Origin of the sequence: Hoskinsella mucinilytica, assembly GCF_045223415.1 — a bacterium.
GTDB classification, from domain to species: domain Bacteria; phylum Bacillota_I; class Bacilli_A; order Erysipelotrichales; family Erysipelotrichaceae; genus Hoskinsella; species Hoskinsella mucinilytica.
This window is the reverse complement of the sequence record NZ_JBEQZJ010000026.1, coordinates 1-57,671: the sequence shown is the minus strand read 5'-3', so window position 1 is coordinate 57,671 and position 57,671 is coordinate 1. Positions and strand designations below refer to the sequence as shown.

The window sequence follows — 57,671 nt, the reverse complement described above, 5'->3', positions numbered from 1 at the left end:
ATCACCTCATAGGCCTGTTTATTATATAAAATAAATTTATCATCTTTTGAATCCTTTATTGCCTGAAGCAGTATTTGTGCATATTTCTGATTTCCTTTTAATAGAAATATATGATAATACTGTTCTAAAAAAGATTTCTTTTGATTACTATCTTTATATTGACGATGAATCATTTCATTTAACATCATATCAAAATTTTCAACATCCTTTTTTAAATAATAGGAACGGATTCTATAGAGGTCCCTTGTATATTGTCCGATGAGATGTTTTGTGATATCCATATCTGTTATTGTTAAAACGGTATCATAATCTGATTTTTTCATTGCTTTTATGATACTATTCAATAGTAATCTTTTACCAATTTGATAAATGATAACTAAAATTAACGCAATACATAAGATTGCAATCGTTATCTGATTCATTTTTTCACCTTACCTCGTATTTTAATGAAAAAGGCTATGATTCAAATGAATCATAACCTTCCCACACATTTGAAGTGTTTCATAGTTCAGAAGAGAGCTTTTTTTACCTAGTTTTATTCTGCTGGTGGGGTAGGATAATCATACCACTCAACCAATGGATGATAGCCACCATTGATAGATGCACCATTTTCATCGATAGCCTTAGAATCTCCAGACCAGATACCGAATGCACAACCTACGATACCAACGATCAGAATTAAAACGATACATTTGATAGGAGTCCATCCTTTTTTGATCAAAGCATAGATGCCTAAGGTAATCAACAATGGCAATAACATAGGTAGAATGTTATCTAGTAATTCTTGAACATTGATAGCAGGATCTGCAATTGCGATACGAACGGTTGTAGAACCATAAGTTGCAATCAAAGCACCTACTGTGAAAATACCAAGAATACTAGCTGCACGAGTAAACTCTTTTGCGTTAGCAGTTAACATGGTTACTGCTTTCGTTCCTAAGTTATAAGACCAGTGCATTAAGAAATAACGAACTGCAAATTGTACAGCGTTAAAGATGATAAGGAACAAAACTGCTCCCATAATACTTTGACTGTTTAATGCCATGTTAGCAGTAATACCACCAACGATAGGAACCAATGTCAACCAGAACAATGCATCACCGATACCACCTAATGGACCGGCTGCAGAAATACGTACAGAACGAATGGTAGCTGTATCAGCCTTGTTTTGTTCTAAAGATAATACGATACCCATAACAAATGTAACAAGGAATGGATGTGTATTTAAGAAATCAAGGTTATGAGCCATGGATGCTTTTAAATCCTCTTTGTTTGTATGAATTTTTTGAAGTCCCGGTAAGATACCCCATAACCATCCTGCTGCTTGCATTCTCTCATAGTTGAAAGAAGCCTGAAGGAAACAAGACATCCAAACCATTTTATTTAATGTTTTCTTATCAAGATTAGGAGCTGGTGTTAAATCTTGATATTTTTCAGGAATATTATATGCCATCAGATTCACCTCCTACATTAGATCCAGCACTGCTTTTGATCTTTGAATGTATTTGGAAATCGTATAATGCGATTGCCAAACCAACGAAAGCACATAACAACAATGCTGATTTTTGAACAGCAACTACAGGCATTAATTTGCAAATAACTGCCATAACAAATCCACCAAATAGGAAGCCCCACATTTGACTAGACATCATAACTTTCATTAGGATAGCGAATCCGACAAATTTCATTGCAGCACCTGCTGCATCTAAACCTGCCATTACCCAAGAGAACTGGAATGATAAATCTTTCAAAGTAGTACCAAGTTTAGAACCACCGTAAACACCGGCAACAGCTAGAATTCCGAATAAAATACCTAAAATAGCCATTTCAGTATAGTTTACCATAGCAATACCTTTAGGATCTGCTTCTTCAGCAGCCTTATCAGCTTTTGCCATCAAACCAGATACGATAGTAAATGTTAAAGTAACTGCATATTGACCAAATACTGCAAATGGAATAGCAAGACCTACTGCCAAACCTACACCATCTGCTGTTGGCTGTAATTTCATTGAAACTGCAAACACTGCTGTCATTAAAGTACCCATGATAGCATTAGGTGGCTGAGCACCACCAATAGGCATACTACCAATCTGTACTAATTGATAAGCACCACCAACAACAATACCTAATTCGAAGTTTCCAAGGATCGCACCAATGATAGGTCCTAAAACGATAGGTTGGTACAAGGATTCCAAGAAACTGAACTGGTCAATACCCATAATAAAGGCTACGATAAATACCAAAATAGCCTGTACAATACTTACGTCCATATTCTTCTCCTTTCATTATCTGCATTGTGTTTCAGATAATTAATTCTTATTTAAAGAATTTTTTTTCATGTGTTTTCTTTGGGAAATATCACGTATTTTTATGTATCCTTGCTCATAGATGGCAAACATGTTGTTAGCTACGTGTTTGCTACGTCTAGAATTAGCATTGATTTCATGGTTATAACATTGTATCGTATAGTTATAAGGATATTGTGCATTGATTGAGGGAGTGTATCATATGAGTTGCAAGAGGGCTGCCATGAAAAAGGCGAATGGCATGGGGAGCGTCTATAAATTGAGTGGGAATCGTCGAAAGCCATGGGTAGCATGTGTTACGGTTAGTATAGAGGCATGTGGTAATGCTACGTATAAGCAAAAAAGAAAGATCATCGGTTTTTTCGAAAGCAAAGAAGCTGCTGAATTTTCATTGTGGAAATATAACAAAAATCCTATTTTGTTTGAAGAGTTACAAAAGAAGGGAGCCATCACTTTTGAAAATGTTTATCAACAATGGGCGAGTACGAAATTCAAAAATCTTAGCCAAAATGCAATTAATGGGTATAAAGCAGCATTTGCGAAATGCGAAAGTATTTGGAAATTGAAGATTGCGGATTTAAAAACAATGCATTTTCAACAGATCATGGATGCCAGTGAACTATCACTTGCAAGTGATTTAAAACTAAAAGGATTGATGGTATCCGTATGTGAATATGCAATGCAAAATGATATCATCAACAAGAATTATGCAAAATATGTCATGATCAATCGAAAAGAAGAAACTGAGGATATACATAAACCGTTTACTGAATCGGAAATAAAAAAATTGTTCCAATATGATCATTTGCCTTATGTGGATACGATATTGATCATGATTTATACAGGGTTTCGTGTAGGAGAGCTGTTCGAAATAAAAAACAGCGATATTGATTTTAAACATATGACCATTATCGGGGGATCAAAAACAGAAGCCGGAAAGAATCGAATGGTTCCATTACATGTGAAAATTCAGCCTTATATCATGAAATACTGGGATGCAAAAGAGGAATATTTATTTCGAGATCAAAAAACGAATAAGAAAATAGATTATCATCATTATCGGTATAAATATTTTGATCCTATCATGAAAAGACTTGGCATGGATCATTTACCACATGATTGTAGACATACCTTTGCGACTCGCTTATCTAATGCCAATGCCAATGCGACTAGCATCAAAAAATTGATCGGACATGCATCATATGCAATGACAGAAAAGATTTATACTCATAAAGATATCATACAATTGCGAAAAGCTATCAATTCACTTGAATAAACGCATGTTAGCTATGTGTTAGCTACCTTACAAATTCATACATAAGATGATATATAATCTGGAAAAAATAATTTAATTATGTATGAAAATATAGTATAATAAGGATAAAAGAATTGAGGTAATGAAATATGAGTGCGATATCAATTGTTATCATTGGTTTTATTTTGTTGGTTGTTTTTTCAATGGATCTATTTAGGAAGTCAAAATTAAAAATGATCAATGCGGCATTGGAAGCAAAAAATTATGATGCGGTGATCGCTATGACAGAAAGTAAGTTTAATCGAATGCTGATTACCAACTATGTCGGAGATCTATATTATTTAAGAGCAATGTATTTTAAATCACCGGATGAGACCTTTATTCCGCATCTTTTTGATGTATTCAGAACTCAAAGTGAGGAAGAAAATAGGAAAGATATCTTAGAAACCTATTATCATATTTTTTTGAACAATCGAGATAAAGAATGTGCTACTCAGATTTTGGAAAAGATCAAGACGATGCAAAATCGGAATTTTGTCAGAGTCAGTCAATTTGCCTATGATGTAGTCTTTGATCAAGAAGGTGAACTGATATCAGATATGGAAGCACTGGTAGAGTCTTTGAGAGGCTTTGATGTAGGTGTCGCTGCATATTATATTGGTATGTATTATGAATTACATGGGAATTTAGAAATGGCTCAGGCTTATTATAATAGCTGTGAGGGATGTTTTAATTCCAATCATTTCTATGCAAAACAAGCAAAAGACCATGTATTGTCATTAGAAAAAGAGTTATCTTAAGTGAAAAGCTGTGAAATTTCGCAGCTTTTTTAATAACTTTATATTATATTTTAATAGTTTATGAAATAAAGGATATCACCTTATTTCAAACTATTGTATAATAGTGATATGGATGAAGGTTGATCTTAGGAGGCTAAATCATGGCAGAAAAAGATGAGATGTATAGAATTTTAGATGCGATGAGAGTGAATGTTTATGTAACTGATATAGAAACAGATGAAATCATTTTTATGAATCATTTGATGAAGAACACTTATCATAAGGAAAATGTAGAAGGAAGAAAATGTTATGAAGAACTACAGGATCGCCAAGATGAATTATGTAGTTTTTGCCCTAAGAAACAATTAAAAGAATTAGGCCAATTAGGAAAATGTGTAGAATGGGTAGAAAATAACCATAAAGTAAATCGTATATTTAAGAATTATGATTGTTTGATTCCTTGGATCGATGGCAGGATCGTTCATATGCAACAATCTGTAGATATCACTGATACGATTGAATTGAATAAACAAGCAAAAATGGATGATTTGTGCGGTATGCTGAATCGTAGGGCCGGAAAAGAACGGTTAAGAGAAGCGTTAAAGGAAGCAAAGCAAAAGCAAAAAGCGCTTCAAGTCGTATTGTTGGACGTAGATCATCTGAAAGAGACCAATGATATTTATGGACATAAAGAAGGTGACTTTTTACTGAAAGAATTATCAAATAAATTAAAGCAACAATTGATCGATCCTGAATTTATGTTTCGCCTAAGCGGTGATGAGTTTGTGATAGTAAGTAGTAATAAAGATGATAAGGAAATGGCAAAATTCATGTTGGAATGCCTTGAGAAGGTAAAACAATTAAAGATGCATTGTCAAAAGGAATATGAGTTTTCCTTTTGCTTTGGCATTTATTCTGTACATGGGGAACATACTCTTGATGTGAATGATATCATTGCGAAAGCAGATGAGCAAATGTATGAACAAAAGTTGCGTTTTCGAAAAACTCGAATGGCAGAGCTAAACGAAAATCCATTTCGTCATTCAACTGCGGAATCTGAAGATTTTGAATATGACTCCACTCAATTATATGATGCGCTTATGAAAAGTACAGATGACTTTATTTATATCTGTAATATGAAAACCGGAGTTTTTCGCTACTCACCTGCACAGGTACAGTTATTAAATTTACCTTCTGAAATCATAGCGGATCCTTTGCCGGTTTGGAAACAAATCGTACATCCACAAGATTGGGATCGCTTTTATCGATCAAATATGGAAATCGGAGAAAATCAAAAAGATTATCATTCTGTAGAATTTCGTGCCAAAACATGTCATGGAGAATATATTTGGTTAAAATGTAGAGGGCAGCTTATGCGAGATTCCTATGGAGAACCAAGCATGTTTGCGGGAATTATGACACAACTCGATCGTCTAAATAAAATAGATGCTTTGACACATCTTTTCAATCGTCATGAATTAAATAAGGCAGGAAGAGAAAAAATAAAAGACAAAGCTGTAGATTCCCTTGCTTTGATGATTCTTGATATTGATGATTTTAAAAATGTAAATGAATTATATGATCGTTCTTTTGGAGATAAAGTTTTAAAGAGTACTGCACAAATGATACAATCCAATTTACCAGGGAATGCGAGTCTTTATAAATTAGATAATGATCAGATGGGGGTGTTGATAGAGAATTGTCAAATAGAAGATATCCATAACTTATATCAGACCATTCAAAAGCAATTACTACGACAACAGCTTCAAGAACATTATGATTGTCAAATACAAATTTCAGCAGGTTGTGCGATGGCACCTATAGATGCAAATGAGTTTGAAGAGTTATATACCTATGCTGATTATGCAATGCAAAATGCCAAAGCAAACGGTAAAAATCAATTATGTATGTTTGATCCTTCTATATCAAAAAATAAGGAACGAGCTTTGGAAATATTAAGGAATTTAAGAGAAAGTGTAAGGAATCATTTTCAGAATTTCAATCTTGTATTCCAACCGCAAATGGATGCCAAGACCATAAAGACCATTGGTGTGGAAGCGTTACTTAGGTGGCATTGTGATAGTTTGGGAACAGTATCTCCTATGGAGTTTATTCCTATTTTAGAAGCGAACGCATTGATGAGTGACGTTGGTGCTTGGGTTTTGAGAACTGCAATCCAAAAAGGAAAAGAGTGGATACGCTTGGATCCTAAGTTTACCATCAGTGTTAACGTTTCTGCTTTACAGGTTTTAAATGGAGAATTTGCCAAGAGAGTTAAGAGAATTCTTGAGGAAGAAGCATTTCCCGCACAGAATCTTATTTTGGAACTAACGGAAAGTAATACCATATCTAATATGCGGCTGTTTGAAAAAGAATTCGATCAACTGAAACAGATGGGTATTCGCTTGGCGATGGATGACTTTGGTACAGGATATTCAAGCTTAGAAAACTTAAAGCACGGTGTTGCAAATGTTGTGAAAATCGATCGTGCCTTTGTAAAGGATATTCAAAAAAGTCAATTTGATACTGTGTTGATCAGCTTTATCATTGCGATTTGTCATTCTGTGGATATCGCAGTTTGTCTTGAGGGAATTGAAACGAAGAAAGAATGGCAGTTGGTAGAATCTATGGGACTTGACTGTTATCAAGGGTATCTATTTGGGAAACCAATGACAACTGATGATATCAGCGAGCGGCTGCGAAAAGAAAGGACTATGGTTGAATGATCAAATCGATCATGCCATAGTCCTTTGCTTCTTTTGCATCCATATAAGTATCACGATCACAATCGTGTTGGATCGTTTGGATTTCTTGATGTGTGTGCTCACTTAATATATTATACAGTTTTTGTTTGATCAACTGCATGTGTTTTGCGGCGATTTCCATATCGCTTGCCTGTCCTTGCATACCGCCTAACGGCTGATGAATCATGATCTCACTATTGGCAAGTGCACTTCGTTTACCCATAGTGCCTGCACATAATAGAACAGCGGCCATACTGGCACAAATTCCCATACAAATGGTTGCGACTTCACATGGGATCACATTCATGATATCATAGATGGCTAATCCGGCTGTTACACTACCGCCAGGTGAATTGATATACATTTGAATGGGGTCTTTACTCTGAGAAGATAAATATAATAGCTGTGCAGTGATACTGGATGCCATAGCATCATCGATCTCCCCTGTTAATATGATGATCCTTTCCTTTAATAAACAAGAATATAAATCATAAACACGCTCTGTATTTGCATTTCTTTCAATAATCGTTGGTACGATAACCATGGCTGTCCCTCCTGTATAAGAGTATGCACATAGTGGCATTTCTAATACATGAAATATAGAAAAGTTATTTGATAAAAATGCAATATATGATACTATAAGTAGAAAAAGAGGGATAAGATGAAGAAGATAAAACAAGGGATAAAGATATTTTTTTTGTTATTGGTATCACATGCCATTTTATGTATTCATAGCATTTATCAGCATTGGACATCTACAAAAACTATGACAGGTTGGGGCGTTCTATGCCTTTTTCTTGTGGTTATAGTCTTATGGATGATAGTGACATTGTTGAAAGGACTTAAACAAAAGAATAAAAGATTGCGAGTATTGATGCAAGGAAGACGATTGATTGGGGAAGCATTTTGGTTAGCAATGATACAATGTTTTCTATATATATTACTATTACATCGATATGAAGCTGATGTTTGGTATTATACCGATATGATTTGGATGTTGTTTTTTCAATACATACTGTTCTTGTTTGGCGCATTTGAGATTTTTCTTGTCAGTAAACGTCTTCGTATCGTGAAACGAGGATTACTTTGGTTTTTTCTGTTCCTACCTGTGATACATTTACCAATTATGATCTATTTGCGAAGAAAGGCATATGAGGAATATGACCACGAAATGATCATGATAGATGTAAGAAAGCAAAGGGCAGAATGTAATGTCTGCCAAACAAAGTATCCTTTGTTGCTATTACACGGAGTAGGCTTTCGAGATTTGAAATATGTGAATTATTGGGGAAGGATCCCTAAAGAGCTGGTACGAAACGGAGCAATCATATATTATGGAAACCAAGAGGCTTTTGCGACCGTGAAGGATAATGCAAAAGATATTAAAAAAAGAATATATGAAATTTGTGAGGAACAACATTGTGATAAAGTAAATATAATTGCACATTCAAAAGGTGGATTAGATGCTCGATATACCATCAGTAAAGAACATATGGGGAATCATGTTGCTTCTTTAACTACGATTTCCACACCTCATCATGGTTGTAAATTTGTAGATGTATTGATTCGGGTAGTACCTGATACATGGTATCATGCCTTAGCTAAGGTATTTGATCAAGCGTTTTTGAAAATGGGTGATACAAATCCTGATTTTTATACTGCAACACATCAATTTTCAACCGTTTGGGCAAAGCAATTCAATCAAGAAGTTCAAAATGATACCAATGTGTATTATCAAAGCTATATGAGCTTAATGCATCATGCATGTTCTCATCTTTTATTGACGATACCTTATTTGTTTATTCGCTTCGTTGATGGAAACAATGATGGTTTAGTAAGTGAAGAAAGTGCAAAATGGGGAAGGTTCAGGAAGACATTTACCAATACAAGGTTTAAGGGAATCAGTCATGGTAATATCATTGATTTAACAAGAGAGGATTACCCTGGCTTCAATGTGATTGAAACCTACGTAGAGATTGTAAAAGATTTAAAGGATATGGGGTATTAAATGGGTAAGATTACCCGGGAAATAATGTGTGAGATAACGCCTTTGATTGGGAACGCTTACAAACATAAGAGAAGAATGAGCTTATTTTATGGGCTTATAGAGCATAAAAATATGTTTTATGAACGTTCGCTCAAAGAATGGAAATAAGTGACAGATTTTTACAAAAAAATTGTAAAAAAAGGGTATCGTGAAATAATTCTCAATTGACAATTGTGTAGGAAGTACGTATAATAAAAGAGGTTAAAAGGAGGACTTTGAAGATGACAGTAAAAGTTGCTATTAATGGATTTGGACGTATTGGACGTCTTGCATTCAGACAAATGTTCGGAGCTGAGGGATACGAAGTAGTTGCAATCAACGATTTAACTTCTCCTAAAATGTTGGCTCACTTATTAAAATACGACTCTTCTCAGGGAAGATACGAAAAAGCTGACACAGTTGTAGCTGGTGAAAACTCAATCACAGTTGATGGAAAAGAAATCACTATCTATGCTGAAGCAGATGCTAAAAACTTGCCTTGGGGAGAATTAGGAGTAGACGTAGTATTAGAATGTACAGGATTTTATACATCTAAAGCTAAAGCTAGCGCTCACATCGAAGCTGGAGCTCGTAAAGTTGTTATTTCTGCACCTGCAGGAAATGATCTTCCTACAGTAGTATTCAACGTAAACCACAATATCTTGAAACCAGAAGATACAGTAATCTCTGCTGCTTCTTGTACAACAAACTGCTTAGCACCTATGGCTAACGCATTGAACAAATTAGCACCAATCCAGAGTGGTATCATGTCTACAATTCACGCATACACTGGTGACCAGATGACTCTTGATGGACCTCAGAGAAAAGGTGACTTACGTCGTTCTCGTGCTGCTGCAGTTAATATCGTACCTAACTCAACTGGTGCTGCAAAAGCAATCGGTTTGGTAATTCCTGAATTGAACGGTAAATTAATCGGTTCTGCTCAGCGTGTTCCAACTCCTACAGGATCAACAACTATCTTAGTTGCTGTAGTAAAAGGAAAAGTTACAGTTGACGAAATCAACGCTGCTATGAAAGCTGCTGCTGATGAATCATTCGGATACAACACTGACGAAATCGTTTCAAGCGATATCATCGGTATGCGTTACGGTTCTTTATTCGATGCTACTCAGACTATGGCTATCGAAATGGAAGACGGAAATACTCAGGTTCAGGTTGTTTCTTGGTATGACAACGAAAACTCTTACACTAGCCAGATGGTTAGAACAATCAAATATTTCTCTGAATTAGCTTAATTCAAGAAACGTAAGTGTTTAAGCTGGATATAATATCCAGCTTTTTTTTCAATTGATAGGATACACTCTGTTAGAAAATAATTTTAAAGAATGAAAAAAGCATAAGCATAGGGGTTTTCAAAAGGATAAAACTGGTGTAAACTAACAACAGAAACTAAGAGGTGAGACTATGGCATTAAAAACAAAGCTTAATACAAATGATGAAGGAAATAATGGGTTAGATGTTATGGATGATTTAGATGCAGTTTATGTGGATAATCTAAAAGCCAGTGGTTTAGATGAAAGTCTTCTTACACAATTTGCGTCCATCAGCAAGGAATTAGAAGAAAAGAAAGACGAAAAAAAATAGAAACGATTGAAAATGAAACGGTAATTTGATATAGTATTAAAATAGAAACTGAAGACAAAGGATAAGTAGGCTCATCAAGTACAGCGATTTCGGTGATGGTGAAAGCGAAAGCGAAGAGCTGAATGCACCTTTTAGGGATTTTTCGATAAGTAGAAAAATACGTAATACGGCGTTAACGTGTAGAGTGGAAAGCATTTTTCAAGTAAAGTGGAACCGCGCGTTAAGCGTCTTTACGTAATATGCTTTTTTTATTTGTAAATGTAAGGAGGAATAAATGTGAAACTATTTAACAGTATGGATCAGAAAATTGAAGAATTTAAACCGCTACGTGAAGGTGAGGTCAATATGTATGTTTGTGGACCTACCGTATATAACTATCCTCATATAGGAAATGCCAGACCCATTGTGGTTTTTGATACTTTAAAACGAACTTTTCAAGCACTTGGATATCAAGTGAAAATGGTATCAAACTATACAGATGTGGATGATAAGATCATTAAAGTTGCGATGGAATGTGGAATCAGTGAAAAAGAAGTGACAGAAAAATTTATTGATGCTTATAATAAAGACCGTTTGTCATTACATGCAATGATGCCTGATGCAGCGCCAAAAGTAACAGATACGATGGATGCCATCATTGATTTTATCAAATTGCTTGTGGATAAGGGAAATGCATATGAAATCGACGGAGATGTTTATTTCCGTGTCAATAGTGTGAAGGAGTATGGAAATCTTTCTCACCAACAGATTGATGATTTGATGGTCGGGGCAAGAATTGATGAAAATAGTAAGAAAGAAAATCCATTAGACTTTACTTTATGGAAACGTACAGAAACAGGAATCCAATGGGAAAGTCCTTGGTCAGTGGGAAGACCTGGATGGCATACGGAATGTGTCGTGATGATCAATCAAGAGTTTGATGGAAACTTGATCGACATCCATGGTGGTGGAATGGATCTGAAATTTCCACATCATGAAAATGAAATCGCACAAAGCAGAGCTGCGTATGAAACAGCGATTGCGAACTATTGGATCCATAATGGCATGGTGAATATTGACGGAGAAAAAATGAGTAAATCACTTGGCAATGTTATTTGGGCTAAGGATATGATTGAAAAGATCGGTGGAAATGTTTTACGTTGGTTGATGCTTGGAACACATTATCGCAGTCCTTTAAATATCAATGAAGAAGCAATCGATACAGCAACAAAAGAATTAAGTAAGGTAACAACATCCTTGAAACAGGCTTATTTAAAACTTGCTTTGGCAGATGTTACAATGACGGATACTTTTGATGCATCTTTGATGGAACCGTTTATGGATGCATTACAAGATGATTTGAATACACCAAATGCATTTGCGGCAGTGTTTGAAGCAGTAAAGGCATTGAATCAGACAATTCGACAACGTGAAGTGAATTTTGAAAAATTATCCATGCAAACACGTTCTATTGAGAAGATGATGGAAATACTGGGAATTGAAATACCACGCTTAACATTAAGTGAAGAAGATAAAGAGTTACACCATAAATGGAGAGCTGCTGTGAAGGAAAAAGACTTTGAAACTGCAGATCAATATCGTAATGAGTTGATAAACAGAGGCATTCTTTAATGGAAGTGATGGAATACAATGGGACATCTCTTGCTTATATTGGGGATGCTTTGATGTCTTTGTATGTTAGAGAAATGTTACTTTCTAAGGGATATCAAAAGCCGGATGTACTTCAAAAGAAAAGTGTGGCTTGGGTAAGTGCCAATGCACAAGCATGGTTCTTAACAACGTTGAAGGAGCAGAATTTTTTTACCGAAGATGAATGGAGTATCGTATTAAGAGGAAGAAATACGAATATTTCCAGTAAAGCAAAAAATGCTTCAGTACAGGCGTATCGGCTTTCTACAGGGTTGGAAGCAGTGTTTGGATACTTATATTTGACTCATCAAGAAGCACGTCTGAAAGAGCTTTGGGAAGCAATCAAAGAGATTGGAGAATATCATAAATGACGCAATATGTATATGGAAAAAATGTTGTAAGACAACTTTTGAAAGATCAAAAAAAAATTTATGAAATCATCATGGCCGATGGTATTAAGGATCCTGAGCTAACTAGCATGATCAAAGCAAACCAGATTCCACTTAAGGTTATGGGAAGAAAAAAAATGGATGCAATGTTAGAAGGCAATCATCAGGGAGTCGCTGCCAAAATAGATGATTATAAGACTTATGAATTAGATGAATTATTAACGAGTGTTCCTAAAGGAAAAATGCCATTATTTGTTTTGTTAGATGGCTTAGAGGATCCACATAATCTAGGTGCTATCTTAAGGACATGTGATTGTGTGGGAGTAGATGGTGTCATAATCGGAAAACATCGAAATGTAAAACTGACACCGACAGTAGCGAAGGTTAGCACAGGAGCCATTGATACGGTAAAAGTTAGTATGGTTACCAATTTAACTCAGGCAATTAAATATTTAAAAAAACAAGGTTTCTGGATCGTTGGGGCAGATTTAGAAAATTCTAGAGATTATCGAGAAGGGCAATATGACGTACCACTTGTACTGGTTATAGGATCTGAAGGATTCGGAATCAGCTCGTTGGTTAGTAAAAACTGCGATTATTGTGTGAGACTTCCTATGGAGGGTAGTGTTACTAGTTTGAATGCAAGTGTTGCATGCGGCATATTGTTATATCAAATTTATAATTCTAGACATCCACTATAAAGAAAGAGTGAGGGAAGATACATGCAGATAGAAAAATTGAATGATAATGAACTTATATATATGGCACGGCAAAGGAATGAACAAGCATTCCATTATCTAATGGAAAAATACCGTGGAGAAATTTATCAGTTGCTTCGTTCTCATTTGAGAAGAAGAAATCGTTATCAGGATATGGAAGATTTCTATCAGCTTGCATTGGTAAAACTTTATGAAGCTATCGAGGAATACAAAACGGAACAATCCTCTTTTCATCATTATTATTTCAATATTTTAAAGCATACGGCAATTGATATGCTTCGTGCGATGAATACGTACAACGCAAGAAAGGATTTGTATTGTCTTAGTTTGGATATGCAAATTGAGGATCATAAAGGAACCTATACCCTTTTGGATATTGTTGAGGATCATTGCCGAATAGAGGAAGATCATTGTCCGGGGCTATATCAAAATGTTGAAAAAGTCAAAGAAGGATTAAATGAGTTAGAACTTGAAATTTTCAGATTAAGAAGTTTAGGTGGTAGTTATCAGCACATAGCGGATGAGCTTGGTATTACTAAGAAAAAAGTGGATAATACATTGAGAAAGATACGGAGACGCAAGAATTCTTAGGAAAGTTTGATTGACTATCGAGTGATATTATGATAAAGTTAATAAGCACGAAAAAGAGGTGTTTTTATGACTGATAAAGTAATATTGACATGCACCGAATGTCTTTCTCGAAATTATACAACGACAAAAAATAAAAAAACACATACCGAAAGGATCGAATTAAAAAAATTCTGTCCAAAATGTGGAAAACACACGATTCACAAGGAAACAAAATAAGGAGTGATCTGAATGAAATGGTTTAGTATGAATGGTATCATGACAGAAGCAAAAAGAATCCGCTGGCCGAAAATGAAAGATTTGGCAAGAGACAGTATGACTGTTGTCGTATTCACAGTAATTTTAGCTCTATTCTTTTTCTTATGTCAGGTTTTATCTTCAGGTTTCCTTTCATTAATTGGAATGTAAGGAGGATTTTATGGCACAGGAAATAAGAAAAGAATGGTATGTTGTAAACACTTATGCAGGGCATGAAAACCGTGTAAAAGAAAATTTACAGCGTCGTATTGAAACGATGGGATTACAGGATTATCTGTTCCGTATCGTTGTAGCAGAAGAAAAAGAAATCGAATATAAAAATGGAAAAGAAGTAGAAAAGACAACAAACTTGTTTAGTGGATATTTATTCGTAGAAATGATCATGACCGATGAAGCATGGTACATTGTACGTAATACCCCAGGTGTTACAGGATTTATCGGCTCTAGTGGTGGTGGTGCAAAACCATTCCCGGTAGCTGAAGAAGAAATGGAGTCTATCCTGCGTCGCCTTGGTATGAGCGAACGTAAAGTTCAGGTTGACTTTGAAGTTGGAGATCGTGTGCGTGTATTGAGTGGAGCTTTTGCGAATGTAGAAGGTACAGTAGAAGCATTGGATGATGAAAATCAGACTGCGACTGTTCTTACTATCTTGTTTGGAAGAGAAACTCCGACAGATTTTGGATATGGAGATCTTGAAAAAATCGATTTATTGGAAGAATCTAAATAGATTCTTCTTTTTTTTGACAATTTTCTCTATCTCAAGCTTGTATAGTAGTTTCAGGAAGTGATAAACATGAAACAAAGGATCGGATTGATCCTTGCACTAGCTGGTGTCATACTTCTGATAGAACCTAAGATGGATATCAACGTTATGGCAGATACTGCACAACAATTGCTTATTCATTATTGGCCAATTGGGTTAGTTCTATTGGGAGCCTGTTTGATAACGCCAAAAAAGAAGAAAAGAAAAAGCGCAAGATGAGACATTATGTGAAAATTTGTTAGTTTGAGCAAACTTCTTTCTCTTTAAAAATCAGTGTGTTATACTTAAAATGAACATAAAGGAGGATACATATCATGTCATTAATTACAAATGTACACGCAAGAGAGATTCTGGATTCTAGAGGAAATCCAACAGTTGAAGTTGAAGTAACAACGGCAAGTGGTTTTCTAGGTAGAGCAATGGTTCCAAGTGGAGCAAGTACTGGAGAACGTGAAGCGTTAGAGTTACGAGATAAAGATCAATCAAGATTTCTAGGTAAAGGTGTTTTAAAAGCTGTTGATAACGTGAACAACGTATTGGCAGATGTTGTATTAGGTATGGATGTCACAGATCAAGCAAAGATCGATCAAGCATTGATTGATGCAGATGGCACGAAGGATAAATCTAAATATGGTGCAAATGCAATTTTAGGTATCTCATTGGCTGTAGCTCATGCTGCTGCAGAATATTATGGATTACCATTATATCGTTATCTTGGTGGTATCAATGCGAAAACATTACCGGTTCCGATGATGAATGTCTTAAATGGAGGCAGCCACGCAGATTCTTCCGTAGATTTCCAAGAATTCATGATCATGCCTGTTGGTGCGAAAAGTATCAAAGAAGCCATTCGTATGGGTGCGGAAACCTTCCATGCCTTGAAAAAGGTTTTGAAAAACAAAGGTCAGGTTACTGCTGTTGGAGATGAAGGTGGATTCGCACCTAATCTAGAAGATAACGAAGCGCCTTTAAAAGCAATCATGGAAGCAATTACCGCTGCCGGATACAAACCAGGTGAAGAAATTTGCATTGCCATGGATGTTGCGGCGAGTGAATTTTATAATACCGAGACAAAGCTATATGATTTAAATAAATCCGGTCAAGGTTCTAAGACAACAGATGAAATGATTGCTTGGTATGATGAATTAGTAGAAAAATATCCGATCATATCTATTGAAGATGGCTTAGGTGAACGTGATTGGGACGGTTGGAAAAAACTAACAGAACATTTAGGTAAGAAGATTCAATTGGTAGGCGATGATCTCTTTGTGACCAATCCTGCTATTCTACAAGAAGGAATCGATAAGGATATCGCAAATTCTATCTTGATTAAGGTGAATCAGATCGGAACCTTAACGGAAACTTTTGACGCAATGGAATTGGCGAAAAAGCATGGTTATACTGCAGTAGTATCTCATCGTAGTGGAGAAACAGAAGATACGACCATTGCGGATATCGCAGTTGCTTTCAATGCCGGTCAAATCAAGACAGGTTCTATGTCAAGAACAGATCGTATCGCAAAATATAACCAGTTGATCAGAATTGAAGAAGAATTAGGAGATATTGCAGTTTTCAATGGTAAAACAGCATTCTATAATATCTATAAACATTAATGAAAAAACATCATTTTTCTAATCGAAGAATGATGTTTTTTCTTATGAGGTGCAATAAATCAATAAGGGAAAGGTCATAACTATGAAGTGATTGTTTCTTTTACGCTAAAATTTATATCCTTTTTTGTGGAAAATAAGCGCTAGGTCTAAATTTTTGGTATAATAAATAAGGTGATATTATGAGAATGCATACGTATTATGAAGCTTATTTAGATGATTTTGATAAAGTCGTCGTTTTTATGTCTAGAAACAGCTATGAGGGTACAAGCAATAAGTTTTATTTGATTGATGAAAGAGGTCAGATCATTGACCTTCAAATACAATCGATCGAAACTACACAAAATAATTACAATAAATATACATTATCTTTTTATGAGCCTTTAGAAATTGGGAATGAATATTACGTGGTACATCAACATGCACGTTCTACCGTTCTTGAGTATAGTGGTATCGTGAAAACAGAACGCTTTGATGAAATGTTTTTTTATGATGGAAATGATTTAGGATGTACTTATGATAAAGCACAAACTTCTTTTGCTTTGTGGGCCCCTACTGCCTCTAAGGTGAAAATTGAAATTGCTAAGTATGGAGTTGTTCATACTTTTGAAATGCAACGTAGTGAGCGAGGTGTGTTTCGCTTTTCTATTTTGGAAAATATGGAAAACGCTACTTATGTGTATTTTGTCAGAGTAAATGGAGCATGGCAAGAAACCATAGATCCTTATGGTATTGCATGCATTGAAGATAGTAGACGATCTGCAGTCATTGACCCATCTAAGATCAGAATCAAAGAATATCCATTACCAATGATGAAGCATGCAACAGATGCAATCATTTATGAGGCAAGTGTGCGTGATTTTACAATTCAAAACGGAATCGGTGTTACTTGGCCGGGTAAATTTAGAGGCTTTGTTGAGGAAAATGAAACAACCCAAAAAATGAATACGGGATTTTCTTACCTTACCTCTTTGGGTATTACTCATGTACAACTTTTACCGGTTTTAGATTTTGGTTCAGTAAATGAACTTTACCCATTGTTGCATTATAATTGGGGATATGATCCTGTTCAATATCGATGTTTAGAAGGAAGCTTTGCGAGTGATCCTAGCAATCCATATAGTCGTATATTTGATTTTGTTCAATTGATTGAGGAGTGTCATAAGCATGGCATGCGAGTCAATTTGGATGTTGTCTTTAATCATGTGTATGATAAAGAAAATTGTTCCTTTGAGAAAACAGTACCAAATTATTACTTCCAAATGAATCAAAATGGTGACTTTTCTAATGGAACTTATTGTGGTAATGATATAGATTCTACTAAAAAGATGACTCAAAAGTATATTGTGGATACTTGTGCATGGTTAACGAAAACCTATCATATTGATGGACTTCGTTTTGATCTGATGGGGATATTAGATATTGATACTTTAAATAAGGTGTATCAGACTTGTTCAGGCATCAATCCTGATTTTATGGTATATGGAGAAGGTTGGGATATGCCAAGCTTTTTGGATTATCGCCAACGTGCTAGCATAAGAAACAACGCACAGATGCCTTATATTGCTCATTTCTCCGATCGATTTCGTGATGTGATCAAGGGTCGAACAGATGCGAATGAGGTTAGTGTCAAAGGGTATTGCACCGGAGCTGTGTATTTGATTGATATTATGAAGAATTGTTTATGTGGTAGTTGTAATGATATCGGTGTAGAGAAAATGTTTGCAAATCCAATGAATGCCGTGAATTACGTCGAATGTCATGACAATATGACTTCATGGGATAAAGTAAAGGAATGCTGTAAAGAAGATACAAGAGAGATTAGAATACGACGTCAAGAAATGATGATAGCTGCAGTTCTTTTGGGACAGGGAATTCCATTTCTTCATAGTGGACAAGAATTCGCCAGAACAAAACATGGCATGCATAATACGTATGAAGAAAGTGATGAAATCAATAAAATTAATTATACTAGAAGAAATCATTATCAAGAGATTGTGGATTGTACAAAGGCTTTGATCAAGATTCGTAAACAACATCCATGTCTTCGCTATAGTACCGCACAAGAAGTAGAACAATATATCTCTTTTGATACCATTGATCAAAAAGTTCTATTGTATCGAGCTAGAGATGAAAAGGAAGAATTGATTACGATTTTTAATCCGACTTCAGAATCATTCCTATATGAATTTCCACAAGCATATCAGTTATTATATCAAGATGGTGAAGCAGAGGATATTTTGATTCGTACAGTAAATATACAACCATATTCTACCTTGGTGTTTTTGCATAAAAAGGATTAAAAAAGGATGAGTCAGTATAAAGGTAAGAAACATGTGATCAAACGATAATTGACTAGACCTGATGGTAATGTTTATTATTCATGTTATTACAATGGGAAATGGATAGGATATGTTAATAGTTGGGGATTTTCGTAAGTTAAAATGATTGATATTTGAATAGCATCTAGAGCATACTACTATTATATTGTTTGACTTTCAAATTATACTTGGTATAATGATACAGGTAAAAAAATTTACGCATCAGTTATTTCATTTCTGAAATAACAGATAGGAGGAAGCTATGAAAATTGCCGTAATTACTGACAGTGGAAGCGGACTGACAAAACAACAAGCCAATGATCTAGGAATATTCTTTATGCCTTTACAGGTCATTGTGAACGATCATATGTATCTGGATGGGGAAAATATCACGACAGATGAAATTAACCAATTTTTGAAAAATGGAGATATGCCAACAACATCTATGCCACCTATGGGTATCATGGAAGAGGTTTTTCATGAAATCAAGCAACAAGGATTTGATGCGGCTATCGCTGTACCATTGACTTCAGGATTATCTTCAACCTCAAGTGTGATGCATGCATGCGCAAAGCGTTTAGAGTTACCTTTGACCATCATTGAGACCTATACGACATGTAACATTCAACGCTATTTGACGATAAGTGCGATAGAATTGGTTCGCCAAGGTATAGAATTAGATGAGATTTGTAACCGTCTAAGAGAAAGTGTTGCGTCTAGCAATACTTTGATCATACCCGATGATTTACAACATTTAAAAAGAGGAGGTCGTTTGACACCTCTTGCTGCAGCGTTAGGCGGTTTATTAAAAATCAAACCGATCTTGCAACTTAATGAAAGCTCTTCTGGTAAAGTTGATGTTTATGATAAGGTTCGTACGATGTCAAAAGCTCAACAGAAAATACTGGAAACATTCCAAGAAGCAAAGTTAGATGATAGTTATACGTTGACTTGTTTGCATAGTGGAGCACCTGTGGAAGGTGCTAAGCTTAAAGAACAAATGGAAGCCTTATTTCCGGGTGTGGAATTATACTATGGTTTGATTTGTCCTGTGATTTCTGCTCATACAGGGTTAGGATGTTTAGGCATTCAATATATTAAAAAAGTAAAAGGTGTATAACATAAACGATACCATGATAGAAAGCTCCTATGGGGCTTTTTTCATAATATAGGTGGATATAGGTAATATTTGAAATCTTCTTTATGTGTGAAAACAGTTGAAAGTTTCAAATAGAAATTCTAGTGTTATAGTTTTTTTCTACTAGAAAAAAGAGTATAATAAAATACGAATACGGGAGGTAATACAGATGAAAACTGCATTTGTAACAGACAGTGGCTGTGGAAAATCTGTAGCGCAGTTACAAGAAGTGGGGATTTACAGTGTACCTTTACAGGTAAGCTATGAAGGGAAAAATTTTCATGATCAGGAAGATATCACGATAGATGAGGTATATCAATTGATGAAAGATGGCAAGATGCTGTCAACATCATTACCTGCTTTGGGGAAAATCGAGGAATTATTTACGAAACTAAAAGAAGAAGGTTATGAAAGAATCTTTGCGGTACCGATTTGTAGTGGGTTAAGTGGTACCATCAATGCAATGGCATTATGTGCACAACAACTGGATTTGGTATTTGAGTATGTTGATTGTCATGTCACAGCAGTAGTGCAAGAATATATGATTCGACTAGCAAAAACGATGTATGAATCAGGAAACACAATGGATCACATCAAAGCAACTTTACAAAGAATCATAGATACAACAGACACTTTATTATTACCTAATGATCTACAGCATTTAAAAAGGGGTGGAAGATTAACACCACTTGCAGCTACTTTAGGTGGATTATTGAAAATTAAACCAATCTTAAAAATCAATCAAGAAACCAATGGTAAAATTGATGTCGTTGATAAGGTAAGAACGATGCATCGAGCAATGGATAATGTCATTGAGATCATGCGTCAAGAACATGTAGATGATTCTTATATGATCACTGTTGCACATGCAGATGATGAAGTAGAGGCACAAATCTATATGAATAAATTAAAACAAGCATTCCCTGGGGCAACGCATCAGATCATCAAATTGGTAAGTGTTGTTGGTGTCCATACAGGTAGAGGTTGTCAAGCAGTTCAATATTTTAAAATGTTGAAAGATTAATAAAAGCTGATCACGATGTCAGCTTTTTTCGTATTTATTCTTGATGATGATGTTTATTTTGACCATCTTCTTTTTGCTTCATACACTCTTTCGGTACAGCAGATGCATCAAAGGTTGCTAGGATATCATAAAGCGCACGCATACTTTTATCGGAAAGCTCATCTATCGTATAGCGATCTGTATACGATAGAATTTCTTGTATGACACGATATTTTCCCATGCTTGTGTGGTGTTCTTTAGCCTCTTCAAATACGGTATCATCGATATGAGAACAATGATAATGGCCATCACTAAGTGTGGATTGCAAATAGGTATTTAATTCTTTTTCTAAAGAGATTGCGATAGCATCATCACTGCTATAGATACCTACTTCTAAGATACCTTTCTCTATATAAGAGTTCCATTGATCTAATGCCCAAAGCTGATTCCAAGCGTTTTGAATTTCCATGCCTTTGATATCTACAAGGCTTAAGATCTTTTTAGCGTCTTCATTGTAAGCTTTTATATCTAAAATGCGGTTTTCTTCATCTAGTGTGAATTCCATACTTGGGTTGATGTCCAAGGTTACATAGGAAACAGCTTTTGAAGAAGAAGGTGAGGATGTATTCCATGGTCGTATCAGAAATAATAACAAACAACCTACCATAACAGCCATTGTCATTTGAGGAATCAAATGTCTTTTTCGTTTATGTTGTAAGACTGCATGTAAGGTTCTGGTTTTTGTTTCTTCCCTTGTTTTGATCATATCCAGCTGCTTTTGAAGCCTATTCATTCTCTTCACCTCCAAGGATGTCTTTCAGCATGAGCTTTGCCCTTCTAAGCCATGTATGGATCGTGTTCTCTTTTTTATGTAACATCTTTGCGATTTCTGTGATTTTATAACCTTCATAATAATGAAGATAAATGACATCTCGATACTTTTCAGGCATTTGAGACAAGATATCCAATAACTCATGATCCTGATTTTGTTCTGGAATCTTATAAGCCTCTAATTCATCTGTGGTAATGACTTTTTTCTGAAACCATCCACGAAAGGTATCGTGACAGGCACGCATGGTAACTTTTAGAATCCAGGCTTTTTCATGTTCTTCATCTTGAAAGTCAGAGGAATTCAGGTATTTTAAAAAGACAGTCTGAAAAACATCATCCACATCAGCCTCTTGTTTGACATGGATAAAGCATAACTTCTGTATCATATCACCATAACGTTCTATTGCATCCTCAAGCTGTTGTTCACTCTTCAAAACCATCCCTCTATTCTTTTACAGTATAAGCTATTTTTGTTTTTGTTGCAAAATCTCAGTTATGGCAATTTCCTCTTCCTCTATGTTGTTGGTGCATATCAGAGTGTCCTGTTCCTTGTTTTTCACATGGTTCTTTATCGTGATGTTCCTCATGATATGGACAATCTCTCACTTGAGATGCATTGGGTTGTGAATCTGTGTAGGATCGTGTTTGTTGCATCTGTGTACAATGATCAAAATCAGCTGATCCCATGCATGCTTCATGGCATTGCTCATAAGCAACATGCTCTTGTGCATTGATATTGATGGCAAATGCCATGCTTGCAATCATACAACCTCCCATACATAATATTCCTGCTAGTTTTTTCTTCATGATAAAAACCTCCTTTTCACTCATAACACGTACTCAAGACACAAAACCTTTCAAAAAAACAAAAATATTTATTTTTCTATGAAATCTATGCTTTTTGATTGCTTATGCTGATCTAACATCTGCGATCAACAATGTCTATCAAATAAAAATGTCAAATGATAGGAAATTTGGGGAAGACTAATGTATAATAGTAGAGTAGTTTGGAGGTAACCAATATGAAACATGATTATATAGATATCAAAGGTGCCAGAGAAAACAATCTGAAAAACATAGATATCAAAGTTCCAAGAGACCAATTTGTTATCATGACAGGGGTATCAGGTTCAGGTAAAACATCACTTGCATTTGATACCATCTATGCAGAAGGACAAAGGCGATATGTGGAAAGCTTAAGTGCATATGCAAGACAATTTTTAGGAGGCAGTGAAAAACCGGATGTAGATTCCATAGAAGGACTTTCTCCATCCATATCCATAGATCAAAAAACGACAAGCAATAATCCAAGATCTACGGTAGGAACAGTTACGGAAATATATGATTATCTACGTTTGATGTATGCTAGAATCGGCGTTCCTTATTGTCCTATTCATCATGAACCGATTACATCCCAAACCATTAAACAAATGGTGGATAGGGTGATGGAGCTGGAAGATAAAACCAGATTGAGCATATTATCCCCAGTGGTTCATGGAAAGAAGGGGACCCAAAAGGATCTTTTTGAGCATTTACAGAAAGAAGGGTATATTCGTGTTCGTGTGGATGGCGAATTAAAGCTTTTAGAAGAATTGGATGCATTAGAAAAAAATAAAAAGCACAATGTAGATGTGGTTGTGGATCGTATCGTAAAAGGTCAAGATCGATCTCGTTTACATGATTCCTTAGAAACAGCGTTAAAACTGAGTGATGGTTTGGCTGTTGTTGCTTATGGTGAGGAAGAACTGGTGTTTTCAAGTAATTACTCTTGTAAGTATTGTGGATTTTCTTTACCACGTTTAGAACCTCGTCTGTTTTCATTTAATGCACCATTTGGTGCGTGTGATACGTGTAAGGGACTTGGGATTACCCAAAAGGTAGATTTAGATTATTTGATACCGGATAAAAGTAAATCCATTCGTCAGGGTGGTATCGTATATTATAAGAATATCGTAAATACAGAAAATCTAGAATGGCAAAAATTTAAGGCGCTGTTAGATTATTATGAAATCAGTATCGATACACCATTAAAAGAACTGAAAAAGGGACAAATGGATGTCATTCTTTATGGTTCTAAAGATTTGATCAGCTACCGCTTGGCTAGTAGAAGTGGCAATGTTACGAAGAAAACGGAATATATCGAGGGTGTTTGTAACTTGATCGAACGTCGTTATATGGAAACTAGCTCTACTATGTCAAGAGAGTGGTATGCGACTTTCTTAGCGGAAGCTCCATGTCCTGTTTGTGGTGGAAAACGCTTGAATGAACAAGCGCTAAGTGTTATGGTTGGTGGTAAAAATATTTTCGAATGGACACAGATGTCGATTACCAATGCCATTACCTTTATGAATGAATTAAAACTAAGTGCACAACAAGAAGAAATCGCAAAGTTGATCGTGAAGGAAATCAGAGAACGTCTTACTTTCTTACATAACGTAGGATTAGGGTATATTACATTAGATCGTTTGGCAGGTACCTTATCAGGAGGAGAAGCACAGCGTATTCGTTTGGCAACACAAATCGGTTCCCATCTAAGTGGCGTTTTATATGTATTGGATGAGCCAAGTATCGGGCTTCATCAAAGAGATAATGATCGTTTGATCAATTCTTTGAAAGATATGCGTGATTTAGGAAACTCTTTGATCGTGGTCGAGCATGATGAGGACACGATGCGTGCCAGTGATTATATAATAGATATTGGCCCAGGAGCAGGTGTACATGGTGGAAACGTTGTAGCCGCAGGTACTCCTGAAGAAGTTATGGCTAATCCAAATTCTATCACAGGACAGTATTTAAGCGGCCAAAGAAAAATTGAAATACCGGAAAAACGTAGAAAAGGCAATGGTAAAAAGCTTGAAGTTATTGGGGCGTATGAAAATAATCTAAAGCATGTGGATGTGAAATTTCCACTAGGCTCTTTCATCGTGGTAACCGGTGTGAGTGGAAGTGGAAAAAGTTCCCTTGTCAATGAAGTCTTAAGCAAAGGCATCATGCATGCGCTTGGTAGAACCAGAATCAAACCGGGAAAGCATAAAAAAATCAAAGGAATCCAACACATTGATAAGTTGATTGATATTTCTCAAGATCCAATCGGTAGAACACCAAGAAGTAATCCGGCTACCTATACCGGTGTATTTGATGATATCCGTGATTTATTTACACAAACACCGGAAGCAAAGATGCGTGGTTATGAAAAGGGAAGATTCTCTTTTAATGTAAAAGGTGGACGATGTGAAGCTTGTCAAGGAGATGGTATCCTTCGTATTTCTATGCATTTCTTACCTGATGTTTATGTTCCATGTGAGGAATGTGGTGGAAAACGTTATAATGAAGAAACCTTGCAGGTTACTTATAAAGGAAAGAACATTTATGATGTCTTAGAAATGACGGTAGAGGAGGCATTGGAATTCTTTTCTAATGTATCCAAGATCAAGCATAAGCTTCAAACCCTAAAGGATGTCGGTTTAGGTTATATCAAACTTGGACAAAGCGCAACCAGTTTATCCGGTGGAGAAGCACAACGTGTAAAACTAGCAAGTGAATTACAGCGAAAGGCAACAGGAAAAACTTTATTTATTCTGGATGAGCCTACTACGGGACTACATACTCATGATGTAAAACGATTGTTAGAAGTTTTACAGCGTATCGTAGACAATGGAGATACTGTACTTGTTATTGAACATAATCTTGACGTAATCAAGTGTGCAGATTATATTATAGATATTGGTCCTGAAGGCGGAGATGATGGTGGAGAGATTCTTGCATGTGGAACACCGGAAGAAATTGCGGAAGTAAAGGAAAGCTTTACAGGTCAATATTTGAAAAAGGTTTTAGAAAGAAGGTAATGCGATGGAAGAACAGACAAGTGTATCCGTAAAGGCATTGGTCAATGCGTTTGACTTTGTACAGATTACGGGAAATGAAGAAAGCTTGAATCGCCAAATTGTTATGGCGGATACCAATCGACCGGGATTAGAATTGGCCGGCTTCTTTGAGAATAGTCAACAAAAACGCCTTGTTGTGCTTGGAGATAAAGAAATTGCTTATATATCCAGTATGAGTGCACAAAAACAACGTAAGGCTTTTGATTTTATTACCAATGATACCACACCGGCTATTATCATTACCAAAGGACATGAATGTCCTGCGTCGTTAAGTCGTTGTGCAAAGAAAAAGAACTTTCCGGTATTCAGTTCCGTTTCTCCAACGACCCGTTTGATCGTAGATATCGTAGCGTTTCTGGATGAGCAATTAGCAACCAGTCAATGCCTGCACGGTGGTTTGCTGTCTATCTATGGAAAAGGTGTATTGATTCGTGGAGAAAGCGGCATGGGTAAAAGTGAAATCGCATTGGAACTTATCAAACGAGGACATCTGCTTGTGGCGGATGATCGTGTAGATTGTTATAGGATTCATAACAAGATTGTTGGAAAGGCTCCAGAGCTATTGACCGGAATGTTAGAAATACGTGGTATTGGTATCATCAATGTCGCAAGAATGTTTGGCGTAAGCTCCGTGCTTCCGAAGACACAAGTAGATTTTCAAGTAAACTTAGAATCTTGGAAGCCAGATCAGGATTATGATCGAGTTGGAATCGAAGAAAAGAAGCATGAAAATATATTAGGTGTGGATATCCCGAAAATCGTTGTGCCGGTTAGAGAAGGTCGTTCTATGGCAGTCATCATTGAATCAGCAGTTACGAACTATACCTTAAGTGAAATGGGTATGGATAGCGCAAAAGAATTTGAACAAAGAGTATTAGATTATATTGAAAAAAATAAAAATGGACAATAGATTGGAGGAAGAGTGATGTCATTATTTCCAGATATGCAAACAGTATTGACCATAGGACCATTATCCGTTACATGGTATGCTGTGATTATTCTGAGCGGGGCATTTATCGCATATTATTTGTCCATTCATCAGTTAAAAAAATGGGGATATGATGAAGATGTATTCCTGAATTTCTTTATCATGATGTTACCCATCAGCATCATCGGAGCTAGAATTTATTATGTGATCTTTGAATGGGGAAATCAATATGCAGCAGATCCTATTCGTATCTTTTATATTTGGGAAGGTGGACTTGCCATACATGGAGGATTGATTGCAGGAGTATTGTTTGGTGTATGGTATTTTAAACGTCATTGTATCAATGGTTTAAGAGTTGCGGATGCGATATTCCCTAATGTGATGTTAGCACAAGCTATTGGTAGATGGGGTAATTTCATGAACCATGAAGCATATGGAGGGATTGTGAAAGATTCCTTTTATGATCACTTTCCATCCTTTATCAAGGATAATATGTATATAAACGGTCATTATCGTCAACCAACCTTCCTATTTGAAAGTGTCGGTAACATCATCGGTTTTCTGTTGATCACCTTTGTGTATAAGAAATACGGAAGAAAAAAACGTGGTGATATGGCATGGGCATATCTAACTTGGTATGGTATGGTACGTTTCTTTGTGGAAGGTTTTCGAACGGATTCTTTGATGCTAGGACCATTGAGGATCGCACAGGTAGTATCCATCATAGGCATTATCATCGGAATTTGTGGTATCCTGGGTGTTTGGGATAAGTTATTTCAAAAGGTATGGCCATTTCGTAAAGAAAAACCGGTGGTTGTTTTTGATCTTGATGGAACCTTGGTCGATACCAAAGATTTGATTTTTGAAAGCTTTCGTCATACATTTGCCCATTATAAGCCAGGCTATGTATTAAGTGATGAAGAATTATATAGCTTTTTAGGACCAACCTTGGAAGAAAGCTTCTTACGTTATTTCGATGCGTCTATGGTTGAGGAAATCGTTTCATATTATCGTAAATTCAATCATGATCATCACGATCAATATGTGAAAGAAATTCCTCATGTCAAAGAAACCTTGGACTATCTAAAGGAACAAGGCTATGATATAGCACTTGTAAGCAATAAACGTAAGGATGTCATTGCAATGGGATTGGCAAGTTGTCATATCGATTCCTATTTCAAAGTGATCGTTGGCTGTGAAGATGTGGAAAAGCCAAAACCTGATCCATCCGGAATTTTAAAAGCGGCTTCCATGATACCAAGGGCCCATGATGATTTGATTTATGTAGGGGATTCACCTACGGATATACAGGCAGCAAAAAACATGGGAGCATTTTCGGTGGCTTTTGTTTTTGAAGAAAGTCGTGCAAAAGAAATGCAAGACACAAAACCGTGTGCTATGATTAGAGATATGCAAGAGTTCATTACTCTTTTAAAGGAGGATCACGAATGGAGCGACGCTACGATTTAATGATTATAGGTGCAGGTCCGGCAGGGATGTCTGCGGCAATTTATGGTTCAAGAGCAGGGCTTTCTACAGCGATGTTAGAAATGGGAGCACCTGGTGGTAAGTTAGTGAAAACATATGAAATCAGTAATTGGCCCGGAATTGCCAGTACCAATGGCGCAAAGCTTGCCAGCGATATGTTTGAGCATTCCACTGCGTTTGGCGCAGAATATTTATATGGTAATGTGATCAAGGTTGAAGATGGCGAATATAAGAAAGTCATCTGTGATGATGGTAATGTGTATGAAGCCAAAGCTGTTATTGTTGCCACAGGTACACAAGAACGTATGATGAAAGTGCCTGGAGAAGAAGAAAATATCGGTCGAGGTGTTAGTTATTGTGCAGTATGTGATGGTGCCTTTTTCAAAGACCAAGAAGTTGTGGTCATTGGAGGTGGTAATTCTGCTTTGGAAGAAGCGAATTATCTAACACAATTTGCGAGCCGTGTTCATATCGTTATTCGAAGAGATATATTCCGTGCCGACAGTATTGTTCAGGAAGCCATTAAAAAGAATCCGAAAATAACCATTGTCACAAAACATGTGCCTGTTAGAGTTGTGGATGATGGAAAACGAGTGACTGCGTTGATCGTAGAAAACGTGGAAACAAAAGTTCAAACAGAAATCAAAACGCATGGCATTTTCCCATATATCGGATTAGATCCGGCTACATCATTCTTAGAAGGATTACCGGTATTGAATGAAAAAGGCTATATGATCGTCGATGATAATTGCGAAACGAAAGTGAAAGGTCTGTATGGTGCAGGTGATGTGATTGATAAAAAATTACGTCAAGTAGTAACAGCGACCAATGATGGTGCTATTGCCGCACAGCACGCCTTCCATAACATCAAAGGAATTTAAATAGACATAGACTGTAACACAAATCAAGTGTTACAGTTTTCTATCATAAGAAGCTATGATAAAATGATCTAATCGATAATTTGTGGGAAATTTTGTTATTTCCCCTTTTATTATTCATTTCAGAGTATAATAAACATAACTTGTGAATAGATAAATAAAGTCATTATTAGGGAAAGGATGTAAAAACATGCTTCAAATTAAGGATATATATAAAGAATATAAAACCGGAAATTTAATACAAAGGGCACTGGATGGTGTTAGTTTAAATCTTAGAGATAATGAATTTTTGGCGATTTTAGGACCAAGCGGGTCTGGGAAAACTACGCTATTGAATATCATTGGCGGTCTGGATCGTTATGATAAAGGTGATTTGATCATCAATGGGATTTCCACAAAAAAATACAAGGACAGAGATTGGGATTCTTATCGTAATCATACCATTGGTTTTGTATTTCAAAGTTATAATCTAATTCCACATCAAAGCGTATTGGCTAATGTTGAGCTTGCGTTAACGATATCCGGGGTATCGAAAGCACAGAGAAGACAAAAAGCAAAGAAAGCTTTGGAGCAGGTAGGATTAGGGGATCAAGGGCATAAAAAGCCAAATCAAATGTCTGGAGGACAAATGCAACGTGTGGCAATTGCTCGTGCATTGGTCAATGATCCGGATATTTTATTAGCGGATGAACCAACAGGAGCTTTGGATAGTGAAACCAGTATCCAAGTCATGAATTTGTTGAAGGAAGTCGCAAAAGATCGTCTTGTCGTGATGGTAACACACAACCCAGAATTGGCAAAAGATTATGCGACACGTATTGTAGAATTAAGGGATGGGAAGATTATCAGTGATAGTGATCCTTATGAAAATAAGGAACAAGAGGAGGTACAACCAAAGCATGAAAATATGGGTAAATCATCCATGTCTTTTCTCACTTCTTTGGTATTAAGCTTCCATAATCTGCGTACAAAAAAAGCAAGAACGATCTTAACCTCTTTTGCAGGATCCATTGGAATCATAGGGATTGCGTTGATTTTATCATTATCCAATGGTGTGAATCAATATATACAATCCATAGAAGAAGAAACTCTTTCTGAATATCCATTACAAATACAAAGCACAGGGTTTGATATTACATCTATGATGGCGGATGGTCATCCAAGTGGAAATAAGGAAGAAAAAGAGGATTCCAAGATTTATGTATCCTCTATGATTACCAATATGTTATCCAAGATCGGTTCAAATGATTTAACTTCATTAAAACAATATATCGATCAAGGGCAAACTGATCTTGAACAGAATACAAATGCTATTGAATATAGCTACCAAGTAGCTCCGCAAATTTATCAATCCAATACAGACGCTATTCGACAGGTACATCCTGATAAATCTTTCTCAAGTATTGGGTTGGGATCCTCCAGTAATTCCAATAGTATGATGTCTTCTATGATGAGCACTGATGTTTTCTATCAAATGCCAAGTAGTAAAGCGTTGTATGAGGATCAATATGATATGAAATCAGGTAGATGGCCTGAAAACTATAAAGAATGTGTACTTGTTTTATCTAAAAACGGTAATATCAATGACTTTATGTTATATACTTTGGGATTGCGTGATTATAAAGAATTGGATAAGATGATGGAACAGTTTTCAAAGGATGAAAAAGTAAATGTACCTGAGGAAAGCGGTTCTTATGCTTATGATGAAATCATAGGAACCACCTTCAAATTAGTACAGGCATCAGATTATTATGAATATGATGATACTTATCATGTCTATAAAGATAAAACGGAAGACCAAGCTTATATGAAAAAGCTGATCAACCAAGGGGAAGATATCAAGATAGTCGGTATTGTTCAACCAAAAGAATCCGCAACAGCAACCATGTTGAAGACGGGCATCGGTTATACTGCCGAATTGACAACGCATGTTATTGAAGAGGCAAAGGCTAGTAATATCGTGAAAAGTCAACTTGCGGATCCATCTAAGGATGTATTTACCGGAAAATCATTTACGGATAAAAGTGGTAATCAATTTGATATGAATTCTTTGTTTACCATAGATACGAATATGCTCCAACAAGCATTTACGTTTGATCAAAGTAAGTTACAAGGTGGTATGTCTGATCTTGATTTAAGTTCGATCGATATTGATATGTCAAAGCTACCTCAAATAGACTTTACTGGAATTTTATCTGATATGAAGATTTCTATTACAGAAGATCAAATCAATGCAATGAGTCAAGTATTGATGAAAGACTTTCAAGAATATCTCGTAAAAAACGCTATGATCGATCCTACAAAGATGAATGAATATTTTATTGCTTATATTCAAACAGAAGATGCACAGAAGTTGATTCAATCAGAAATGACAAAGCTATTACAGGATAGTGGAATGGTAGAACAATTTCAAACACAACTACAAAAGCAAATGACAACGATCATGACACAATATGGTACTTTGTTGTCAGAGCAATTATCACAACAGATCCAACAACAAATGAGTCTTCAAATGGGAGATCTTGCGAATCGTATGCAAGATGCGATCCAGATTGACGCAAGTGCATTCTCAAAAGCCATTCAAATGAATATGAGTGAGGAAGAGTTATCTGAACTAATGATGTCATTGATGACCAAAGAAGTATCTTCTTATGATGGAAATTTGAAAAATTTAGGCTATGCTGATTTTGATAAACCAAGTGGTATCAATATTTATCCGAAAGACTTTGAAAGCAAACAAAAAGTCATTGATGTTTTAGATAACTATAATGAGGAAATGAAAAAAGTTGATGAAGATAAAGTGATTTCCTATACCGATTATGTCGGCACCTTGATGTCATCTGTGACGGATATCATTAATGTAATCAGCTATGTATTGATTGCATTTGTGGCTATTTCCCTTGTGGTATCCTCTATTATGATTGGAGTCATTACCTATATCAGCGTATTAGAACGTAAAAAGGAAATCGGTATCTTACGAGCAATCGGTGCTTCAAAACGAAATGTATCTCAAGTATTTAATGCTGAAACCTTTATCATAGGGTTATTGGCAGGTGTCTTAGGTATCGTGATTACCTTGTTGTTGTTGATTCCGGGCAATATGCTGATTCACCATCTAGCAGGAAATGTAGAAGTTAGCGCAGCACTTCCGTGGGTAGGCGGTTTGATCTTGATCGTCTTAAGTGTGATATTGACCTTGATCGGTGGTTTGATTCCATCAAAGAAGGCTGCACAAGAAGACCCTGTGACCGCTCTTCGTACAGAATGATAAATAAGGAAAAGATAACAATTTTTAATTAAACATATCCGATGAATTGCCCAACACTTCTTTCATAAGAAAAATAGAAGTTTGGGCTTTTATTTAAAGGATTGCTTATGCTATAATATCACCATGCCAAATTTTAAACAGAAACTTTTGATCTATTTTGCGACGATATCGGTAAGTGCGCTGCTGATTTCAAATCTAGCGGCAATCAAGCTATGGGATTTTTTTGGTATTGCAGTTGATGGAGGTGTCATCTTATTTCCAATCACCTATATATTAGGAGATCTGATTGTTGAATTTTATGGTAAGAAGATTGCCAAAAGCATTATCCTAGCTGGTTTCTTTGTGAATATCACCGCAATGATCGTATTCTATATCGTTATTGCATTGCCTGCCTATGATGGATGGACGATGCAAGATGCTTATGCAAGTGTGTTGGGTTTTACACCTAGAATTATTATGGGTTCTTTGATCGCATATGTTTTCTCAAATCTATGTAACAACGTTATCTTTACAAAGTTAAAAAGAAGCAAAGGTATCTTTGCTTCCAGTTTCATTGCTCGTGCACTAGGCTCATCCGCTTTTGCGCATGTGATCGATTCTTTCTTATTTGAGACCATTGCATTTATCGGAGTTTTGCCTTTTACTGAGTTTTTAACACAGGCTTGCTTCGCTTATATCCTTGGTATCGGATTTGAAGTAATCTTTTCACCGGTAGAAGCGATCATCGCAAAACAATTGAGAGGAAAGATGACAGATGAAATATAAAAACAACAATAAATTCAGTTTTGAAATCACCAAAAAGATACCTGGAAAACTAGGTCGTGCCGGTATCATACATACTCCTCATGGGGATATCAAAACACCTGCCTTTATGACGGTAGGTACCAATGGGGAGGTACGTTATGTATCTATGGAGGATTTAGAAAGTATTCATGCTCAGGCAATGTTAAGCAACGGATATCATCTACGTAATATTTCACCTGACATAGCAAAACATGGTGGATTAGCTCAATGGTCTGGATGGAATGGTCCAACCTTAACGGATTCCGGAGGGTTTCAAGTCATGTCGTTGGGGTCCGGTCTTGGAAAAGTCGTAAGTATGAAACGAGAACAAGATGTCATAAATACAGATCCTAAGGATCGCTTGGCTCATGTAAGCGAAGATGGTGTGCGTTTTCATGATCCCTTTACTAATCAAGAAGATTTTATAGGGCCAGAGGAATCTATGCAAATTCAATGTCGCATCGGAGCCGATATTCATATGGCTTATGATGAATTGACCTCATTGGCAGATAGCTATGAATATAATGTAGAAGCATTGGCACGTACAGAGCGTTGGGCAATTCGCAGCTTAAAAGAACATGCATTGCATTGTGATGATTTAGGTTATCACCAATCACTCTATGGTGTATTACAAGGTGGTAGATGGGAAGATCTGCGTCGTTGTACTGCTAGGAAGTTTGCGGAAATGGATTTTGATGGATATGGATTAGGCGGTGCATTCTTAAAGGAAAGTCTAGGTGAGATTTTACGCTGGTGTTGTGAAGAACTACCTGAACATAAACCACGACATCTACTTGGTCTTTCTCACCCGGATGATATCTTGATCGGTACTGAAATGGGAGCTGATACCTTTGATTGTGTCGCTCCTACCAGAGAAGCCAGACATGGACGAATTTATACAAGAATGGGACCTGTCAATTTGGCGAAGTTTACCGATAGTCCTATGTTATTAGATGAACCTTGTGATTGTCCTACTTGTAAAGCAGGTTGGACAAGAGGCGAATTGCGAAAACTTTGGAAATCTCAAGATTTTGAAGATAAAAGCAAATACAACAATCTAGCATCTTTACATAATCTACGTTTTATCATACGCTTGACTGAAGAAATTCGTGAAGCCATTGAACATGAGAAATTTGAAGAGTATAAAGAGCAATTTCTAAAAGATTATTATAAAAAATAATTCAGAATCAACATGAATTAGATAGCATCATGACTTCTGTCTATGTTAAAATAACAGCATAAATAAAGCATATAGGAAGAGGAGATACTATAGAATATGGAAGAAAATACAAATAAAAAATATTTTGAATGTTTTGCATTCGGTGATAATCCCGAAATGGCAGATGAATTGCTATCTTTGGTACTTGCGGGGAAAAAAACAGCGACTGTTTCTGTAGTATTAGATCATGAAGAAGTGCCAAGCGTTGGTGATTTATCGTTGGTATTAGATGGTAAAGGGAACGCCGCTTGTGTGATAAAAACAGTGTATGTTGAGGTTGTTAAATTTCGTGATCTCACTTGGGATATGGTCAAACTTGAGGGTGAGGATGATACCTTCGAACAGTGGAAGGAAGGTAACATACGATATTGGACACGTGATGCAATCAAACGTGGATATACGTTTACAGAAGAAACCCCGATTACGTTTGAACGTTTTGAGGTAGTAGAAGTATTCTCATGAAGCTATGTATATGAATATGGAAATAAGGTAAAGAAAAAGGTACACTTTACCTTTTTTTCTGGTCATTTACAAATTTGAGGACTTTCTCATCCTTATGAATAGCGAAATATAGATTTATCCCTTATAATATAATGCGATACTAAGGAGAATTAATTATGAAAAAATGGAAGATCATTCTCGTTATGATTTGTATGCTATCCCTTTTCGGTTATACAAAAAACATACATGCTCAGGATGCAGGTTATGTTTACGATCGTATCCATGTGGATGTGACAGTCAATGATGCAAGAGAATATCATGTTACAGAGACCATGGATATCGATTTTGAAGAGTCTATGCATGGCATCATACGGAATATCCCCAAAAGTGGAGATGCCGAACGTTTTGAGGTGAAAAAGATTCAAGTAGAAGGGATGCCGTTTACCGTCAATGAAAAGCAAAATGAGGTAGATATCAAAATCGGAGATGCAGATGAGACCGTATATGGAAAAAAGCGCATCACATTAAGCTACACATTGAAGCATTATCAAGATTATGATCCTAATTATGACTACATTTATATCAATCTATTAGGTACAGATTATGATACTCAGGTAAAAGAATTCAGTGCAGATGTGACATTTCCTTCTCAAGGAGAGTTGTTAAATTATCGTATGACATCTGGTAGCACAGGTTCTACGGGAAACCATTATGTCAAGGGAACACTTGATGGAAACAAGCTTCATGTAACATCAAATGATACCATTCCATCTTCACATGGCGTCACGCTACAAATGAAATTTGAAGAAGGTATATTTTCTTCAGCACCGGAATATCAATTTCCATATATCATCAAAAACAATCAGATGAAGGTTAGCGTAACTTCTGAACAAGATTTTTATGTAGAACAAGAGCTTGTCTTGGACATCAAATCGCCATATACACAAATCACCTTACCTATGATTCAGGATCTGTGGGATGAAGATAGTTACCAACTAAAAGATATCAAGATATCAGATGATGATATTACCTATAATCGCTATGATTCTCTACATTTTTATGCCAAAAAAGAAGAAGAACGTCAGGTTACGATCAGTTATGTAGTGCATCCTTATCGTATTCAGAAGGATAAGATAAGTCTTAATTTATTTCAAAAGAATGACCAAGTTAAGATGCAAGCTTTTTCTTTACAGCTTACGATGCCATCATCGCCCAATACTAGCTTTACCTTAGGTAGACAAGGGGATGAAATAGATACAAAGCGCATCAATCAGCGTGTCGAAGATACCTCGTTGTATTTAAGTATCAATGAACCGGTATTATCAGGAGATGAATTTCATCTTAACTTAGATTTAAAAGCAGAAGATTACCATAGAGGAACGTCAATCATCATATATATCGCATTAGGTATTACCGCTGGCTTTATGGTATTATTGTTGATCCTTCGTTTTGTGATATTAAAGCCAAAAGAAATCATAGCACCTGTTAATTTTTATCCGCCAAAGGGCATGAATCCAGCGGATGCTGGCTATGTCATCGATTTGCATTTATCAGATACTGATATCACCGCAATGATCTTTTATTGGGCAGATAAAGGGTATTTGAAAATCAAATATCAGGGATCCTCTTTTTGTTTTGAACAAGTAAAAGATATTGATCCATCCGCACCGGATTATGAAAGACAATTATTTTACGGAATGTTTTCTCATGGCACGAACCATCAAGTGAATAAAGCGGATCTACAACATACCTTTTATCTTGATGTAAAGGTCGCAAAACGTAACTTAAAGGCACGTTATCAAGGGAAATGGGCTCTGCGTAATCCTTCTGTAGAAATCCTTCGAAAGCTTCTTATGGTGGCAAGTATCATTCCCTTCTTATTATTAAACACGTTAAGTCAGTATGAAGTTTATGGTGATATGTTAAAAGCTTTCCTTCAAAATTTCACGATGCTTCCTATCTTTATCTATATATTTCTGTTTATGAAACTTTATCAAAATTATCAAAATGGGAATACCTCAAAGGGTGCAATGATTGCGGTGTTCATCATCTTTGGCGGTATGTTTGTATTACCGAGTTTCCTATTCATCTTTCTACTTCCGGATCAAAATATGTACGCATTGATTGGCTTGTTTTGTAGCATCATTGCATTATGGCTCTCTCATGGTATTCATTTAGATAGTCCATATCGTCAAAAGCTATTGTCTTCTTTACTCGGCTTTAAGGATTTTATCAAAACAGTGGAAAAAGATCGTTTAGAAATGTTGTTAGAGGATGATCCTGAATATTATTATCACATTCTTCCTTATGCGAATGTTCTTCATGTCAGTGATATTTGGGAACAAAAATTCCGTAGTATCACGATACCGGCACCAACTTGGTATGATAGTGATGAAGTCTTCCGTTATGCAGTATTCCATCATATGGTTCATGATATCAATCAAGATATCAAGGCTGTATCTACACCACCACGTTCTTCTGATGGATCTTCTTCAGGAAACTTTGGAGATTTTTCAGGTGGAGGGGGAGGCTTTTCCTCAGGTGGCTCTGTGGGTGGAGGCAGTGGGGGAGGAGGAAGTCATGGATGGTAAAAAGTATAGAGATACAACAAGATTGGAGAAACATATGATAGAAGATATTTTGAATTATAATAAAACATTTGTACAACAGGAAAAATATAAACCCTTTGTGACAAGCAAATATCCCGAAAAGAAATTGGCCATTGTGACTTGTATGGATACCCGACTCATAGCATTATTGCCAGCAGCGCTTGGTATCAAAAACGGTGATGCGAAAATTATCAAGAATGCCGGTGGTGTCATATCACATCCATTTGGAAGTGCTGTTCGAAGTCTGTTGATAGCGATATATGAGCTCGGTGTTGAGGAAATCATGGTCATTGGACATACGGATTGTGGAGTTCAACATATGGATAGTGAAGCGATGCTAAGGAAGATGAAGGAACAAGGCATTACTCCTGAAATCATCGATACCATGAAGTATTGTGGAGTGGATTTTGATGAGTGGCTATCGGGTTTTGAAAATGTAGAAGAATCAGTCACACAAAGTGTTACCATGCTTCAAGAGCATCCACTTATACCAAATCATATCCGAATCCATGGATTTATTATGGATTCTCTTACCGGAGAGCTTCAAATCGTAATATAAAACCCAGTGTTGATCTACTGGGTTTTTTGATTCTACATGAAGTTTTTACTGAAAAGAACTTTGCCTAAGATCATAACGGGTAATTCCTTTACCTCTTCTTTCGTAAACAAGCGATCCTCTACCTCGGGATTTGCGGCTTTTAACATGATACCGTCTTGATTTGGATAATATGCTTTGATGGTTACTTCATCTTTGATAGAAATGACAGCGATATCTCCAGGATGCACACAATTACATTGTTTAACATAGATAAGACCACCGTCCTTGATTCCCGCAAGGATCATTGAATTTCCTGATACTCTAAGAAAATAATCTCCACATTGATAATCACTTAAGGATACACTTTCTTCTCCAAGGTAATTATCCTCCAAAAACATATCATAACCGGCCTTAGCCATCCCTAAGATCGGTTTTTTCATATCGATTGCAGTTCCTTGTAAAACAGCCTGTACATCATAACCTAAAACACGGCTGATATTTTCGGCTGTTTCTTCTTGTATGGTTTTGACTTCACCTCTCAACCAACGTCCAACTGTGATATGTGTGACATGAAATCTTTCTGCAATTTCTTTATTTGATAAATGGTATCTGTTTTTATATTCTTTTATGATATCCTTTAATTCCATAAAAGCTCACCTCTATTTTCATTATAACGGAAAATAACGATGATGAAAAGGGTTTTACAGAAAAAGTAAATCATAATATACATAATTATGTTGATTTTGTATATTTTAAGGTATATACTAAAGAAGTAAGGAGATATGCTATGGAGAATATATATCTTTGTATTGATCTGAAAACCTTTTATGCTTCAGTAGAATGTGTGGCACGAGGACTTGATCCCTTTAAAACAAACCTTGTAGTTGCGGATCCATCTAGAGGAAAAGGAGCAATTTGTTTGGCGGTATCTCCTAAGATGAAAGAACAAGGTGTTAGAAATCGTTGTAGAGTGTTTGAAATACCAAACCATATAGAATTTATAACAGCATTACCGAGAATGAAATTATATATGGAGTATTCCGCAGACATTTATGCGATCTATTTAAAGTATGTTTCTAAAGATGATATTCATGTATATTCTATTGACGAAGCATTTTTGGATATCACTCATTATAAAAAGCTTTATGGGTTGAGCGCAAAAGAATTGGCAAAACGAATCATGGATGATATTTATGTTACCACAGGAATCACAGCAACCGCAGGGATCGGAACCAATCTGTATTTAGCAAAAGTTGCGTTAGATATTACCGCAAAGCACACGGAAAATCATATGGGAATTTTAAATAAGGAACGATATCGAAAAACATTATGGCATCATCAACCTTTGACAGATTTCTGGCAAGTAGGCAGAGGAATTGCGAAAAGGTTGGCGAAGTATGGTATTGTCGATATGTATGGCATTACACAAATAGAGGAACGTATACTCTATAAAGAATTCGGAGTCAATGCAGAATATTTGATCGATCATGCTTGGGGAAAAGAACCTACGAAAATATCGGATATCAAACAATATAAATCCAAAAGTAATTCATTCTCTAATCATCAGATTTTGTTTGAAAATTATGTGTATGAGGATGTTGTTTTGGTAATCAAAGAAATGGTAGAGCTAAGTGTACAGGATTTAGTAGAACAACATCTGGTGTGTGATCGTATTGGGCTTTATATTGGTTATGCAGATGATGAAATCAAAAGTACAGGAGGATATACAAAACTACCATGGAAAACGAATTCCTATCAGATTCTCGTTAAAGAATTTTTAAAGGTTTATCAAAAAACAGCAAATCCTCATCATTTGATTCGAAGGGTCGGCATCACTTTTGGGGATGTCGTGGATGACCTTTATGAATCATATGATTTGTTTATGGACATGGAAGCTTTGGAAAAAGAGAAAAAGCTACAGAGTGCACTTATTGAAATCAAACATAAATATGGGAAAAATGCTGTATTAAAAGGAATGAATATGTTGGATAAAGCGACAACACGGCAAAGAAATAAACTGGTAGGTGGTCATAATGCAGAATGAACAAAAAGCAGAGCGAGCAAAACAATTTCTTCCTTTTGACTCTTTGAAAGGGTTTCGAGATTGTTTAAAACAAAAGGAACGTGTGATTGTTGCCAGAAAGCAATTATCGCAGGATGATTGTGAAGTATTGAATCAGAATTTAAATCGAATAGCGTTAGGCGATATGGTGCGTGTCGTTTATTATGATATTGATAATTATATTGAAGTACATGGTATGGTATCTAAGATCGATATAGAGTATCAAAAATATATACAAGTCGTAGATCAAAGAATAGCATTAAAGGATATCATTGAACTTACCATCTAAAAATCACGAACAAGTATTCGTGCTTTTTTTATGCCTGCTGGGCATAGAACTGTATTTATTATAGGTATTTGATGATAGGGAAGGCAGGTATTACAATAAAGATGTAAAAAAAACGTGATAAAAAACATTGACTTAGAGTTAGCTCTAAGTGTTACGATGCTAACACGAAAGAAAAAGGAGGTATGTTGATGACAACAATCAAACAACAAAAGTTAAGTGGGGAGCGAGCTTTATTTCAAAGTAAACATATACAAATTACAGACTGTGTTTTTGAGAATGGAGAATCCCCTTTAAAGGAAAGCCGTGATATACAAATTGATCATAGTATCTTTCAATGGAAATATCCATTATGGTACTGTAACCAAATTTCAATGACTCATTCTACCTTATTAGAAAGTGCAAGATCAGGTATTTGGTATACCGGAAATATAGATCTTTTTGACTGCGTGATCGATGCTCCCAAGACCTTCCGCAGGGCTCATGATATCAGCCTTAGGCAAGTTTCCATGCCCAATGCATTAGAGAGCTTTTGGAATTGTGATACGATCAATCTTCAAAACGTCAATGCCAAAGGAGATTACTTTGGTATGAATAGTACTCATGTGAAGCTAGATCACGTGAAACTAAGTGGAAATTATGCATTTGATGGTGCGCAAGATATTGAAGTACATCATTCGACCCTTATCAGCAAGGATGCATTTTGGAATTGTGAAAATGTCACTGTATATGATTCTACCATCATAGGTGAGTATCTTGGATGGAATTCAAAAAATATTACATTTATCAATTGTAAAATAGAAAGCTTACAGGGAATGTGTTATATGGAAAATGTCAAATTGGTTGATTGTACCTTGATTCATACTACACAAGCATTTGAGTATTCCACAGTAGAGGCAAATGTACAAGGCGAGATAGAAAGTGTGATGAATCCTTTGGCTGGAAGTATTTGTGCTAATCGCATTCAAGAGCTTATTCTAGATGATGAGAGCATTGACCATAGTGCCACTAAGATCATCACAGATAAACTGTTTCCAAGAGCAGAAAAAGAATTGATGTTAGGGGATCGTTCATGATGTATGATTTCTCTACTTTAACAGATCGTCGAAACCAAGATTCCTTGAAATGGGATGTAGAAGAACACGAACTACCGATGTGGGTAGCGGATATGGATTTTCAAACAGCTCCGGAAATCATCGAGGCTTTGAAGCATCGTGTGGATCATGGCATATTTGGCTATCAAATCGTACCTGATAAGTTTTATGAGGCAATACAGGATTGGTGGCAAAAACATCATCAGATTAGATTTGAAAAGGAATGGATGATGTTTTGTACAGGGGTGGTTCCTGCGATTTCATCTATGATAAGAAGTCTTACCAATGTCGGTGAAAATGTATTAGTTCAATCACCTGTATATCAAATCTTTTACAACTCTATTTTAAACAATGGTCGCCATGTCCTATCAAATGATCTAGTAATCAAGGAAGGTCATTATGAAATAGACTTCCAAGATTTAGAACAAAAACTATCAGATCCACAAACAACCTTGATGCTACTATGCAATCCACATAACCCTATCGGAAAACGATGGGACAAAGAAACCCTACAAAGGATCGCAGAGCTTTGTGCAAGATATCATGTCATCGTGATTGCTGATGAAATTCACTGTGATTTATGTGAACCACAACATTCCTATGTGCCTTTTGCGAATGTTTCTATGGTATGTAAGGATATTGCGATTACTTGTGTTTCTGCATCTAAAGCGTTTAATTTGGCCGGGTTGCAGGCTGCTTGTATCATTGTTGAAAATGATGTATTACGCCACAAGGTTTTACGAGGCATCAATACAGATGAGGTTGCGGAGCCAAATAGTTTTGCTGTATGTGCTACCATTGCCGCTTTTACGAAAGGGGAAGCTTGGCTCAATGAATTACGATGTTATTTACAAGAAAACAAAGAACAAGTGTATATGTTTATCAAAACGAAATTACCCCAATTAAATGTAATATCAAGTGAAGCAACCTATCTATTGTGGCTTGATTGTGCGAAAATAACGCCACATGCAAAAGATTTAGTAGAAAGTATACGTAAGGATACCGGTTTATATATCACAAGTGGAGAAGAATATGGACCTAATGCTAAAAGCTTCATTCGAATGAACCTCGCCTGTCCTAGAGCACGCTTGATGGATGGGTGTGAACGATTATATCAAGGGGTTTTATCTTATCAAGAAAAGCAAAAAAAATAATAAGTAAATCAAAAGGAGGGATTTTTGATGCTTTACTCAATTGGAGAGATTGCAGGCATGCTGAACATCAGTCCATCTGCGATACGTTATTATGAAAAGGAAGGATTGCTGAATCAAATCAAAAGAGAATCAGGAATCCGCAGATTTACAGAAAAAGATAAACAAACGTTGCTTGCCATAGATTTATTGAAAGAAACAGGAATGTCTTTAAAGGATATCAAAAGCTTTTTAACAAGCGAAGAGGATGAACAACAAAAAGCCTTATTTGATAAACAAAAGAAAATGATCGAAAATGAAATATCAGCCTTGCAACAAAAATTAGACTTTATTGATCAAAAATGTCTGAATCATACAATTTTTAAAGAGCACCTTACGGTATCATAGAAAGAGAAGGGTAAGGTGAATGTTATGATCACATATCGTGGAAGTTTGTTTGTGATAGAGGATGCGGAAAGAACCAAGGCTTTTTATAAAGAAATATTAGGATTGCGTGTCATTCAAGATTTCAATGCTAATTTTACATTAAAAGGAGGCATCTCTTTTCAAACAAAAAAGAGCTGGAAAACAATGATCCATAAAGAGGAAGTGGATATTACCTATGGTAGTAATGATGCGGAACTTTATTTTGAAGCAGATGATATAGATGCCTTTGCAGAAAAATTGATGAAACACTCCATTACATTGATTCATCCGTTACAAGAGCAAGAATGGGGTCAAAAAGTCATTCGTTTCTACGATCCGGATCAACATATCATTGAAGTCGCAGAAAAAATGGATGATATGATCAAAAGACTAAGTGCAACAGGTATGAGCATAGAACAAATCTCAACGAAAACAATGTTATCTGAAAAGATGGTTCTAAGATTATTACATAAATAAAGCTGTTTTATGATATATGCAGTTACGATTGCATGTGATCATAAACAGCTTTTTCTTATGGCAACGATCGATAAATACAGTGCAAGATGAGAAAAAATATAGTACAATAAAACAAAGGAAGTGATAATTTGATCATTGGCAAAGAAATCGATGTTATCATTGATCGACCACTAGGAAGCAAACATCCGAAATTTGATATGATCTATCCACTAAACTATGGTTATGTGGAAAATCTTATCGTAGGGGATAAAGAGGAACAAGATGTTTATGTAGTTGGTGTTTCTGAGGCAATCACATACTTTCACGGTGAAGTAATCGCAGTAATAGAGCGTTTTTCTGATATAGAAAGTAAATGGGTGGTTGCGCCAAAAGGTATGAAGTTAAGTGTAGAACAGATTGAAGAATTGCTCTTGTTTCAGGAACAATACTTTCATCATCGTATTCATAAACAGCATCATATGTTATGGCGATCAGCAAATCCAAAAGATATGGAAGAAGTCTTAACTTTGAAGGAAAAATGTATACGAGCACTGGTTCCTAACGTGGATAAACAGATCATTATGGATGGTATATCATCACTTCCATTTCAAGAAGCATATGTTTTATATGATCATGGGCAGCTCATATTAAGTGCCTGTATCAAAGATCATGTGATTACCAACATCTTTGTACATCCTTTTTTTCAGAAGGAAGGGTATGAAAATTACGCAATCAAACAATTAGAAGATCATCTGAATAAGTATGCGAAGATATCATTGCACGTACCACTTTCTTTTGTTGATCTATACAAAGATCTTGGTTATACGTTTCTAGAGGAAGAATCGTTAAACATCCATACAAATATCACCTTAACATATGCAAAGATGCAAAAAGATGTAGTAGATAGAAGAAGTTTGGATGGTCGTATCTTTATCGCAAAAGAAAATTCAAGTAATGGAGAGGTTGACGCAACCACAAGATTTTATTATCACGAAGAAGATGATATCATTTGGGCTGAATATTATGGTGGAGAGATCAAAAAAGGATATCTGATCGGTCATCGAAATGAAGATGATACATTATATTTTACCTATCAACATATCAATCAAAAGAAAGAATTAAAGATAGGGGAATGTCATAGTAAGCCTATGCGAATGCCGAATGGAACGATAACATTACATGAAACATGGCAATGGTTGAATTCAGATCGATCAAAGGGCACCTCTATTCTTGTAGAATTCTTACCAAAAGAAGAATGATAATATTTGAAAGAAATGAAAAAGTAACGCTTTATTTGTTTGTTTCAGGGTCTCTTTTTCGTTTTTGTACTCAAAGTATTGACAAGGAATTGGGATATGCATATCATACATACAGGAGGTGGTGGTGTTGACAAAAAAAAATTCAATCTTTAAAATTGAATTGCTTGCGTTAAAAGCCCTTTATGGAAAAGATTGTTATGGATATGAAATATGTACGACGATCAAAGAATGTACCGGAGGACTTTTTGATATCAAACTTGGAGTAATGTATCCCATTTTATATCAACTAATGGAACAACATTACATATCAAGCTATGAAGAAATATATAACGGTAGAGCAAGAGTGTATTATCATTTGGAAGATCAAGGACGAGAGCATTATAAAGAATTATATGCAGAGTATCTTGAAAAATTTCATGTGATCAATCAATTTTTGGAAGGGACAAATGTAGATGGATGATGAAAAAAAGTATTTAAATGATGTGAAAAAAGAATTTCAGAATTTAGGAAAACAAGAAAAAGCGTATTTAAAAAATTTGGAAAAACAACTGACATCATTTTCGAATGAGTGTAAGGAACAATCATATGATGCATATGTGGATAACTTTGGAAGACCAGAGGAAATCGCAGCTTCTTTTTATGAGAGCATGGAATATACTGATTTGAAAAAGAAATTTACATATAAAAAATTCATCATCGGTATGTTTGTATCCATTATGATAGTAGCATTACTTGCTGTAGCTTATATCTATGTTGAATATAGAAAAGGTTTGAATCAAAATATCGATCAAATCGAAGTTACCATACAGGAGGAATAAGAAAATGAAAAAACTTATGATTGGTTTTTTTGTCGTTACGATGGTGTTTGGCTTTGGTGTTCATGCGAAAGCCGCTGAGGAATCTACTCGAGTAATAGAAGAAATACAATTGGAAAATGGTATTACAAAAGAAATCATTATTGAGGAAAATGATTTGGGAATTGCGACTAGAGCAACCTCAACGAAATCAGGTAGTAAAACAGTGAATTATAAAAATGGATCAACGATCCTTTGGTCTGTTACAATTCATGGTACTTTTAGTTATAATGGTTCTAGTGCCACTTGTACCAATGCATATGTAACTACAACTTGTCCGGCCTCAAGTTGGAAGATCATAAGCCAATCGGCTTCTAAAAGCGGTGCCTCAGCAATCGGTAAGGTAGTCGCAAAACGTTATGCTTTGGGAATTGCCGTAGAAACGGTCAATGATGATGTTAAGCTAACATGTAGTAAAACAGGATCGCTTTCTTAATCCTGTGTTTATGTTAATATTCACTATCTTCTCAAACAAAGGATGCTGTCTTTATAAACAAGGCAGCATCCTTTTTTGTTTCTATGAATTATCTTTTTCAAAGGTATATAAAGCATATTTATTATACTCGTTTTGAAATATTTCTTTATAACGATTGGTTAATGGAAGATACGTGTTATCATGTAATACGATCGTTTTAGGATCGATGTCCTTTACATAACGAAGATTAACAACATAAGATCGATGAGATTGACAGAAAAAATATCGATTTAATATTTCACCCCATCGTTTCATTGTATAATGGCAACATAAGTTTTGCTTGTTATTGAAATGCAAAATCGTATATTTACGATCAGCTTCAATGTAGAGTATATCTTTGAAATAAAGCTTTTTCTGACTAACATCCCTAAGAAAAAAGCCAGCACAGAAATCAAGGTAATCAAACATGATTTCATGAAATTCTCGATTGAAAGCATCCTGTGTGATTGGAAGTGTGAAATATAAATTAGCACCTGTTTTATAGCCTTCTTTTACATAGCGCTCTGAATCACAACACAATAAAATACGAAGCTTTTTATTCTTACGTCGTACTTGTATCGCCGCATGCAATAATGTGTCCCCATCACAGGTCAGATCCATTACCAAAACATCTATATCATAACATTGTTCAATGAAAGCTTGTTCATTCCTGATCATAAAACAATGCTCCAGCTTCATTTCAATATGACCCGGTAATGGAACGTTATGAAAAAGAGTATCAAGTTCTTTGGAATATTGTTTACTACATACCAAAATCTTCATAAAAAGGTCACCTCATCCGCTTAGTATGAAACATCATTCAACATTTTTATTTTTTTAATATATATGTTTCATGCTATATAAGTATATCATACTTATTTTGTGAGTAAAAGTCTTACCTTTTGTAGGTATCCGAGATCATTTTATCTTTATTTTTTATAAATTGTCATTTTCTTAACTACAGGATAGAAAAAAAGGTCTGTCTTTCAAACAAACCTTTTTATAAATTTTGACGGATGTCAACTAAAAATGAGTCAATGCTCTCCCAATATAATTGAGGACGGATCTTACAACTGTTGGCATGTCTTCCTCCGGGAATCATAACTTTTCTCTTCTTGTTGTTGCATAATGTGTAAAGTTCTTCCATCATATCAATGGAAATAAAGGTGTCTCTATCACCATGTAGAAATAAGATGGGAACCTTACTATGTTGAACGTGAATGCTAGGGTTTGCATCTTTGATCCGATATCCGCTTTTCCATTTCATTACGAGTGATAAGCAACCAATCAAAAAGCTACTTGGTACTTTGGGAACCATTTGTTTTACGATATGCGTAAGCTGATCTTTTAAATTAGAGAACCCACAATCTTCAATGATGGCTTCTATTGGATAAGAAACGGCATCAGCACACATCATGACGGTACTTGCGCCCATACTGACTCCATAAAGAAGAATTTGTTCTGCGCCCTCTTGTTTTAATTTGTCACACCAAGCCAAAATATCTAAATGATCCAGATAACCAAAGCCTATGACAGAACCTTCACTTCTTCCATGTCCCCTTAGGTCAGGTAATAACACCTGATAGCCTCGATCATAAAATTGATGTGCCTGAGGTATCATATCTTCCAGTCTACCCATATAACCATGTACGATAATGACCCAGCGATTACCTTTGTTACGTATTTCGCTCGCATGTAGTTTGATATGATCCTCGGTATTCATTTCCAAGTGTTTCACATTTTTATTTTGTAAATACCATTGATCGTCTTCCGTCAATGTCTTATGAGGATTGATAGATATAAAGGGCTTTTCTGTCTTGGCATCAATGGCTCGATGATAAAAATATAAACCGATTCCTATACAGATGCATAAGATGATCACAACAATGATCAATAGAATACTAAGTAGTAACATGTCGTTTGTATCCTTTCTTCTTTTTCTTTACGCAGGGATAAATCGCCTGTGATATGACAAAACTATGTGGCTTTGTATAAACTCGTTGTAAATAATCAAGATAAGTGCCTGGAGTAACGAATCCTCTCATATTCAAGATATCACTTCCAAGACTTCCTAAGATTCGATCAACGAAGCGTACACAGTTATTTCCTAATACAAAATAGGTTTTAAAACATCCCTGTTGAAATTTATAAAATTCGGCATGAGTTGCCAAATAAAGTTGATTAGAGAACTGTGGATACTCTTTGGATGGATCTTTTACAATATTTGGTTTCCAAGGAATGGTATTGGTAAATAATGTCGCAAGCTCTTCGTGGACCTTTTGTTTTTGTTCCTCATTCAAACGTAATCCGAATGCAAAAATGGTATTTTCTTCATGTTGGATACAAAATGGTAAGTAAGGATCTTCATCGGCGATAAACAGTACACCATCACCTAAAGCTTCCATCATAAATACACTTTCATGGTCATAGTTCCCATATGAGTATACCTTATGATCCATACTGAAATCAATATGTCCGATCATACCAAATCCTTTTTCTGTGGCATGAATGTAAATCATCATATCACAATTTCCTTCTTCTTTTTGATCATAAAGAGATGCTTTTTCTCCATTATCTTGAAGATAATGATTCAATTGATTGATCATTCTTTTAGGTATCAATGCACACATCCAAATAGGAAGCGTGATACGAATCTTTCGTTTTAATGCATATTTATGATCAATCGAAAGGATATCACGTATATAGGTAAGGCCAAGTGCAATACAATAAATTCCTATCCATATTAACACATCCTCTACCTTCATATAAGGAGATAGTGATAATACGATTGCGAATATTAGATAAAAAATTGAGGCAACGCTGTCTATGAAAACACCGTTTGCATGGTTTTTCCAAGAGAGATAGGCATTGATTCCTTTGGCCATGCCATTGATAGCCAAATAACCGGCAAATAACAGGGTAAAGATGCTCATAGGAAGTTTTGGTGTTAAGATGCATAAAAATGCAAGGATCCCATCACATAAGATACGGAGGGTATCCGCATTATGAAAGTTATGCTGTAACCATTTTTTTATGAACAAGGAAAGCCCTTGTAATAAAGCGATGACACCTATCATCCATAAGAAAAAGGCTAAGATTGTTGCTTTTTTCCATATCAATAGGATACCAAAAATCAACAACATACTACCTGTGAAGGTATAGGTGACTTTATCCATATGTTTTTTGATCATAGACGATTTCCTCCCTTTTCTTTATGGTACAACTTTTTCTGCTCTCTCACAAGATTTTGAATGTTTGTTTATAAATACAAAACAGACGTTCTCTCTTGTGTTTGATTGATAAACGTTTATAATAGAAATGAACCATGAGGAGAGAAAAAGAGGATGAATGCAGAAATAGATGTTACAGGTGTTTGTTTGACAACGCCGAGATTAAGGATAAGAGAATGGCATAAAGAGGATCTACAGGATTTTTATGAATATGCATCAATGGAAGAAATCGGTCATATGGCCGGATGGAATCGCCATACTTGTATCGAGGATTCTCAAAAAATTCTAGATTTATTTATTCGAGAAAAGAAGACGTTTGCTGTTGTATGGAAACAAACGGGAAAAGTGATCGGTTCTATTGGGTTGGAACCCATTCATGTGAATATAGATGATCATTATGAATTGAAAAAGGGAAGAGAAATAGGCTATGCTTTACATCGAGGTGCATGGGGGAAAGGAATCATGCCAGAAGCAGTACGTGAAGTGATTCGTTATTGTTTTGAGGAATTAAATTATGATTTCTTATGCTGTGGTCATTTTCTTTTCAATCATCAATCACAAAGAGTCATCGAAAAACTAGGGTTTCATTATTTGAAGGATGTAGATTTCTCTACTCAGAATGGACAAAAGCAACAAAGTAAACTTTATATCATGACAAAGGAACAATACAAAGAGGAGTTAATCGTATGCACACAAAACAAGAAATGATACAAATGATTCAGCGATTTTCAAATGCAAATGGTGTAAGTGGTTTTGAAGATGAGGTAGTTTCCCTGGCTCAGGAATACTGTCCAAGTCAATTCACCTTTCATGAAGATCATTTAAGAAACGTATATTTGAAAGAAAAGATAGAAAAACAGGGGAAACCATATATTTTGATTGATGCCCATAGTGATGAAGTCGGCTTCATCATTCAAGCGATCAAACCTAATGGAACCATGACTTTTTTGCCATTAGGAGGTTGGGTACCAGATACCATGCCTGCATCTAAGGTACGCATTAAGACCATGGATGGTACTTATGTGAGTGGTATCATAGCCGCAAAACCACCGCATTTTATGAAGGATCGAGAACATCCCGAAGCTCTTTCCTCACAGGAAATGGTGATAGACGTAGGAGCATCCAGTAAGCAAGAGGTGATAGAGCGTTTTCATATTGGAATAGGTGCACCTGTTGTCCCGGATGTAATTTGTGAATATGACGAAGAAAAAGATCTATTCCTTGGTAAAGCATTCGACTGCCGTATAGGTTGTGCAGCTGTTATCGAAACCTTAGCTAGAGCCTTTAGTAATGAAATGAATATCATTGGTACCCTTTCTTCACAGGAAGAGGTAGGAGAGCGTGGAATGAATTTGGTCACTAAAACCATTTCTGCGGATATTGCGATTTGTTTTGAAGGTTGCCCTGCAGATGATACTTTTCAAGAGGAATGGATGATTCAGACTGCACTTCGTAAAGGAGGAATGCTTCGCCATTTCGATCGCAGTATGATTACCAATCCAAGATTTCAACGCTATGCCCTAGATCTTGCGAAAGAATTGAATATCCCATATCAAGAAAGTGTAAGAAGCGGTGGAGGTACCAATGGTGCTATGCTTCATGTTTCTCATAATGGAATACCAACGATCGTAATCGGAGTACCTGTACGCTATATTCATTCTCATCATGGTTTTACGACATTAGAGGATTTTGAACATAGCGTACAACTCGCAAGTGCTATTGTTTCTAGAATGAATCAAGATATCTTATCACGGTTTTAGGAAGTCTTCGGACTTCTTTTTTTAGTTATTAATTTTTTTCCCTAACATATACTGGAATTGGTGAGTGATATGAGGAGAAAAACTTATGTAATGATCGTGGCATTGGTCGCAACCGTTTGTGCATCCACTTTTATGCTATCCCATATACAACATATCAATGCTTTAAGAGATTATAAGGCATTGAGTGGTGTTAGTGTCGTATTGGACCCTGGACATGGTGGAAAAGATGATGGCGCAAGAACCAATGATGCAAAAGAACAGGAAATAAATTTAAAGATTGCGGAAAAGTTGAAACTATTATTGAGTAAAGATGGTGCCAGTGTCACTATGACAAGAGATGGTGCTTATGACTTAGCGAGTGAACAGGCAACGAATCGAAAAAAAGAGGATATGAAGAAAAGAGTGGAAATGATCAATCAGGATCAAACAGATCTATTTTTGAGCATTCACTTGAATGCTTATCCTAACCCATCTGTAAAAGGAGCACAAGCATTTTATAAAAAAGACAATGAAGTTAGCAGAGTATTTGCGGATATCGTACAGAAAAATTTTAAGAAATTGACAGGTACCAAGATGACAAGCAAAACGGGAGATTATTATATATTAAATAATACAAATAAAATCGGTGCTTTGGTGGAGTGTGGTTTTTTATCAAATGAAGAAGATCGGGAAAAATTGAAAACAGAAGAGTATCAACAAAAGGTTGCTCAATGCTTGTATGAAAGTGTCTTAGAATACTTCCAAATGTTAGCTTAAACGTATGACATTTTCTGATCGTTTATCATCGAAAAAGTTAGCAAATATAGGGTGAAAAAAGAAATGCAAAAAAAATAAAAAAAATTTAAATTTCTTGTTGACAGATATAAACCTCCATGGTATTATAATAGGGCATTCGATGGAAACGGGCCTGTAGCTCAGGTGGTTAGAGCGCACCCCTGATAAGGGTGAGGTCGTTGGTTCAAGTCCATTCAGGCCCACCATCGAATTTAAATATACATGGGGTTTTAGCTCAGCTGGGAGAGCACCTGCCTTGCACGCAGGGGGTCATCGGTTCGATCCCGATAAGCTCCACCAAATAACAAATAAGTCCTTAAATAAAGGACTTTTTTATATGTTGAGAAGATTTATTCACATAATCAATCAAATAATCTTCACTATCTTTAATCAAATGAGTATAAACTTTAAGTGTGATATTAACATCACTATGACCTAATCGTTTCCTAACTGCTACAATATTAACACCACTTGAAATAAGATTAGAAGCATGGTAATGTCTGAATTATGAATTCGTATTCTTTTCAAATGAGATTTTTTTATAGCCGTATCTTTGACATTTTCAAGCGTAGATCGTGGTATAAGCTTTATAAGACCAAAAATAAATGAATCATCATTAAAACCACAAACATTCATTAGTAATCATTTAAATATTGAGAAATAGTTGAACCTAAAGTAACTTTACGTGTACTAAATATATTTTTAGTTTCCTATAGGCTTCAACTAAATGCTTTAAAAAAATCATGTCATCCCTTGTGTTAGGGAAACATGATTTTTTACATTATGAGGTAAAATGTTTATCAATGAATTCGATATAATCTTTTCTGACATGATCTTGTGGATGAGCACAATACCAATCAAAGGACTCTTTTAGACCTATGACAAGATCTTTTGTATCACATAAGAGTTCTTTCTGTCTGGTCACATCTAATTCATATTCATAATCGTGGAAACTAAAGTAATCTCTTTGATTTTCATGTTGTGTGACAGGTATCATTTGAAGCTTTGCTTGTGCAACTTGATAACAAAGCTCTACAAATGTTTTTACATCCACGGTTGATTCATTTCCAACATTATAAATATGATGCTTTGGGTGTTTGGTAATTAATAACTCAATCATCCTACATAAATCCTCTACATGAAAAAATTGTAGCTTCATATTACCGTTTTTCGGTAAATAAAAAGGTCTGTTTTTCAATGCGCATTCAAAGACAAAAGGCTCTCTATAAAGATTTTGCATAGGTCCATATAAATAAGGCGGTCGTAGAATATAAGCCTGTGGAACCTTAGTTAAAAGATATTTCTCAGCATCCGCTTTATTTGTTCCATAGTCTTTCCAAATACTATTTGGACCAATCTTTTGATCCTCTGAAAAAGGTTGTGGATTGGTTTCGGGATAGACTGCCGAAGAACTGATAAATACATAGTCTTGTACCTTAGGTAATGCTTGTAATAAGTGTTCGATATCAAGAGAATGATAGGCACAAACATCAATTACTGCATCAAAATTTTGACACTTAAGTTCATCTTGTAAATGGTTTCTGTCAGCACAAATCAAATGTACACCTTCTACTTGTGGTCTGGAATTTCGATTTAAAACCGTAACTTCATATCCCTTCTTAACAAAATACTGTGCTACAAAACGACTGACAAATACCGTTCCTCCTGTAATCAAAAGATGCTTCATTTTATTTGCCTCACTTTCTATATTGATAGGATATCTTTTTTTCTGAAATTATGCAAGAAAAAAACGGTTAGTTACCGTTTTAATCAATTGGGCGTTGATAGAAACCACCGAAAAATTGTTCTGTCCTTAATACATTGATGATAGCGTGAGGATCTACCTCTTGAATGATATGAACAGCATCTGTGATCTCATAAGAAGAAACCACGGTATGCAACAGATATAACTTTTTCTTACTAAATCCACCATAACCTTGTACACAAGAGATACCATGACGAAAGTTATCTACATAGCCATCGATGACATTTTCAGGGTCATCAGTTGTAATCTGTAAGGTAACTCGTTCATAACGATGATGAAAGGTAGAAATCGTCTTGGTAGAAATAAACTGGAAGACGATGGAATATCCCGCATAGATCCAACCAAACATATAACCGAAAATACAAAGAATGATCGCATTAAATACAAATACCTGTTCCCATATGGAACGTCCGATCTTATTAGATACATACAATGCGATAAAGTCAGTTCCACCTGTACTGGCGCTAGATTTTAACGCCAACACTACACTGATTCCATATAAAAAACCACCAAATACAACATTTAATACCACATCATCAAACAGTGCCGGAAAGGTAAGGACCTTCAACAATAAAGAAGTTGTGATAAATTGAATCGTTGATAAGAATGTGAATTTTTTTGAAATGCTCTTGTAACAGGCCAATGCAACCGGAATATTCAAAACCAAAATACATATGGATGTTGAAATGTTTTGCCCATATAAGCCGGCAATTTTATCGATCAGTATTGCAACACCGGTAAAACCACTACTTAATAAATTACTAGGCTGAATAAATGCCTTAATGACATAGGTCTGTAAAAGAGAACTCAGTAATACGCCCCCTAAGCATAAGATAAATCTCAATTTTTTATTCTTCATGTCATTCTCCCTTCAATTGAAATCATTCATCATTATATCTAAGTAGAGAAAAAACGATGCGAAAACATCTTCCTAGTCCTAGGAAATTCTTACTAAGGAAATTTCCTAGGTGTTAGGAAAAACTGTTGGGAACATCTAAGAAAGTTTGATTTATAATAATATTAGAAAGGGCGTGTAGAAAATGGCATTGAACAAACGGCAGGAAAGAATTATTGCTATGATGAACGACGCAAACGAATGGATCACAGGTAAAGAACTTAGTAAGCTATTGAATGTAAGTGATCGTACCATACGAAGTGATATGGACGCAATCAATCGTTATTATAATGAGGAATTGATTGAGAGCAATTTGCGTTATGGGTATCATCTAAATCCTGAAATCTTTCGTACGCTTGATATTGAATTAGCTGAACCAATACCACAAACACCACAAGAGCGTTGTGTTTATATCATACAAGAGTTGTTATTTGAAAAGAATGAATTGAATTTGTTATCTTTACAGGACAAAGTATTTGTAAGTGAATATTCCATTGATAATGACATAAAGCGTATCAAGAAAATGATTGAACCTTATCCGGAATTGAAGTTGGTAAGAAGCAAGAATTATATCCATCTTGAGGGAGCTGAGGAAAGTAAGCGAAAGTTATATAAAGATTTACTGGCTGCTGAAACGCAAGGTAATTTCTTGAATCTAAATAATTTGGCTGCCTTATATAAGGATTTTGACTTATTATTGGTGAAGGATATATTGGAATCCACCTTTGATAAGCATAACTATCACGTTAGAGAAATGGCATTTCCTATGTTGATGATCCATGTAGGAATCGCAATTGAACGTATCATACGCAGAAACTACATACAAACAGATCGTAAAAATGAAGAACTGAAACAAAGTCAGGAATATAAGATCGCCGAAGAATTTTTCTGTAATGTTGCCAAAAAAATTCGTATTGAAATTGTAGAAGACGAAGTTGCTTTGTTGGCATTATTATTGATGGGAAAAAAAGGAACAAGCTATACCAAAGATTTGGTCGCAATGACGCATCATTCTTTATCCAGTGATGAAGTAGTTGAAGGTATGCTAGATGTTATTCATAGCGATTTCGATATTGATTTCTGTCAGGACTCGGATTTAAAAATCGGTTTAAAGATGCATATGCAATCATTGATGGAACGTCAAATGAAACATGTTGAAGTTTCTAATGTTTATTTACAAGAAATCAAGCGTAAATACCCTTTGGTGTTTGAAATGGGTATTCGTGTTGCACGGTATCTAGAAGAACAACTAGGAGAAGAAATCAATGAAAATGAAATTGGATTTTTATCTTTGCACTTAGGTTCTGCTTTTGAACGAGCAAATCTATCTGGAAAATATCGTGTTGTTATGATTTATCCACATGATCAGGCATTAAGTAATATGTGTGTAAGAAAAGTGGAAAATCGTTTTGGAGAACGAATGGGTATTGTGGAATGTCTGAATTTCTTTGAAGAAAAAACGATTCAACGCATCAAACCGGATTTGATTTTAACCACACTACCTCTGAAACATGATCTAGATATTACAACCATTCAAATATCATTGTTTGTCAACTTAGAGGATGAAAGTCGTATCTTTCAGGCATTGAATCTATTAGATAAGAAACGTTTTCAAAAGGAATTTCAAGAGGGTATCAAAGGAATGATTGAACCGGAATTCTTTTATACAGACTTAGAAGTATCCAATAGTGAGGATGTCATCAATTTTATGTGTGATCGCTTATATACTGCCGGCTATACGCCGGAAAACTTCAAGGAATCCGTATTAAAAAGAGAAACAATGTCCGCAACATCGTTCACCTATTCTTTTGCGGTTCCACATAGTTTTGATGTATTGAGTATCAAATCCAACATATCTGTAGCAATTCTAAAAAAACCGATTGCATGGGGTGCATTTGATGTGAAACTGGTGATTCTACTTGCAATTAATGAAGAAGATCGCTATATGTTGAAAATGTTTTTTGACTGGTTAAGCAATGCTGTCAGTGATGCCAATCGTTTTGCGACCCTATTGGAAAGTAAGGATTATAATGATTTTATCAACCGTATTGTTGAGTAAGGAGAAATGATGATGACAAATACAAAGAAAGCACAAAACACCAAGAAAAATCACAGTTATCAAGAACCTAAAATGAGCTTTATTGATCGTATGACTGTTGCAATGATGAAAAAGGAAGAGGATGAAAAATCAGAAAAAAATTATCCACCAGTTGCTAATATCAGACGTTTCTTAGGATATTTATTTGACTTTTTCTTAGCTAATGTTTTAGCTGTCATTCCTTTGGTATTTATACAATCCAGATTGACAGGATCTACAAATACAACGCAAGTATTGGCTGGTTTGCCTTTGATGTGGGTATATATCATTACTGCTCTTGTATTCGCAATGTACATTATTTATTATGTATGGATTCCTTATAAAATTTGGCCAGGGCAAACACCAGCTAAACGTTTGCTTGGATATAAAATCGTGATGAAGGATGGTTCTGATGTTACTTTGAAAGCATTGTTCTTAAGAAATGTCTTTGCTATGACCTTTTTAGAAGGTGCAGCATTCACAACAACTTATGTCATTCAGCTAATCGTTTTAACAATAGGAATTGATTATCCTTCCTATATCTCTTATATTTGTTATTTTATGACACTATTATCCATAGTTGTTACTTGGACAAATCCGAATCGTAGAATGATTCATGATTTTGTCGGTGGCACTAAGGTTTATAAACTTGATCAAGAAAAAGATACCTATCATGCATTTTAATCAATAGAGGATAGCAAAACTGTTATCCTTTTTCTTTTGCATTGGTAACAGATAATGGATATTTAAATCCTTTAATTGAATGCAGATAAAGAAGAATTTCCAATTTTTAAAAAGATTTGAATAAAATTTAGGATTTTCACCTCTGTTTTACGTATGTAGATAGGTAAGGGCCATTTCTATATAGCGAGCCTAGAAAGATACGAGGTGAAATCATTGAAAAAAATTGAAGAATCAAAGCAACAAAAAGTAAGTTTTCAAAATGATGTATTATTTAAGCATTTTTTCATCGGCATGGATGAGGATTCTATCTTTTTGCGACATACGGTGATTGGTTTAACAACGAACATTATGCCAAAAAGAACAGAAGTATGTAATCCGGAAATGATACCTAAACATGAAGGCAACAAACGTATCATCATGGATATTCATTTAAGAGATGAAGAAATGAGAGAGTATAACATTGAA

56 protein-coding genes, 2 tRNA genes, 2 pseudogenes and 1 other annotated feature (1 of these 61 running past the window's edge) are annotated in these 57,671 nt (G+C 35.6%); of the genes and pseudogenes, 46 read left to right on the top strand and 14 right to left on the bottom strand.

The genetic code is table 11. The features are described from left to right. From UGRO018_RS10830 to UGRO018_RS10820, 3 genes are all read right to left on the bottom strand, one after another. Positions 1–422, bottom strand: the 5' portion of a protein-coding gene (locus UGRO018_RS10830) for a hypothetical protein (protein ID WP_416326499.1). Its footprint begins 277 nt before the window's first position; 422 of the gene's 699 nt are visible here — the first part of the coding sequence; its start codon is at positions 420–422; its stop codon lies beyond the left edge, outside the window. 113 nt (positions 423–535) lie between these two features. Then, positions 536–1,453 (bottom strand): PTS system mannose/fructose/sorbose family transporter subunit IID, encoded by a 918-nt coding sequence (locus UGRO018_RS10825; RefSeq protein WP_416326498.1) that lies wholly within the window; start codon positions 1,451–1,453, stop codon positions 536–538. Continuing rightward, complete coding sequence (locus tag UGRO018_RS10820) at positions 1,443–2,270, bottom strand: PTS mannose/fructose/sorbose/N-acetylgalactosamine transporter subunit IIC (RefSeq protein ID WP_416326497.1); 828 nt, start codon at positions 2,268–2,270, stop codon at positions 1,443–1,445. The genes UGRO018_RS10825 and UGRO018_RS10820 overlap by 11 nt, the downstream gene beginning before the upstream one ends. 238 nt (positions 2,271–2,508) lie before the next feature. On the opposite strand from UGRO018_RS10820, the gene UGRO018_RS10815 reads away from it, so the two are divergent. The 3 genes from UGRO018_RS10815 (at position 2,509) to UGRO018_RS10805 (ending at position 7,066) form a co-directional block, all read left to right on the top strand. Further along, positions 2,509–3,582 carry a tyrosine-type recombinase/integrase gene (locus UGRO018_RS10815; protein ID WP_416326496.1) on the top strand — a complete coding sequence of 358 codons (1,074 nt, stop codon included), beginning with the start codon at positions 2,509–2,511 and terminating at the stop codon, positions 3,580–3,582. A 128-nt stretch (positions 3,583–3,710) separates the two neighbouring features. After that, positions 3,711–4,361: a hypothetical protein gene (locus tag UGRO018_RS10810; RefSeq protein WP_416326495.1), complete on the top strand. Its 651-nt coding sequence runs from the start codon at positions 3,711–3,713 to the stop codon at positions 4,359–4,361. 140 nt (positions 4,362–4,501) lie between these two features. Beyond that, positions 4,502–7,066, top strand: coding sequence for a bifunctional diguanylate cyclase/phosphodiesterase (locus UGRO018_RS10805; RefSeq protein WP_416326494.1), 2,565 nt, complete (start codon positions 4,502–4,504; stop codon positions 7,064–7,066). On the opposite strand, the gene UGRO018_RS10800 is transcribed toward UGRO018_RS10805, so the two are convergent. Further along, complete coding sequence (locus UGRO018_RS10800) at positions 7,053–7,628, bottom strand: ATP-dependent Clp protease proteolytic subunit (RefSeq protein ID WP_416326493.1); 576 nt, start codon at positions 7,626–7,628, stop codon at positions 7,053–7,055. The two genes, UGRO018_RS10805 and UGRO018_RS10800, sit on opposite strands and share 14 nt — an antisense overlap. A 117-nt stretch (positions 7,629–7,745) precedes the next feature. Between UGRO018_RS10800 and UGRO018_RS10795 the strand changes: the two genes are divergently transcribed. From UGRO018_RS10795 to UGRO018_RS10725, 15 genes are all read left to right on the top strand, one after another. Further along, positions 7,746–9,092: an esterase/lipase family protein gene (locus UGRO018_RS10795; protein ID WP_416326492.1), complete on the top strand. Its 1,347-nt coding sequence runs from the start codon at positions 7,746–7,748 to the stop codon at positions 9,090–9,092. Positions 9,093–9,352: 260 nt separating this feature from the next. Beyond that, complete coding sequence (gene gap, locus UGRO018_RS10790; RefSeq protein ID WP_416326491.1) at positions 9,353–10,366, top strand: type I glyceraldehyde-3-phosphate dehydrogenase; 1,014 nt, start codon at positions 9,353–9,355, stop codon at positions 10,364–10,366. 169 nt (positions 10,367–10,535) lie between these two features. Beyond that, complete coding sequence (locus UGRO018_RS10785) at positions 10,536–10,715, top strand: hypothetical protein (RefSeq protein WP_416326490.1); 180 nt, start codon at positions 10,536–10,538, stop codon at positions 10,713–10,715. A 42-nt stretch (positions 10,716–10,757) separates the two neighbouring features. After that, positions 10,758–10,950, top strand: a binding site (T-box leader). Between the two features lie 41 nt (positions 10,951–10,991). After that, positions 10,992–12,326, top strand: coding sequence for a cysteine--tRNA ligase (cysS, locus tag UGRO018_RS10780; RefSeq protein ID WP_416326489.1), 1,335 nt, complete (start codon positions 10,992–10,994; stop codon positions 12,324–12,326). After that, positions 12,326–12,715 (top strand): Mini-ribonuclease 3, encoded by a 390-nt coding sequence (locus UGRO018_RS10775; RefSeq protein WP_416326488.1) that lies wholly within the window; start codon positions 12,326–12,328, stop codon positions 12,713–12,715. Before cysS ends, UGRO018_RS10775 begins: the two co-directional genes overlap by 1 nt. After that, positions 12,712–13,434 carry a 23S rRNA (guanosine(2251)-2'-O)-methyltransferase RlmB gene (rlmB, locus tag UGRO018_RS10770; protein WP_416326487.1) on the top strand — a complete coding sequence of 241 codons (723 nt, stop codon included), beginning with the start codon at positions 12,712–12,714 and terminating at the stop codon, positions 13,432–13,434. Before UGRO018_RS10775 ends, rlmB begins: the two co-directional genes overlap by 4 nt. A 21-nt stretch (positions 13,435–13,455) precedes the next feature. Continuing rightward, on the top strand, positions 13,456–14,043 hold the full coding sequence (locus UGRO018_RS10765; RefSeq protein ID WP_416326486.1) for a sigma-70 family RNA polymerase sigma factor: 588 nt from the start codon (positions 13,456–13,458) through the stop codon (positions 14,041–14,043). A 66-nt stretch (positions 14,044–14,109) separates the two neighbouring features. After that, positions 14,110–14,259 (top strand): 50S ribosomal protein L33, encoded by a 150-nt coding sequence (gene rpmG / locus UGRO018_RS10760; RefSeq protein ID WP_416326485.1) that lies wholly within the window; start codon positions 14,110–14,112, stop codon positions 14,257–14,259. Positions 14,260–14,271: 12 nt separating this feature from the next. Beyond that, positions 14,272–14,448, top strand: coding sequence for a preprotein translocase subunit SecE (gene secE, locus UGRO018_RS10755; RefSeq protein ID WP_416326484.1), 177 nt, complete (start codon positions 14,272–14,274; stop codon positions 14,446–14,448). Between the two features lie 10 nt (positions 14,449–14,458). Continuing rightward, positions 14,459–15,025 carry a transcription termination/antitermination protein NusG gene (gene nusG / locus UGRO018_RS10750; RefSeq protein WP_416326483.1) on the top strand — a complete coding sequence of 189 codons (567 nt, stop codon included), beginning with the start codon at positions 14,459–14,461 and terminating at the stop codon, positions 15,023–15,025. A 66-nt stretch (positions 15,026–15,091) separates the two neighbouring features. Then, positions 15,092–15,280, top strand: coding sequence for a hypothetical protein (locus UGRO018_RS10745; protein ID WP_416326482.1), 189 nt, complete (start codon positions 15,092–15,094; stop codon positions 15,278–15,280). 95 nt (positions 15,281–15,375) lie between these two features. After that, positions 15,376–16,674, top strand: a complete 1,299-nt coding sequence (gene eno, locus UGRO018_RS10740) for a phosphopyruvate hydratase (protein ID WP_416326481.1) — start codon at positions 15,376–15,378, stop codon at positions 16,672–16,674. A 179-nt stretch (positions 16,675–16,853) separates the two neighbouring features. Continuing rightward, positions 16,854–18,974 (top strand): type I pullulanase, encoded by a 2,121-nt coding sequence (pulA, locus tag UGRO018_RS10735; protein ID WP_416326480.1) that lies wholly within the window; start codon positions 16,854–16,856, stop codon positions 18,972–18,974. A 280-nt stretch (positions 18,975–19,254) separates the two neighbouring features. After that, positions 19,255–20,112: a DegV family protein gene (locus UGRO018_RS10730; protein ID WP_416326479.1), complete on the top strand. Its 858-nt coding sequence runs from the start codon at positions 19,255–19,257 to the stop codon at positions 20,110–20,112. A gap of 187 nt (positions 20,113–20,299) precedes the next feature. Continuing rightward, the gene (locus UGRO018_RS10725; protein WP_416326478.1) at positions 20,300–21,154 is read left to right on the top strand and encodes a DegV family protein; all 855 of its coding nucleotides are present in this window, start codon (positions 20,300–20,302) and stop codon (positions 21,152–21,154) included. Between the two features lie 34 nt (positions 21,155–21,188). Here UGRO018_RS10725 and UGRO018_RS10720 read toward each other — a convergent pair whose 3' ends face one another. From UGRO018_RS10720 to UGRO018_RS10710, 3 genes are read right to left on the bottom strand one after another with little or no spacing between them, the layout of a single operon-like run. Beyond that, positions 21,189–21,926 carry an anti-sigma-I factor RsgI family protein gene (locus UGRO018_RS10720; RefSeq protein WP_416326477.1) on the bottom strand — a complete coding sequence of 246 codons (738 nt, stop codon included), beginning with the start codon at positions 21,924–21,926 and terminating at the stop codon, positions 21,189–21,191. Further along, positions 21,919–22,398, bottom strand: coding sequence for a sigma-70 family RNA polymerase sigma factor (locus UGRO018_RS10715; protein WP_416326476.1), 480 nt, complete (start codon positions 22,396–22,398; stop codon positions 21,919–21,921). Before UGRO018_RS10715 ends, UGRO018_RS10720 begins: the two co-directional genes overlap by 8 nt. 55 nt (positions 22,399–22,453) lie before the next feature. After that, positions 22,454–22,771 carry a hypothetical protein gene (locus UGRO018_RS10710; protein WP_416326475.1) on the bottom strand — a complete coding sequence of 106 codons (318 nt, stop codon included), beginning with the start codon at positions 22,769–22,771 and terminating at the stop codon, positions 22,454–22,456. A 215-nt stretch (positions 22,772–22,986) separates the two neighbouring features. Here UGRO018_RS10710 and uvrA point away from each other — a divergent pair, with 215 nt between their 5' ends. The 10 genes from uvrA to UGRO018_RS10660 all read left to right on the top strand — a co-directional run bounded on the left by uvrA (position 22,987) and on the right by UGRO018_RS10660 (position 38,021). After that, the gene (gene uvrA / locus UGRO018_RS10705) at positions 22,987–25,809 is read left to right on the top strand and encodes an excinuclease ABC subunit UvrA (protein WP_416326474.1); all 2,823 of its coding nucleotides are present in this window, start codon (positions 22,987–22,989) and stop codon (positions 25,807–25,809) included. Positions 25,810–25,813: 4 nt separating this feature from the next. After that, positions 25,814–26,758 carry an HPr(Ser) kinase/phosphatase gene (gene hprK / locus UGRO018_RS10700; protein ID WP_416326473.1) on the top strand — a complete coding sequence of 315 codons (945 nt, stop codon included), beginning with the start codon at positions 25,814–25,816 and terminating at the stop codon, positions 26,756–26,758. A 15-nt stretch (positions 26,759–26,773) separates the two neighbouring features. Beyond that, a complete protein-coding gene (gene lgt / locus UGRO018_RS10695) occupies positions 26,774–28,246 on the top strand; it encodes a prolipoprotein diacylglyceryl transferase (RefSeq protein ID WP_416326472.1) in 1,473 nt (490 codons plus the stop codon). Next, the gene (gene trxB, locus UGRO018_RS10690) at positions 28,225–29,145 is read left to right on the top strand and encodes a thioredoxin-disulfide reductase (protein ID WP_416326471.1); all 921 of its coding nucleotides are present in this window, start codon (positions 28,225–28,227) and stop codon (positions 29,143–29,145) included. The genes lgt and trxB overlap by 22 nt, the downstream gene beginning before the upstream one ends. Positions 29,146–29,332: 187 nt before the next feature. After that, the gene (locus tag UGRO018_RS10685) at positions 29,333–32,410 is read left to right on the top strand and encodes an ABC transporter ATP-binding protein/permease (RefSeq protein WP_416326470.1); all 3,078 of its coding nucleotides are present in this window, start codon (positions 29,333–29,335) and stop codon (positions 32,408–32,410) included. A gap of 81 nt (positions 32,411–32,491) precedes the next feature. Next, entirely contained in the window at positions 32,492–33,175 is a 684-nt protein-coding gene (locus UGRO018_RS10680; protein WP_416326469.1) for a queuosine precursor transporter, read from the top strand. Beyond that, positions 33,165–34,373, top strand: coding sequence for a tRNA guanosine(34) transglycosylase Tgt (gene tgt / locus UGRO018_RS10675; RefSeq protein ID WP_416326468.1), 1,209 nt, complete (start codon positions 33,165–33,167; stop codon positions 34,371–34,373). The genes UGRO018_RS10680 and tgt overlap by 11 nt, the downstream gene beginning before the upstream one ends. Positions 34,374–34,469: 96 nt before the next feature. Continuing rightward, positions 34,470–34,874: an ASCH domain-containing protein gene (locus UGRO018_RS10670; RefSeq protein ID WP_416326467.1), complete on the top strand. Its 405-nt coding sequence runs from the start codon at positions 34,470–34,472 to the stop codon at positions 34,872–34,874. Between the two features lie 155 nt (positions 34,875–35,029). Further along, complete coding sequence (locus UGRO018_RS10665; RefSeq protein ID WP_416326466.1) at positions 35,030–37,444, top strand: DUF2207 domain-containing protein; 2,415 nt, start codon at positions 35,030–35,032, stop codon at positions 37,442–37,444. Continuing rightward, complete coding sequence (locus UGRO018_RS10660) at positions 37,434–38,021, top strand: beta-class carbonic anhydrase (RefSeq protein ID WP_463667559.1); 588 nt, start codon at positions 37,434–37,436, stop codon at positions 38,019–38,021. The genes UGRO018_RS10665 and UGRO018_RS10660 overlap by 11 nt, the downstream gene beginning before the upstream one ends. Positions 38,022–38,053: 32 nt before the next feature. Here the strand turns inward: UGRO018_RS10660 and UGRO018_RS10655 are convergent, their stop codons facing one another. Continuing rightward, a complete protein-coding gene (locus UGRO018_RS10655; RefSeq protein ID WP_416326465.1) occupies positions 38,054–38,647 on the bottom strand; it encodes a LexA family protein in 594 nt (197 codons plus the stop codon). Positions 38,648–38,787: 140 nt separating this feature from the next. On the opposite strand from UGRO018_RS10655, the gene UGRO018_RS10650 reads away from it, so the two are divergent. The 10 genes from UGRO018_RS10650 (at position 38,788) to UGRO018_RS10605 (ending at position 46,003) form a co-directional block, all read left to right on the top strand. Next, a complete protein-coding gene (locus UGRO018_RS10650) occupies positions 38,788–40,044 on the top strand; it encodes a Y-family DNA polymerase (protein ID WP_416326464.1) in 1,257 nt (418 codons plus the stop codon). Then, entirely contained in the window at positions 40,034–40,351 is a 318-nt protein-coding gene (locus UGRO018_RS10645) for a hypothetical protein (RefSeq protein ID WP_416326463.1), read from the top strand. Before UGRO018_RS10650 ends, UGRO018_RS10645 begins: the two co-directional genes overlap by 11 nt. 188 nt (positions 40,352–40,539) lie before the next feature. Next, a complete protein-coding gene (locus tag UGRO018_RS10640; RefSeq protein WP_416326462.1) occupies positions 40,540–41,424 on the top strand; it encodes a DUF3737 family protein in 885 nt (294 codons plus the stop codon). Further along, positions 41,421–42,596, top strand: coding sequence for a MalY/PatB family protein (locus UGRO018_RS10635; RefSeq protein WP_416326461.1), 1,176 nt, complete (start codon positions 41,421–41,423; stop codon positions 42,594–42,596). Before UGRO018_RS10640 ends, UGRO018_RS10635 begins: the two co-directional genes overlap by 4 nt. 27 nt (positions 42,597–42,623) lie before the next feature. After that, the gene (locus tag UGRO018_RS10630; RefSeq protein ID WP_416326460.1) at positions 42,624–42,980 is read left to right on the top strand and encodes a MerR family transcriptional regulator; all 357 of its coding nucleotides are present in this window, start codon (positions 42,624–42,626) and stop codon (positions 42,978–42,980) included. Between the two features lie 24 nt (positions 42,981–43,004). Further along, positions 43,005–43,475, top strand: a complete 471-nt coding sequence (locus UGRO018_RS10625) for a VOC family protein (protein ID WP_416326459.1) — start codon at positions 43,005–43,007, stop codon at positions 43,473–43,475. 128 nt (positions 43,476–43,603) lie between these two features. Further along, the gene (locus tag UGRO018_RS10620) at positions 43,604–44,713 is read left to right on the top strand and encodes a hypothetical protein (protein ID WP_416326458.1); all 1,110 of its coding nucleotides are present in this window, start codon (positions 43,604–43,606) and stop codon (positions 44,711–44,713) included. 127 nt (positions 44,714–44,840) lie between these two features. Next, on the top strand, positions 44,841–45,173 hold the full coding sequence (locus UGRO018_RS10615; protein ID WP_416326457.1) for a PadR family transcriptional regulator: 333 nt from the start codon (positions 44,841–44,843) through the stop codon (positions 45,171–45,173). Then, positions 45,166–45,531 (top strand): DUF6120 family protein, encoded by a 366-nt coding sequence (locus UGRO018_RS10610; RefSeq protein ID WP_416326456.1) that lies wholly within the window; start codon positions 45,166–45,168, stop codon positions 45,529–45,531. The genes UGRO018_RS10615 and UGRO018_RS10610 overlap by 8 nt, the downstream gene beginning before the upstream one ends. Before the next feature lie 4 nt (positions 45,532–45,535). Next, entirely contained in the window at positions 45,536–46,003 is a 468-nt protein-coding gene (locus UGRO018_RS10605) for a hypothetical protein (RefSeq protein ID WP_416326455.1), read from the top strand. Positions 46,004–46,084: 81 nt separating this feature from the next. Here the strand turns inward: UGRO018_RS10605 and UGRO018_RS10600 are convergent, their stop codons facing one another. The 3 genes from UGRO018_RS10600 to UGRO018_RS10590 all read right to left on the bottom strand — a co-directional run bounded on the left by UGRO018_RS10600 (position 46,085) and on the right by UGRO018_RS10590 (position 49,212). Further along, positions 46,085–46,804, bottom strand: coding sequence for a LytR/AlgR family response regulator transcription factor (locus tag UGRO018_RS10600; RefSeq protein WP_416326454.1), 720 nt, complete (start codon positions 46,802–46,804; stop codon positions 46,085–46,087). Positions 46,805–47,021: 217 nt separating this feature from the next. After that, complete coding sequence (locus UGRO018_RS10595) at positions 47,022–47,936, bottom strand: alpha/beta hydrolase (RefSeq protein WP_416326453.1); 915 nt, start codon at positions 47,934–47,936, stop codon at positions 47,022–47,024. Continuing rightward, positions 47,923–49,212, bottom strand: coding sequence for an HdeD family acid-resistance protein (locus UGRO018_RS10590; protein WP_416326452.1), 1,290 nt, complete (start codon positions 49,210–49,212; stop codon positions 47,923–47,925). Before UGRO018_RS10590 ends, UGRO018_RS10595 begins: the two co-directional genes overlap by 14 nt. Before the next feature lie 153 nt (positions 49,213–49,365). Between UGRO018_RS10590 and UGRO018_RS10585 the strand changes: the two genes are divergently transcribed. The 5 genes from UGRO018_RS10585 (at position 49,366) to UGRO018_RS10565 (ending at position 52,085) form a co-directional block, all read left to right on the top strand. Next, a complete protein-coding gene (locus tag UGRO018_RS10585; protein WP_416326451.1) occupies positions 49,366–49,959 on the top strand; it encodes a GNAT family N-acetyltransferase in 594 nt (197 codons plus the stop codon). Next, positions 49,938–51,011 (top strand): M42 family metallopeptidase, encoded by a 1,074-nt coding sequence (locus UGRO018_RS10580; RefSeq protein WP_416326450.1) that lies wholly within the window; start codon positions 49,938–49,940, stop codon positions 51,009–51,011. Before UGRO018_RS10585 ends, UGRO018_RS10580 begins: the two co-directional genes overlap by 22 nt. Before the next feature lie 69 nt (positions 51,012–51,080). Then, positions 51,081–51,767, top strand: coding sequence for an N-acetylmuramoyl-L-alanine amidase (locus tag UGRO018_RS10575; RefSeq protein ID WP_416326449.1), 687 nt, complete (start codon positions 51,081–51,083; stop codon positions 51,765–51,767). Between the two features lie 147 nt (positions 51,768–51,914). After that, positions 51,915–51,991, top strand: a tRNA-Ile gene (locus UGRO018_RS10570). A gap of 18 nt (positions 51,992–52,009) precedes the next feature. Then, a tRNA-Ala gene (locus UGRO018_RS10565) sits at positions 52,010–52,085 on the top strand. A 16-nt stretch (positions 52,086–52,101) separates the two neighbouring features. Here UGRO018_RS10565 and UGRO018_RS10560 read toward each other — a convergent pair. The 3 genes and pseudogenes from UGRO018_RS10560 to UGRO018_RS10550 form a co-directional block, all read right to left on the bottom strand. After that, positions 52,102–52,278: pseudogene (locus UGRO018_RS10560) on the bottom strand (hypothetical protein); the annotation flags it as partial. 288 nt (positions 52,279–52,566) lie between these two features. Next, positions 52,567–53,472 carry an NAD-dependent epimerase/dehydratase family protein gene (locus UGRO018_RS10555; protein WP_416326448.1) on the bottom strand — a complete coding sequence of 302 codons (906 nt, stop codon included), beginning with the start codon at positions 53,470–53,472 and terminating at the stop codon, positions 52,567–52,569. A 79-nt stretch (positions 53,473–53,551) separates the two neighbouring features. Beyond that, positions 53,552–54,409 carry a YitT family protein gene (locus tag UGRO018_RS10550; RefSeq protein ID WP_416326447.1) on the bottom strand — a complete coding sequence of 286 codons (858 nt, stop codon included), beginning with the start codon at positions 54,407–54,409 and terminating at the stop codon, positions 53,552–53,554. Positions 54,410–54,590: 181 nt separating this feature from the next. Between UGRO018_RS10550 and UGRO018_RS10545 the strand changes: the two genes are divergently transcribed. From UGRO018_RS10545 to UGRO018_RS10535, 3 genes and pseudogenes are all read left to right on the top strand, one after another. Continuing rightward, positions 54,591–56,504, top strand: coding sequence for a BglG family transcription antiterminator (locus UGRO018_RS10545; protein WP_416326446.1), 1,914 nt, complete (start codon positions 54,591–54,593; stop codon positions 56,502–56,504). A 12-nt stretch (positions 56,505–56,516) separates the two neighbouring features. After that, the gene (locus UGRO018_RS10540; RefSeq protein ID WP_416326445.1) at positions 56,517–57,206 is read left to right on the top strand and encodes an RDD family protein; all 690 of its coding nucleotides are present in this window, start codon (positions 56,517–56,519) and stop codon (positions 57,204–57,206) included. Positions 57,207–57,419: 213 nt separating this feature from the next. Further along, positions 57,420–57,671: pseudogene (locus UGRO018_RS10535) on the top strand (hypothetical protein); the annotation flags it as partial.

What these genes read in the sequence shown, in the direction of transcription:
- UGRO018_RS10825 (WP_416326498.1), bottom strand. Translation starts at nt 1,453, where the DNA reads ATGGCATATAATATTCCTGAAAAATATCAAGATTTAACACCAGCTCCT.
- UGRO018_RS10820 (WP_416326497.1), bottom strand. Translation starts at nt 2,270, where the DNA reads ATGGACGTAAGTATTGTACAGGCTATTTTGGTATTTATCGTAGCCTTT.
- UGRO018_RS10815 (WP_416326496.1), top strand. Translation starts at nt 2,509, where the DNA reads ATGAGTTGCAAGAGGGCTGCCATGAAAAAGGCGAATGGCATGGGGAGC.
- UGRO018_RS10810 (WP_416326495.1), top strand. Translation starts at nt 3,711, where the DNA reads ATGAGTGCGATATCAATTGTTATCATTGGTTTTATTTTGTTGGTTGTT.
- UGRO018_RS10805 (WP_416326494.1), top strand. Translation starts at nt 4,502, where the DNA reads ATGGCAGAAAAAGATGAGATGTATAGAATTTTAGATGCGATGAGAGTG.
- UGRO018_RS10800 (WP_416326493.1), bottom strand. Translation starts at nt 7,628, where the DNA reads ATGGTTATCGTACCAACGATTATTGAAAGAAATGCAAATACAGAGCGT.
- UGRO018_RS10795 (WP_416326492.1), top strand. Translation starts at nt 7,746, where the DNA reads ATGAAGAAGATAAAACAAGGGATAAAGATATTTTTTTTGTTATTGGTA.
- gap (WP_416326491.1), top strand. Translation starts at nt 9,353, where the DNA reads ATGACAGTAAAAGTTGCTATTAATGGATTTGGACGTATTGGACGTCTT.
- UGRO018_RS10785 (WP_416326490.1), top strand. Translation starts at nt 10,536, where the DNA reads ATGGCATTAAAAACAAAGCTTAATACAAATGATGAAGGAAATAATGGG.
- UGRO018_RS10775 (WP_416326488.1), top strand. Translation starts at nt 12,326, where the DNA reads ATGGAAGTGATGGAATACAATGGGACATCTCTTGCTTATATTGGGGAT.
- rlmB (WP_416326487.1), top strand. Translation starts at nt 12,712, where the DNA reads ATGACGCAATATGTATATGGAAAAAATGTTGTAAGACAACTTTTGAAA.
- UGRO018_RS10765 (WP_416326486.1), top strand. Translation starts at nt 13,456, where the DNA reads ATGCAGATAGAAAAATTGAATGATAATGAACTTATATATATGGCACGG.
- rpmG (WP_416326485.1), top strand. Translation starts at nt 14,110, where the DNA reads ATGACTGATAAAGTAATATTGACATGCACCGAATGTCTTTCTCGAAAT.
- secE (WP_416326484.1), top strand. Translation starts at nt 14,272, where the DNA reads ATGAAATGGTTTAGTATGAATGGTATCATGACAGAAGCAAAAAGAATC.
- nusG (WP_416326483.1), top strand. Translation starts at nt 14,459, where the DNA reads ATGGCACAGGAAATAAGAAAAGAATGGTATGTTGTAAACACTTATGCA.
- UGRO018_RS10745 (WP_416326482.1), top strand. Translation starts at nt 15,092, where the DNA reads ATGAAACAAAGGATCGGATTGATCCTTGCACTAGCTGGTGTCATACTT.
- eno (WP_416326481.1), top strand. Translation starts at nt 15,376, where the DNA reads ATGTCATTAATTACAAATGTACACGCAAGAGAGATTCTGGATTCTAGA.
- pulA (WP_416326480.1), top strand. Translation starts at nt 16,854, where the DNA reads ATGAGAATGCATACGTATTATGAAGCTTATTTAGATGATTTTGATAAA.
- UGRO018_RS10730 (WP_416326479.1), top strand. Translation starts at nt 19,255, where the DNA reads ATGAAAATTGCCGTAATTACTGACAGTGGAAGCGGACTGACAAAACAA.
- UGRO018_RS10725 (WP_416326478.1), top strand. Translation starts at nt 20,300, where the DNA reads ATGAAAACTGCATTTGTAACAGACAGTGGCTGTGGAAAATCTGTAGCG.
- UGRO018_RS10720 (WP_416326477.1), bottom strand. Translation starts at nt 21,926, where the DNA reads ATGAATAGGCTTCAAAAGCAGCTGGATATGATCAAAACAAGGGAAGAA.
- UGRO018_RS10710 (WP_416326475.1), bottom strand. Translation starts at nt 22,771, where the DNA reads ATGAAGAAAAAACTAGCAGGAATATTATGTATGGGAGGTTGTATGATT.
- uvrA (WP_416326474.1), top strand. Translation starts at nt 22,987, where the DNA reads ATGAAACATGATTATATAGATATCAAAGGTGCCAGAGAAAACAATCTG.
- hprK (WP_416326473.1), top strand. Translation starts at nt 25,814, where the DNA reads ATGGAAGAACAGACAAGTGTATCCGTAAAGGCATTGGTCAATGCGTTT.
- lgt (WP_416326472.1), top strand. Translation starts at nt 26,774, where the DNA reads ATGTCATTATTTCCAGATATGCAAACAGTATTGACCATAGGACCATTA.
- trxB (WP_416326471.1), top strand. Translation starts at nt 28,225, where the DNA reads ATGGAGCGACGCTACGATTTAATGATTATAGGTGCAGGTCCGGCAGGG.
- UGRO018_RS10685 (WP_416326470.1), top strand. Translation starts at nt 29,333, where the DNA reads ATGCTTCAAATTAAGGATATATATAAAGAATATAAAACCGGAAATTTA.
- tgt (WP_416326468.1), top strand. Translation starts at nt 33,165, where the DNA reads ATGAAATATAAAAACAACAATAAATTCAGTTTTGAAATCACCAAAAAG.
- UGRO018_RS10670 (WP_416326467.1), top strand. Translation starts at nt 34,470, where the DNA reads ATGGAAGAAAATACAAATAAAAAATATTTTGAATGTTTTGCATTCGGT.
- UGRO018_RS10665 (WP_416326466.1), top strand. Translation starts at nt 35,030, where the DNA reads ATGAAAAAATGGAAGATCATTCTCGTTATGATTTGTATGCTATCCCTT.
- UGRO018_RS10660 (WP_463667559.1), top strand. Translation starts at nt 37,434, where the DNA reads ATGGATGGTAAAAAGTATAGAGATACAACAAGATTGGAGAAACATATG.
- UGRO018_RS10655 (WP_416326465.1), bottom strand. Translation starts at nt 38,647, where the DNA reads ATGGAATTAAAGGATATCATAAAAGAATATAAAAACAGATACCATTTA.
- UGRO018_RS10650 (WP_416326464.1), top strand. Translation starts at nt 38,788, where the DNA reads ATGGAGAATATATATCTTTGTATTGATCTGAAAACCTTTTATGCTTCA.
- UGRO018_RS10645 (WP_416326463.1), top strand. Translation starts at nt 40,034, where the DNA reads ATGCAGAATGAACAAAAAGCAGAGCGAGCAAAACAATTTCTTCCTTTT.
- UGRO018_RS10640 (WP_416326462.1), top strand. Translation starts at nt 40,540, where the DNA reads ATGACAACAATCAAACAACAAAAGTTAAGTGGGGAGCGAGCTTTATTT.
- UGRO018_RS10635 (WP_416326461.1), top strand. Translation starts at nt 41,421, where the DNA reads ATGATGTATGATTTCTCTACTTTAACAGATCGTCGAAACCAAGATTCC.
- UGRO018_RS10630 (WP_416326460.1), top strand. Translation starts at nt 42,624, where the DNA reads ATGCTTTACTCAATTGGAGAGATTGCAGGCATGCTGAACATCAGTCCA.
- UGRO018_RS10625 (WP_416326459.1), top strand. Translation starts at nt 43,005, where the DNA reads ATGATCACATATCGTGGAAGTTTGTTTGTGATAGAGGATGCGGAAAGA.
- UGRO018_RS10610 (WP_416326456.1), top strand. Translation starts at nt 45,166, where the DNA reads ATGGATGATGAAAAAAAGTATTTAAATGATGTGAAAAAAGAATTTCAG.
- UGRO018_RS10605 (WP_416326455.1), top strand. Translation starts at nt 45,536, where the DNA reads ATGAAAAAACTTATGATTGGTTTTTTTGTCGTTACGATGGTGTTTGGC.
- UGRO018_RS10600 (WP_416326454.1), bottom strand. Translation starts at nt 46,804, where the DNA reads ATGAAGATTTTGGTATGTAGTAAACAATATTCCAAAGAACTTGATACT.
- UGRO018_RS10595 (WP_416326453.1), bottom strand. Translation starts at nt 47,936, where the DNA reads ATGTTACTACTTAGTATTCTATTGATCATTGTTGTGATCATCTTATGC.
- UGRO018_RS10590 (WP_416326452.1), bottom strand. Translation starts at nt 49,212, where the DNA reads ATGATCAAAAAACATATGGATAAAGTCACCTATACCTTCACAGGTAGT.
- UGRO018_RS10585 (WP_416326451.1), top strand. Translation starts at nt 49,366, where the DNA reads ATGAATGCAGAAATAGATGTTACAGGTGTTTGTTTGACAACGCCGAGA.
- UGRO018_RS10580 (WP_416326450.1), top strand. Translation starts at nt 49,938, where the DNA reads ATGCACACAAAACAAGAAATGATACAAATGATTCAGCGATTTTCAAAT.
- UGRO018_RS10575 (WP_416326449.1), top strand. Translation starts at nt 51,081, where the DNA reads ATGAGGAGAAAAACTTATGTAATGATCGTGGCATTGGTCGCAACCGTT.
- UGRO018_RS10555 (WP_416326448.1), bottom strand. Translation starts at nt 53,472, where the DNA reads ATGAAGCATCTTTTGATTACAGGAGGAACGGTATTTGTCAGTCGTTTT.
- UGRO018_RS10550 (WP_416326447.1), bottom strand. Translation starts at nt 54,409, where the DNA reads ATGAAGAATAAAAAATTGAGATTTATCTTATGCTTAGGGGGCGTATTA.
- UGRO018_RS10545 (WP_416326446.1), top strand. Translation starts at nt 54,591, where the DNA reads ATGGCATTGAACAAACGGCAGGAAAGAATTATTGCTATGATGAACGAC.
- UGRO018_RS10540 (WP_416326445.1), top strand. Translation starts at nt 56,517, where the DNA reads ATGACAAATACAAAGAAAGCACAAAACACCAAGAAAAATCACAGTTAT.